Source organism: Acidobacteriota bacterium, assembly GCA_016184105.1.
In the GTDB taxonomy this organism is placed as follows: Bacteria; Acidobacteriota; Vicinamibacteria; order Vicinamibacterales; family 2-12-FULL-66-21; genus JACPDI01.
In genome coordinates this window covers 125,510-183,180 of sequence record JACPDI010000012.1, presented here as the reverse complement: position 1 = coordinate 183,180, position 57,671 = coordinate 125,510, and the positions used below count along the sequence as shown (strand labels likewise).

46 protein-coding genes (2 of these 46 running past the window's edge) are annotated in these 57,671 nt (G+C 67.6%); 13 read left to right on the top strand and 33 right to left on the bottom strand.

The genetic code is table 11. The features are described from left to right. The 10 genes from HYU53_04980 to HYU53_04935 form a co-directional block, all read right to left on the bottom strand. Window positions 1-329: the start of a hypothetical protein gene (locus tag HYU53_04980; GenBank protein MBI2220541.1), read on the bottom strand. Its footprint begins 667 nt before the window's first position; the window shows 329 of its 996 coding nt (coding positions 1-329); the start codon lies at window positions 327-329; the stop codon falls past the left edge of the window. Between the two features lie 22 nt (window positions 330-351). After that, on the bottom strand, window positions 352-1,488 hold the full coding sequence (locus tag HYU53_04975; protein MBI2220540.1) for a VWA domain-containing protein: 1,137 nt from the start codon (window positions 1,486-1,488) through the stop codon (window positions 352-354). Next, window positions 1,485-1,691 carry a hypothetical protein gene (locus tag HYU53_04970; protein MBI2220539.1) on the bottom strand — a complete coding sequence of 69 codons (207 nt, stop codon included), beginning with the start codon at window positions 1,689-1,691 and terminating at the stop codon, window positions 1,485-1,487. The genes HYU53_04975 and HYU53_04970 overlap by 4 nt, the downstream gene beginning before the upstream one ends. Before the next feature lie 92 nt (window positions 1,692-1,783). Then, window positions 1,784-4,372, bottom strand: a complete 2,589-nt coding sequence (locus HYU53_04965) for a hypothetical protein (protein MBI2220538.1) — start codon at window positions 4,370-4,372, stop codon at window positions 1,784-1,786. Window positions 4,373-4,497: 125 nt separating this feature from the next. Then, window positions 4,498-4,683: a hypothetical protein gene (locus HYU53_04960; protein ID MBI2220537.1), complete on the bottom strand. Its 186-nt coding sequence runs from the start codon at window positions 4,681-4,683 to the stop codon at window positions 4,498-4,500. Next, complete coding sequence (locus HYU53_04955) at window positions 4,680-5,102, bottom strand: hypothetical protein (protein MBI2220536.1); 423 nt, start codon at window positions 5,100-5,102, stop codon at window positions 4,680-4,682. The genes HYU53_04960 and HYU53_04955 overlap by 4 nt, the downstream gene beginning before the upstream one ends. A 234-nt stretch (window positions 5,103-5,336) precedes the next feature. After that, window positions 5,337-9,764 carry an efflux RND transporter permease subunit gene (locus HYU53_04950; GenBank protein ID MBI2220535.1) on the bottom strand — a complete coding sequence of 1,476 codons (4,428 nt, stop codon included), beginning with the start codon at window positions 9,762-9,764 and terminating at the stop codon, window positions 5,337-5,339. 105 nt (window positions 9,765-9,869) lie between these two features. Continuing rightward, entirely contained in the window at window positions 9,870-11,021 is a 1,152-nt protein-coding gene (locus HYU53_04945) for an efflux RND transporter periplasmic adaptor subunit (protein MBI2220534.1), read from the bottom strand. After that, window positions 11,008-11,694 carry a TetR/AcrR family transcriptional regulator gene (locus HYU53_04940; GenBank protein MBI2220533.1) on the bottom strand — a complete coding sequence of 229 codons (687 nt, stop codon included), beginning with the start codon at window positions 11,692-11,694 and terminating at the stop codon, window positions 11,008-11,010. The genes HYU53_04945 and HYU53_04940 overlap by 14 nt, the downstream gene beginning before the upstream one ends. 104 nt (window positions 11,695-11,798) lie before the next feature. Next, window positions 11,799-13,301, bottom strand: coding sequence for an NYN domain-containing protein (locus HYU53_04935; GenBank protein ID MBI2220532.1), 1,503 nt, complete (start codon window positions 13,299-13,301; stop codon window positions 11,799-11,801). Window positions 13,302-13,531: 230 nt separating this feature from the next. On the opposite strand from HYU53_04935, the gene HYU53_04930 reads away from it, so the two are divergent. After that, window positions 13,532-14,305, top strand: coding sequence for a VOC family protein (locus HYU53_04930; GenBank protein MBI2220531.1), 774 nt, complete (start codon window positions 13,532-13,534; stop codon window positions 14,303-14,305). 14 nt (window positions 14,306-14,319) lie between these two features. Here HYU53_04930 and HYU53_04925 read toward each other — a convergent pair whose 3' ends face one another. From HYU53_04925 to HYU53_04905, 5 genes are all read right to left on the bottom strand, one after another. Continuing rightward, window positions 14,320-14,895 (bottom strand): nicotinamide mononucleotide transporter, encoded by a 576-nt coding sequence (locus HYU53_04925; GenBank protein MBI2220530.1) that lies wholly within the window; start codon window positions 14,893-14,895, stop codon window positions 14,320-14,322. Between the two features lie 249 nt (window positions 14,896-15,144). Beyond that, the gene (locus HYU53_04920; protein MBI2220529.1) at window positions 15,145-16,665 is read right to left on the bottom strand and encodes a cytidine deaminase; all 1,521 of its coding nucleotides are present in this window, start codon (window positions 16,663-16,665) and stop codon (window positions 15,145-15,147) included. Between the two features lie 331 nt (window positions 16,666-16,996). After that, on the bottom strand, window positions 16,997-17,209 hold the full coding sequence (locus tag HYU53_04915; protein MBI2220528.1) for a hypothetical protein: 213 nt from the start codon (window positions 17,207-17,209) through the stop codon (window positions 16,997-16,999). Between the two features lie 304 nt (window positions 17,210-17,513). Further along, complete coding sequence (gene metH, locus HYU53_04910) at window positions 17,514-21,239, bottom strand: methionine synthase (GenBank protein ID MBI2220527.1); 3,726 nt, start codon at window positions 21,237-21,239, stop codon at window positions 17,514-17,516. 76 nt (window positions 21,240-21,315) lie between these two features. Beyond that, the gene (locus tag HYU53_04905; protein ID MBI2220526.1) at window positions 21,316-22,296 is read right to left on the bottom strand and encodes a metalloregulator ArsR/SmtB family transcription factor; all 981 of its coding nucleotides are present in this window, start codon (window positions 22,294-22,296) and stop codon (window positions 21,316-21,318) included. A 179-nt stretch (window positions 22,297-22,475) separates the two neighbouring features. Here HYU53_04905 and pepF point away from each other — a divergent pair, with 179 nt between their 5' ends. Genes pepF through HYU53_04890 form a run of 3 tightly spaced genes read left to right on the top strand, consistent with a single transcriptional unit; the run spans window position 22,476 to window position 25,773 of the window. After that, a complete protein-coding gene (gene pepF, locus HYU53_04900; protein ID MBI2220525.1) occupies window positions 22,476-24,287 on the top strand; it encodes an oligoendopeptidase F in 1,812 nt (603 codons plus the stop codon). A 50-nt stretch (window positions 24,288-24,337) separates the two neighbouring features. Next, on the top strand, window positions 24,338-25,459 hold the full coding sequence (locus HYU53_04895) for an exo-alpha-sialidase (GenBank protein ID MBI2220524.1): 1,122 nt from the start codon (window positions 24,338-24,340) through the stop codon (window positions 25,457-25,459). Further along, window positions 25,459-25,773, top strand: a complete 315-nt coding sequence (locus tag HYU53_04890; GenBank protein MBI2220523.1) for a MoaD/ThiS family protein — start codon at window positions 25,459-25,461, stop codon at window positions 25,771-25,773. The genes HYU53_04895 and HYU53_04890 overlap by 1 nt, the downstream gene beginning before the upstream one ends. 5 nt (window positions 25,774-25,778) lie before the next feature. Here the strand turns inward: HYU53_04890 and HYU53_04885 are convergent, their stop codons facing one another. After that, the gene (locus HYU53_04885) at window positions 25,779-28,034 is read right to left on the bottom strand and encodes a S9 family peptidase (protein ID MBI2220522.1); all 2,256 of its coding nucleotides are present in this window, start codon (window positions 28,032-28,034) and stop codon (window positions 25,779-25,781) included. 156 nt (window positions 28,035-28,190) lie between these two features. Between HYU53_04885 and HYU53_04880 the strand changes: the two genes are divergently transcribed. Then, window positions 28,191-31,067 carry a DUF349 domain-containing protein gene (locus tag HYU53_04880; GenBank protein ID MBI2220521.1) on the top strand — a complete coding sequence of 959 codons (2,877 nt, stop codon included), beginning with the start codon at window positions 28,191-28,193 and terminating at the stop codon, window positions 31,065-31,067. 60 nt (window positions 31,068-31,127) lie between these two features. On the opposite strand, the gene HYU53_04875 is transcribed toward HYU53_04880, so the two are convergent. After that, window positions 31,128-32,285 (bottom strand): MFS transporter, encoded by a 1,158-nt coding sequence (locus tag HYU53_04875; GenBank protein MBI2220520.1) that lies wholly within the window; start codon window positions 32,283-32,285, stop codon window positions 31,128-31,130. A gap of 62 nt (window positions 32,286-32,347) precedes the next feature. Between HYU53_04875 and HYU53_04870 the strand changes: the two genes are divergently transcribed. Next, window positions 32,348-32,833, top strand: coding sequence for a hypothetical protein (locus tag HYU53_04870; protein ID MBI2220519.1), 486 nt, complete (start codon window positions 32,348-32,350; stop codon window positions 32,831-32,833). Here the strand turns inward: HYU53_04870 and HYU53_04865 are convergent. Then, window positions 32,811-34,214 carry an FAD-dependent oxidoreductase gene (locus HYU53_04865; protein MBI2220518.1) on the bottom strand — a complete coding sequence of 468 codons (1,404 nt, stop codon included), beginning with the start codon at window positions 34,212-34,214 and terminating at the stop codon, window positions 32,811-32,813. The two genes, HYU53_04870 and HYU53_04865, sit on opposite strands and share 23 nt — an antisense overlap. Before the next feature lie 28 nt (window positions 34,215-34,242). Here HYU53_04865 and HYU53_04860 point away from each other — a divergent pair, with 28 nt between their 5' ends. Then, the gene (locus HYU53_04860) at window positions 34,243-35,670 is read left to right on the top strand and encodes a hypothetical protein (protein MBI2220517.1); all 1,428 of its coding nucleotides are present in this window, start codon (window positions 34,243-34,245) and stop codon (window positions 35,668-35,670) included. Here HYU53_04860 and HYU53_04855 read toward each other — a convergent pair. Beyond that, window positions 35,662-38,169 (bottom strand): PEGA domain-containing protein, encoded by a 2,508-nt coding sequence (locus tag HYU53_04855; GenBank protein MBI2220516.1) that lies wholly within the window; start codon window positions 38,167-38,169, stop codon window positions 35,662-35,664. The two genes, HYU53_04860 and HYU53_04855, sit on opposite strands and share 9 nt — an antisense overlap. Before the next feature lie 183 nt (window positions 38,170-38,352). Between HYU53_04855 and HYU53_04850 the strand changes: the two genes are divergently transcribed. Next, complete coding sequence (locus tag HYU53_04850; protein MBI2220515.1) at window positions 38,353-39,390, top strand: LD-carboxypeptidase; 1,038 nt, start codon at window positions 38,353-38,355, stop codon at window positions 39,388-39,390. Here the strand turns inward: HYU53_04850 and HYU53_04845 are convergent, their stop codons facing one another. From HYU53_04845 to HYU53_04835, 3 genes are read right to left on the bottom strand one after another with little or no spacing between them, the layout of a single operon-like run. Then, entirely contained in the window at window positions 39,391-41,379 is a 1,989-nt protein-coding gene (locus HYU53_04845; protein ID MBI2220514.1) for a peptidase M49, read from the bottom strand. It abuts the gene before it with no gap. Window positions 41,380-41,396: 17 nt separating this feature from the next. After that, on the bottom strand, window positions 41,397-42,794 hold the full coding sequence (locus HYU53_04840) for an MBL fold metallo-hydrolase (GenBank protein MBI2220513.1): 1,398 nt from the start codon (window positions 42,792-42,794) through the stop codon (window positions 41,397-41,399). 35 nt (window positions 42,795-42,829) lie between these two features. After that, the gene (locus HYU53_04835; GenBank protein MBI2220512.1) at window positions 42,830-43,804 is read right to left on the bottom strand and encodes a D-cysteine desulfhydrase family protein; all 975 of its coding nucleotides are present in this window, start codon (window positions 43,802-43,804) and stop codon (window positions 42,830-42,832) included. Window positions 43,805-43,833: 29 nt separating this feature from the next. Here HYU53_04835 and HYU53_04830 point away from each other — a divergent pair, with 29 nt between their 5' ends. After that, window positions 43,834-44,673 (top strand): hypothetical protein, encoded by an 840-nt coding sequence (locus HYU53_04830; GenBank protein MBI2220511.1) that lies wholly within the window; start codon window positions 43,834-43,836, stop codon window positions 44,671-44,673. An 18-nt stretch (window positions 44,674-44,691) separates the two neighbouring features. Further along, window positions 44,692-45,900, top strand: coding sequence for a pyridoxal phosphate-dependent aminotransferase (locus HYU53_04825; protein ID MBI2220510.1), 1,209 nt, complete (start codon window positions 44,692-44,694; stop codon window positions 45,898-45,900). Between the two features lie 22 nt (window positions 45,901-45,922). On the opposite strand, the gene HYU53_04820 is transcribed toward HYU53_04825, so the two are convergent. From HYU53_04820 to HYU53_04785, 8 genes are all read right to left on the bottom strand, one after another. Further along, on the bottom strand, window positions 45,923-46,663 hold the full coding sequence (locus HYU53_04820; GenBank protein ID MBI2220509.1) for an SDR family oxidoreductase: 741 nt from the start codon (window positions 46,661-46,663) through the stop codon (window positions 45,923-45,925). A gap of 5 nt (window positions 46,664-46,668) precedes the next feature. After that, window positions 46,669-47,133 carry a hypothetical protein gene (locus tag HYU53_04815; protein ID MBI2220508.1) on the bottom strand — a complete coding sequence of 155 codons (465 nt, stop codon included), beginning with the start codon at window positions 47,131-47,133 and terminating at the stop codon, window positions 46,669-46,671. After that, window positions 47,082-47,753 (bottom strand): DUF1326 domain-containing protein, encoded by a 672-nt coding sequence (locus HYU53_04810; protein ID MBI2220507.1) that lies wholly within the window; start codon window positions 47,751-47,753, stop codon window positions 47,082-47,084. Before HYU53_04810 ends, HYU53_04815 begins: the two co-directional genes overlap by 52 nt. Before the next feature lie 74 nt (window positions 47,754-47,827). Beyond that, window positions 47,828-48,046: a hypothetical protein gene (locus tag HYU53_04805; GenBank protein MBI2220506.1), complete on the bottom strand. Its 219-nt coding sequence runs from the start codon at window positions 48,044-48,046 to the stop codon at window positions 47,828-47,830. A gap of 9 nt (window positions 48,047-48,055) precedes the next feature. Continuing rightward, on the bottom strand, window positions 48,056-49,045 hold the full coding sequence (locus tag HYU53_04800; GenBank protein MBI2220505.1) for an FAD binding domain-containing protein: 990 nt from the start codon (window positions 49,043-49,045) through the stop codon (window positions 48,056-48,058). After that, window positions 49,042-51,186, bottom strand: a complete 2,145-nt coding sequence (locus tag HYU53_04795; GenBank protein ID MBI2220504.1) for a xanthine dehydrogenase family protein molybdopterin-binding subunit — start codon at window positions 51,184-51,186, stop codon at window positions 49,042-49,044. Before HYU53_04795 ends, HYU53_04800 begins: the two co-directional genes overlap by 4 nt. After that, window positions 51,179-51,775 carry a (2Fe-2S)-binding protein gene (locus tag HYU53_04790; GenBank protein ID MBI2220503.1) on the bottom strand — a complete coding sequence of 199 codons (597 nt, stop codon included), beginning with the start codon at window positions 51,773-51,775 and terminating at the stop codon, window positions 51,179-51,181. The genes HYU53_04795 and HYU53_04790 overlap by 8 nt, the downstream gene beginning before the upstream one ends. A 101-nt stretch (window positions 51,776-51,876) precedes the next feature. Beyond that, the gene (locus HYU53_04785) at window positions 51,877-52,407 is read right to left on the bottom strand and encodes a DoxX family protein (protein ID MBI2220502.1); all 531 of its coding nucleotides are present in this window, start codon (window positions 52,405-52,407) and stop codon (window positions 51,877-51,879) included. Window positions 52,408-52,462: 55 nt separating this feature from the next. Between HYU53_04785 and HYU53_04780 the strand changes: the two genes are divergently transcribed. Continuing rightward, window positions 52,463-53,743: an aminotransferase class V-fold PLP-dependent enzyme gene (locus HYU53_04780; GenBank protein ID MBI2220501.1), complete on the top strand. Its 1,281-nt coding sequence runs from the start codon at window positions 52,463-52,465 to the stop codon at window positions 53,741-53,743. 16 nt (window positions 53,744-53,759) lie between these two features. On the opposite strand, the gene HYU53_04775 is transcribed toward HYU53_04780, so the two are convergent. The 3 genes from HYU53_04775 to HYU53_04765 all read right to left on the bottom strand — a co-directional run bounded on the left by HYU53_04775 (window position 53,760) and on the right by HYU53_04765 (window position 56,204). Beyond that, window positions 53,760-54,380 (bottom strand): outer membrane beta-barrel protein, encoded by a 621-nt coding sequence (locus HYU53_04775; GenBank protein ID MBI2220500.1) that lies wholly within the window; start codon window positions 54,378-54,380, stop codon window positions 53,760-53,762. Window positions 54,381-54,562: 182 nt separating this feature from the next. Continuing rightward, the gene (locus HYU53_04770; GenBank protein MBI2220499.1) at window positions 54,563-55,198 is read right to left on the bottom strand and encodes an OmpA family protein; all 636 of its coding nucleotides are present in this window, start codon (window positions 55,196-55,198) and stop codon (window positions 54,563-54,565) included. 40 nt (window positions 55,199-55,238) lie between these two features. Beyond that, window positions 55,239-56,204: a VWA domain-containing protein gene (locus tag HYU53_04765; GenBank protein ID MBI2220498.1), complete on the bottom strand. Its 966-nt coding sequence runs from the start codon at window positions 56,202-56,204 to the stop codon at window positions 55,239-55,241. A 165-nt stretch (window positions 56,205-56,369) separates the two neighbouring features. Between HYU53_04765 and HYU53_04760 the strand changes: the two genes are divergently transcribed. Further along, window positions 56,370-57,584 (top strand): aminotransferase class I/II-fold pyridoxal phosphate-dependent enzyme, encoded by a 1,215-nt coding sequence (locus HYU53_04760; protein ID MBI2220497.1) that lies wholly within the window; start codon window positions 56,370-56,372, stop codon window positions 57,582-57,584. Further along, window positions 57,585-57,671 carry the 5' end (the start) of an AI-2E family transporter gene (locus HYU53_04755; GenBank protein ID MBI2220496.1) on the top strand. 918 nt of this gene lie beyond the right edge of the window, so 87 of the gene's 1,005 nt are visible here — the first part of the coding sequence; the start codon lies at window positions 57,585-57,587; its stop codon lies off the right edge, out of view.

The following is a 57,671-nucleotide window of genomic DNA, read 5'->3' as shown; positions in this document are numbered from 1 at the left end:
TCCCCGGGGTCGAACGATTCGTCGTCGATCAGGAAGACCAAAGAGACGGGCGGCGACGGCGCGGGCTGCGTAATGGCGGTTCGATTGCTCACGCTGTCGCGTCTCCCACTCACCGGAGCCGGGCGGTCGCTTCCCGGCGCTGAGTCTCCCAGCAGTTCGATAGCGGTGACGCGACGGCGACGACCGGAAACCTCGACGAGGAGCTCCGATGGCTGAAGATCCCGTACGGGTTGGCCGCGATCGTCCACGGCGATTACATCGAGTGTCTGGATGACGACGCGACTTCTGAACGTGGGCTGGGGCGATGCCTGTGCGCACACCGCGATCATGAGTACGGCGGCGCCGATACTGCTACCGCGAACTCTTGAGAACATACCCCGCCCGCGAACGGACACGGTACTTACGCCGCGCGAGCTCGACACGGAGCTTTCGCCACTCTCCGGGAGCGCCAGGGGAATCCGGAGAGAAGCCCAGCGTGTACAGCTGCGCGAGATCTTCCATCACTTCGCGGAAGGCTTCGTCAGCCTTGTCCAAGCTCGAGAGAAAGATCGCCCTCCCGCCGCTGGCCTCCGCCATTGACTTCAGCTGGTCGCGAAGCGCTGGCAGATCGGCGGCGGATCCGTGTCCAACCACATAGAGAACGACATCGTCGGCCAGGAGGCGCTGTTCGACCCGCGTCGGCGAAGCCTGGCTTGACCGGTCTTCGCCGTCCGTGAACACGACGAGCGACCGCCGGCCCTGTCGGTCCGTCAGCACGTCCAACGCAGAGAACATCGCGTCGTACAGAGCCGTACCACCCCAGGACGCCAAGCGATCGATCGCTCGGTGCCGCGCCGCCGCTGAGGCGCCGCGCGGCGCGATCGTGAAAAATGCCGTGTTAAACGCGGCGAGCGTCACAGTATCGTCTGGCCGCAGAGCAGCGAGGAACGTCTTGACCGCCTGCTGGACTTTCCCCAACTGATCCGCCATGCTGCCGCTGATGTCCACGGCCAGAATGATTTCGCAGGATGACCCTTCTGGAGCAAAGAACGTAATCGCCTGCGCGCGGTCGTTCTCGAAAAGCGCGAAGTTTTCCCGCTGCAGCCCCGGTACGAAGCGGCCGCGGGAATCCCGGACCGACACCGGCACGAGTACCGATCTGACCTCGGAGGTTTCAACCAGTGGTACGTCAGCTGTCGACATGGTTCTCACGATTCGCCGGCCCGACGCGAGTATCGCCACGACACGGATCGTCCGCTGCCTCAGTTCCGGACCGACAGTTGTGTGACACCGGTACGGCGGGGAGGTCAGCCGGCAAGCCAGCGCGCCGTCAACGGCAACCGTGATGGAAACGATTCGGTCGTTCCCAGGCGTGGCATCGAGGTAGATCGTCGTTTCGCCCACGACATAATCGGTGGGCGTCGGAGACACGATCTCCAGACTCGGAACGGGAGGATTCTGCGCAGTGAGCACTACGCTCAGAACCAAGGGCGTCGTCGTCCAGGTCATTCTCGTCCGGCGGTCGCGGCACGAGTGGTCGCAAGCTCACGGGTGGACACCAGCGCGAACAGAAATTGCTCCTCGCGATCCCGTGCGACCCCACGCACGAGCCGAGCCAGCGCTGCCCAGTCATCCTCGACAAACGGAGCGAACCTGTCCAGGACATCCGTGATGGCGGCGGCGAGTACCGAGGGGAACACCGCGACGGGCATCCCGACTTCGACCAGCAGCTCGGCCAGCCTGATCGACAGATCTGCCGCCGCCCTTGCAAGCGTCCTATCAGCCGCCGAAGAGCGAAACCTCTCTAGTTTGGGAAAGCGTGTACACCAGCAGCCGTCCTTGACGGTTGACGCGATACCGAGAATCGACAGCGCGTCAGGAGTTCGACGAGCGTGATCTGGTCGGCAACGGCGCCGCGTTCGTGTACCTCCGACCACCTCGTGATGGCGGCACGCCGCGCGCCGACCACCTCGGAGAGGTTGGTTTCTTGCGAACGCCGCATCTGCTGCCAGCGCTCGCGGCCGCGCTGAACCGCGGCAACGAGTGCAGGCAGGGGATCCGCACCGTCAGGTGTACTGTTCCTCGACGCCGACAAGGCCACCGTCTGCAGCATCGCAAGAACGTCCGCTTCTGGAACAACGCCGGGTTCCGCGATGTTCTCGCCAGCAAGTCGCCGCAGCAGCGACCTGCCGAGCGCGACGTCAAATCCAATAAGGGACCCCGTGAGAAATCCGCCGCGACCGTCGTCCGCCTCGAGCTCAGCCGGACGCCAAGGGACGGCAACAACGCCTCTCGTCTTCAGCCCGAAGCCAAAATCGTGTCGCCTCCACAGATCGGCATACTGATCCGGTGCACCTAGGGCGGCGCCGAGTCGACCCGCGTACAACAGCGCCGGTATTACATCGGCGAGTGTCACGTCAGAGAGCCACTTCAGAACAGGTGCAATCCTTTCGGCACGCCGTACATCCTTGTCGCGTTTGATGCGGTCGAGATCCTTGAGGACTTTCGTCAGATGGTCCGCACCACTACGGGGTTTCTTCGGTGCGGGCCCGGTCCCTGCCGGGAGCGGCGCCTTGAATGCCGTTAGTCTGGCCCGAAGCTCCACCGCCGTTCTCCTCACCTGCTCAACCTTTTTCGCCGACGCGAGTGCTTCGGCCCCGCGCGCAAGCGCCAGAACATCGTCGAGCGATGGCCGCAATTGGATCCGCGCGATCCGAAGCGCACGGGCACTCTGAGCGCCTTGGATGTCGACGCGGTATGCCAGACCTTCCCATTCAACGGTTTGTCCAGCGGCAGCTACCGGGCCTGCGAGCAATGGAAGCAGGTTCGCCTCAAAGCTTTCGCCGGCGGCTGCTTCCCGAGACAAACGAGGCACCAAGGTAGTGTCAAGCCATCGAGCCAGCCGCCCCTCGAAAGCACCGCTGCCCGACGGTTGCACTGCCGCTGCGCTCTTCAACCACGACGAGACGGTTTGGACGTCCAAAGCTCCGGTTCGCCGTAGCGCCTCCAGCAGGGCCACAATCCCCTGCCATTGCTGAATCGCTAGAGCGCTCTCCTCGGACTGGCCGTCGCCCAGGCGCTCGGTAGCGCGCGCGAGGGCCGCGAGCAGTCCAGGGTCGCGGAGTCCCATGCGTTCGAATCCGAGCATCAGCGACGGGTATCTCCGAAACGCGATCAAGCCAACGAGCACGTCGGCAGCCTGCTGCTTTGTGGGCGTGGCATACATGCGCTGGGCGAAGCGGACCAGATCGAACCGTGCTCGAGTAAGCTCCGGATCGGCGAAAACCATCCCCATGATCCAGCTCGTGGTGATCAAGCCGTCGTTATCCAGATCACGAACCGTGCGTTCCGGCCGTTCCGGGATGTCGTTCCGATCGAGCACCTCGCGCCACAGGCGCTGCCAGGGCGGACCGAGGAGACGACCATCGCGACCCCATTCAAGATCGATGAGAGCTGCGGCCGGATCGAATGCGACAGGAATCGGACGTTGGCGAATGTCCCACGCCGGGGGCGATTGGCGGAAGATCTCGTAGAGGCGCTCCGCGGCCTTTTCGGAGGACTTGCCCGTCTGGTCGAAAAAAGCCCTGCGGACGTCTACAGGGGGCAACGATTCGACGGCGGAGTAGAAATACGCGAGTCGGCCGTCATCGTCGTTGAAGATGCGGCGGATGAACCGCTCGGCGTCTGCCGGCGCGGTACCGACGATCCGTTCCCAGACCCGTTCGCAGGACACGCCACCGGGTACCGCGACGGAGCGTCCCCTCACGGTGAGTGACGAGGCAAAAACGGCAAATACCCGACGATCGCCGTCGACCAGGTCATGAGCGAGCGACGGACGTGCCGCGATGTATCGTGCGGTTTCGGTGTCAACCGCCGTCAGGCCCTGATACAGGCGCAGCATCCGAACATCACTGATGATGCCCAAGAAAGCGTGCTGCCGCGAATCGCGGTCGAGTACGGCCGACCATTCCGCAGGTGTCAGGGGCGACGGCAGATCGTCACGGGCCGGCAGCAACTGAAGAGTCTCGCCCGCATTCAGTTTCTGGGCGATTGCCGCCGGCTTGAGGCCCAAACACGACCTAAAGAACGCGCGTTGGCCATCACGGTCACTCGACGGCTCGACCGTGATGACCGCCTTCCTTTCGCGCACCTTGAACCCGGCATGTTCAAGGAGATCACGCAGCCTGCGCCCATTTGCCACGTCGCGAAGCGACACACCCTTGGTCGCATCAGCTTTCGCGGCCCGCTCGTCAAACTCGTCCAACCACCTGGCGTACTGCGCGAGGTCCTCGAGGATCGTCTCGGGGAGCGTGTTGAGTGCCACTCTGCGGCTCAGCGCGATCAGCAACTCGGCCCTGGGAATATCGGCGGGCAGTTGTGCGACGCAGCGCAAGGCCGCTGAGCCTCCAGGCACGGACATGGTCGTCCATCCCTGAAACGGCACCGCTCCCGCGGCTGGGAGGGCGAGGCCGGGAGCGTGTACGAGGACAGTCAGCGCAAGCCCCACGAGCCTCATGCTCAGCGCCCTCCGAACAGGACTACTCCGGTGATCGTGGCGGTGGACACGCCCGGGTAATTGAACCCGCCGGAGATCCGAACCTTCGCCGCAGGTGCGAGAATAACTGCGGCCGCCAACTCGAGACGCGCCAGCGGAACCACCGGCAGTTCGGCACCAAACGGGCTGAAAAACTGCCGTGCTGTCATGGTGTCGACTGTGCTGTTTGCGCGATCCTGCCGCCAAACACCATTCCAATCTGAACGCGTTCCTTGATCGTACCGAACGATGCGAACTTGTCGATGCTGACGCCAGACACGGTGATATCGTGGGCCACGCGATCGAATCGCTCGGTACTCGCGCGCGCGTCGTCGTTCACGCGCTTGCGCACGTACACGATCGCCCAATCGCCGCCGAGTCTGCGACCGCGTCCTAATCCGATGCGAAACTCAGTGCCAGTGATGTCGACGTCGTCGGCATCAAATAGTGTTTTGAACTGATCTGAGACCGTCCACCGCGGTGCGAGCGTCGCCTGCGCAGCCCACTGCGAGCCACTGGACTGGGCCGCACACGGCCGAGTGAGGAGCGGGCCTATCACAAGCGCAAGCAGAATACAGGTTCGACGCATCGTGGGCTCCATAGAAACGCCGGCGCCGGACCTGGCCAAGCGCCATGCACGGCGCGGCACGTCGTGTGGAATGAAGTGGCGGGGATTATGGTCCATCTACGCCGGGGCAGCAAGCAAAGCTAACTTGTGACTTGACTAGACCAGATACTTTACGGTGAAAAGAAGAAATGCTGCGCGGCGGCGAGTTGCTTTGATTCCCTTCCGCGGTTTCTGCGTGCTCCGCGGTGAAATCTTCTAGCTGACTCCCGCCGCGAACTTCGTCCTCGCGGAGGCGACGATGACGCTGTACTTCGCCTGCATCAGCTCCCACTCGGTCTCGAGAAGCGAGTGGCGCGCGTCGTTGAGCTCGGTGGACGTGATGACGCCGTTCTCGTACGACACCTCGGCGATCGACAACCCTTCGCGCGCGAGATCCAACGCCTTCAGCTGCGTCGCCACGATCTCGCGCGCCGCCTCCAGCTCCCGGTAGGCGGAGGTGACCTCCAGCCGTCCGGCGTCGAGCGTGGCGTTGATCCCGTGCTGGGCCTGCCTCTCCTGCGCGGCCGCAGTCGCTTTCTGCGCGGCCACGCGCGGCCCCGCGAACAGGGGCACGCTCACCGCGAACGCGAACTGGTAGCTGCGGTTGTCCCCTTTCCACACGCCGCTCCAGGCGTCCTCCTGGTACTGCAGGTTCCCCGTGAAGGCGAGGGTGGGCTTCAGGTTCGCCATTGCCAGGGCCTTCAGCCTGCCCGCGCTCTCGCGCTGGGCGGCCAGCGCCTGCACGTCGGCCCGCGCCGGCAGACGCGCGAGCAGCTCGTCTTCGGGTGGCCCGTCGGTCTGCTGGTCGAGCGAACCGGTGAGCGCCAGCGGCGTCTTCGTGTCGAGCGACAGCACGGCGCGCAGCGCCTGCATGGCGATATCGGCGCTGCTCCGCGCGCGAATCAGCCGCGCCCGCTGGTTGGCGAGTTCCACCTCGGCGCGGAGGACGTCCAGCCGGGCCACCGTGCCCGCCTCGTAGCGCGTCTTCGCGAGGCCGAGGTGGTTCTCGGCGCGGCGCACCCCCTCGTCGGCGACCGAAATGCCCTGCCGCTGGAGCATCGCGCCGTAGTACGCCTCCACGACTCTCAGCGCGAGCCCCTGGCGGGCGCGCTCGAGCTGCTGGCGCGATGACTCCGCCTGGGACGCCGATGCGGCAAACGCGTTCTGCAGGCGGCCGCCCGTGTAGATCGGCTGGGTGAGATCGAAGCGAAACACGTTCTCGCGGACGAACTTCAGCCGGAGGTTCTGCTCGGTCGGCCCGAACACGCCCGCCGGCACCCGAAGCAGCGTGCCTGCCTGCGCGGGCGTGAACAGGTAGCTCGCGTCGAGCGTCGGCAGAAAATCAGCCTTTGCCTCGGACACGCGCCCCTGGGATTCACGCAGCCGTTGCTCGGCGATCTTCAGCTCCTGGTTGCGTTCGAGCGCCATCCGCAGCGCCTCGTCGAACGTCAGCGTGTACCCTCCCGTGTAGGCGCCTGCCTGCAGGCCGGCGCCGGTCCCGGTCCCCTTCACCGGCTCTCTCTCCTGCGCGAACGCGCTCGCCGCCGCGAACACGCCGCCGAGGATCGCGAGGATCAGGAGAACCCCGGCGACCCGCATCGCCGCCGCCGCCGCGGGCGTGGGCGCCTTGCGCCATGCCCGGATGCGCCCGATCGCGCGGTCCAGCAGCATGTACGCCACGGGGACGAGCACGAGCGTCAGCCCGGTTGACGTGATGAGCCCGCCGACCGTGGCCAGCGCCATCGGTGCGCGGAACTCTCCTCCCTCGCCGACCCCAAGCGCGCCGGGCAGCATGCCGAGGATCATCGCGGAGGTGGTCATCAGGATGGGGCGGAGCCGGGTCGGCCCGGCCTCGAGAATCGCGTCGATCACGCTCCTGCCCTTCTCCCGCCGCACCTGGTTGGTGAGGTCCACGAGGAGAATGGCGTTCTTCGTCACGAGCCCCATGAGCATGACGATGCCGCTCCAGGCGGGAAGGCCGAGGTGCTGACCGGTCGCGAGCAGCAGGAGCAGCGCGCCGACGACCGCGAGCGGCAGCGAGAGCATGATGATCAGCGGCTCGGTGAACGACTCGAACTGCGACGCGAGCACGATGTAGATGAACGCGACGGCGAGCACCATGGCGAGCAGCATGCCGTGCGCTGTCTCCTCCATGAGTTCCACGTCCCCCATGAAGCCCACCTGGAAGGTCGCCGGGATGTTCATCCCGTCGATCGCCTCCTGGATGTCCGCCGTGACATCGCCGAGCGACCGCCCCCTCAGGTCTACGCCAATCTTCGCCTGCCGGACGCGCTGCTCGCGGTCGATGCCGCTCGGGCCGACCGCGGGCTCCATCCGGACGAGGTCCCCCGTGCGCACGACGGCGCCCGTGGGCGAGTAAATCGGCGCCGCGCCGACGGCACCGACCTCGTTCCTGAACTCCGGCGCGAGCCGCACGCGGATGTCGAACTCGTGGTCACCGTCGCGCAGCTTGCTCGGGACGATGCCTTCGACCATGCTGCGCATCTGCAGCGCCACGGACCCGACGCTGAAGCCCATGTCGGCCGCGCGGCCGCGATCGACGCGCGCGACCATCTCCGGCTGGCCGGCGACCAGGCTGTTGTTGACGTCCACGGCCCCGGCGACGGTCTCGATCCGGCGCGCCAGCTCGTTGCTGATCCGGCGCAGCTCCGGCAGGTCGTTGCCGCGCACGTACACCATGATCGGCTGCTCGATCGGCGCCCCCTGCATCATGGGGGGATCGGACACGCGGATACCCACAAACGGACGATCCCGCAGCTTCTGCCGAAGATCCGCCTTGATCTGATCCAGCGATCGCGCGCGCTCGTGCTTGTCGGTGGTCCTCACGCGCAGCTGCGATCGCCGGATCTCGCCGTTCACGCCGACGGTGGTGAAGATCTGCCGCGCCTCCGGCTCCTCTGAGACGATCTGCTCGAGCGCGGCAACCTCTTTCACCGCCTCGTCAAACGAGACGCCGGGGGGCAGGTCCACCATCAGGTTGAACTCCCCCCGGTCCTCCTTCGGCATGAACTCCGTGCCCATGAAGAACAGCGTGGAGAGGCTGGCCACGAAGACCACGACGGCCGCCGCGAGCACGCGGTACGGGCGCGAGAGCGCCCACTGCAGCACGCGGTGGTAGAGCCGATCGAGCCGGTCGTACGCGCGCCCCCAGCCCTCGAGCAGCCGCCCGAGCCGCGTGCGCATGCGCTCCTCGGGCGGGACGTACCGGACGAAGCGCGACGAGAGCATCGGGTCGAGCGTGAACGCGATGACCAGAGACATGGCGACGGCGAACGCCACGGTCAGCGCAAACGACTTGAAGAACTGGCCGACGATGCCCTGCATGAACCCGACCGGCAGGAATACCGCCAGAATCGTGAAGGTCGTCGCCATGACCGCCAGGCCGATTTCCGACGTGCCTCGCATCGCCGCCGTCATCGCGTCCTCGCCGTGCTCCATGTGGCGGTAGATGTTCTCGCGCACGACGACCGCATCGTCGATGAGGATGCCGATGACGAGCGAGATCGCCATCATCGTCATCATGTTGAAGGAGAAGCCGGCGACCCACATGAAGAAGAACGTGGCGACGACGGAAGTCGGCAGCGCGAGCGACGTGATCAGCGTCGAGCGCCAGTCGCGCATGAACACGAACACGATCAGCACCGCCATGAGCCCGCCGAAGACGATGTTGGTGCGCACGTCCAGGAGATTCGCGCGGATGAAGCGCGCGTCCTCGTACACCGGGCTGATCGTCAGATCCGGAAAGGCGCTCGCGTGCTTCGCCAGCACGGCGTTCAGCCGCTCGGTGATCGCGACGGTGTTGCCCCCGGACTGCTTCCGGACGGAAAACGACACCGCGTCGGCGCCGTTCAGGCGCGTCGTCGATTTGCGATCCTCGTAGCCGTCGACGATCGCTGCCACGTCCTTCAGCCGCACCGTGGAGCCGGCCTGCGAGCGCAGGATCACCTCGCGGACCTCCGCAACCGAGGCGAACTCCCCCTTGGTGCGCAGCGCGACGTCCTGGCCACCGGTCGTCATCTTTCCACCGGGCAGATCAAGGTTGGCCGCGGCAAGCGCCTCCGCGACGGCCGAAATCGGGAGCCGCAGCGCTTCGAGCCGGCGCGGGTCCAGGTTGACCTGAATCTCGCGGACCAGACCGCCGTTGACCTGGACACCGGCCACGCCTTCCACTTGCTGGAGCAGCGGCTTGAGGTCGTCTTCCACCCGCAGCCGCGTCTTGTCGGCCGGCAGTGACGACGACACCGCGTAGGTGGCAATCGGCAGCGACGCCACGTCAAATCGCGAGATCGTCGGGTCCTCCACCTCCTTCGGCAGGCGGAAACGCACCGCTGATACTTTTTCGCGAACCTCCGCGGCGGCTCCCTGTGGATCGACGCCGAGGTTGAACTCAATCCCCACGCGCGAGAAGCTCTCGTTCGAGCTGGACTCGACCCGCTTCACCCCTTCGATGCCCGCTACCGCGTCCTCGATCGGCTTGGTGACGAGGGTCTCGACTTCCTCGGGGGACGCGCCGGGATGGACCGTCGCGATATTCACGTACGGGAAGCTGACGTCGGGAAACAGATCGACCCCGAGCCGGGTCATCGACACGATGCCCAGCACGACGAAGCTCAGGATGAACATCGTCGCGAAGACCGGACGTTTGATGGAAGTATTAGAGATCCACATATGAATCGGACGTGCGTGTGACGGTGCCCTGGTACCGCGCCTCTGCCCGCTGGCCTCCGTTCATTTCGCGACCGGCCGCACCCGCGCCCCTCCCGCCACGTCACGCCTGGCGTCGGACACCACGAGTTCGCCTGCCTTCAGGCCGCTGACGATCTGGGTGCGCGTGCCGTCGCTGAGTCCCTCGATGACCGTCACGACGCTGACCGTGTCGCCCTCCACGCGATACACGGCGCGGCCGCCGTTCCGGTCGAAGATGGCCTCGCGCGGCACGACGATCCCGTCGGCCCGCGCGACCGGGATGCGTGCGGAGGCATACATGCCGCCGAGCAGCTGCTGCGCGCGGTTGTCCACCCGGATCTCGACCTGGAAATGCCGGTTGCGCGGATCGATCTCGGGCGCAATCGCGGCGAGCGTGCCCTGGTATGTTTCCCCGGGCTTTGCGGGCAGCGTGATCGTGGCCGTCGAACCGAGCTTCAGGCGCCCGGCCTCGAGCTCGGACACGCCGGCTTCAAGCTTCAGCGTGCGGATGTCGGCGACCGACACGACGGCACGCTCCGAGCCCGGTCCGACGAGGGTGCCGGCGTCGAAGTTGCGCTCGACGATCACGCCCGAGACGGGGGCACGAAGCGTGGCATCGCGCTGCACTTCGTGCGCCCGGCGGAGCGCGGCCTCGGCCTGGGCGATCGTCGCGTTCGCGAGATCGCGCTGCGCCCGCGCCGCGCGCCACGCGGTGTCCGCTGCGTCGAGGCGCTGCTTCGGCATCGCGCCCTTTTCGAAGAGATTGCGGGCGCGTTCCACTTCCGCCGCGGCGTTCGTCAGTCCGGCGTCGGCGGCATCGAGCCCCGCGCGCGCGACGCTCACCGCGGCCGCGGCGGCGTCGACCTGCGCGTCGATCTCGCGCCGATCGAGCGTCGCGAGCACGGCCCCCTCGGCGATTCGATCGCCAAGCTGCACGAACACCTTGTCGAGCGTGCCCCCCAGCTTCGCGTGGACGTCCACGCGCGCCTGCGGCGCCAGGCTTCCGGAGAACTCCACGGCGGTTTCAACCGTCCCCGCCGCGACGCGCACCACCGGCACGGCCGGCAGCGGCGCGGCGGCTTCGGCCGCCTGCGTGGCGCGATCCCCGCCACAACCCGCAGCCGTCATCGCCAATGCGGCCATGACGAGCCCGCCGGCCGTGGCGCGCCGGCTCCTTGAATCAAGACGGCACATCTTCGTCTCCCCGCTTGGCCGCAGTGAGCGCGGTCGGTTCGTTGCACTGGGATGGTTTGAACGTGGTCGGAATGCCGGCGCGCAGGCCGGCGAGCGCGGCTTCGAGCGTGTCGCGCGCGAGCGCGTCGGGATCTTCGTCCGGGGCGAGCCGCTGGCAGAGCGCCGCCGTGGCGGGCCCATGCACCGCGGCCCAGAGAATGTGGAACGCGACTTCGGGGTCGGTCTCAGGCGGAAAGACGCCGGCGTCGATCGCGCGCCTCAGCGCCTTGCAGACGTCGTCGATCATCTGGATCACGAACGAGAACCGCTCCCAGTCGCGCCCGATGCGCGGCACCGTGCGGTCCACGAACATGAGATCGAAGTACTCGGGATGCAGGCGCGAGAACTGGTAGTAGCGGAGAAAGCCCGCGCGGATGGAATCGAGCGAGCCCTCGAGTTCGAGGTTCGTAAAGTTGAACAGCGCGCGGAAGCCTTCCTCCGCCAGAGCGAAGTACAGGTCGTCCTTGCTGGGAAAGTAGCTGTAAAGCGCTGCGGGGCTGTACTCGATCTTCTCGGCGATCTTGCGGATCGAGACGCTGCGGTAACCCTCCGCGATGAAAAGCTCGCGCGCCGCCTCCAGGATCTTCTGCCGGACCTCTTCGCGCTCGCGTTCCTGGCGTTCCCTGACTCCCATTGCTGCCACCTCTGGTGAACAGTTCTCAATAACTGAACACTGTTCATCAGACTAACAGCGTTGGACGTCAGGCCAAACAGGAAAGTTCCACAGGACCTAACTTATTACGTGGCAGTAACTTCTGGACCCTTCTTGGCTGAGCGGCGGCGCGATGTGCGCGTGCCGGCCGCTTTCGCTGGCCGCGGATTTCGGCTCTTCCTGGACTTGGCCGCCTGACCTTCGGCTGGTGCGTTCGCGCTCTTCGGCTTCCGGGCCCGCTTGCGCGCGTCCGGCCTCCGCACCTCCGCCTCTTCGGCCTCCACGACGACGGCTGGCCGTGCAGGGGCATCCGCCTCGGCATCGGCCTCGGCATCGGCATCGGCAGCGGCATCATCCAGCAAAGCCGTCTCGAGGAACACGCCATGCTCCTCGGGGGCAGCAATACCCTCGCTGGCGGGCGCGTCTTCCCGTTCGGCCGAAGCCTGGGGCCACGCGGGACCCTGGAACACGCGCAGCGCGCCCTGGCGATCGCGCTCCAGGCGCAGCAGGCCGTCACGTCCGAGCGCGCGAAGCAGATCCACGAGATTGGCGAAGCCGTAGCGCCGCTCGTCGAAGCCGGGCTCGGCCTGTCGCAGCAGCTGCTTCATGTTGCGGATGTACATCGGGAACCGCTGCGGCTTCGAGCGCGCCAGGATGCGGCGCAGGTCGGCGATGCTGCCTGTTGCCGCCGGCGCCGCTGACTGTCCTGACGGGTGGGACAGTCCCACGGTCTCCTGTTCCGGCTCCGCAACGCGTCGAGGCTCCGGGCTCCGCTGGGTGTCCGCGGCTCGCGGTGAGTCGGGACGCTCCGCGGCGCCGTCCTTCAGTTCAACGAGGATGTTGCGCCCCGAGTGTTTGAGGGTGACGAGCCCGGCGCTTTCGAGCTTTTCCGCGAAGTCGCGGAACGAGCTCGCGCCGTAGCTGCGCTCGGAGAAGGTCGAATCGAGCTGGAGGAGCGTGCTCTTGAGCAGCCCGAGCTGGGGCGACACCTCGCGGTCGGCGAGCACTTCGAGCGCGCGTTCCACCAGCGGAATCGCCTGCTCGATGCCCGCGGCGTGCGCCGCGGCGCGTGGCGCGCGCCCGCGGTCGGCCGCCCGCCGCCCGGAACGGCCGGTGGAGATGAGGTTCTCGTAGGCGATGAACTCGTGGCAGTTGCGCTGCATGATGCCGCTCGTGAACGACCGGCCGCCCACGACCAGCACCTTCTTGTCGTACTGCTTCAGCTTCTCGACGAGCGTGATGAAATCGCTGTCGCCGCCGACGATGACGTACGCGTTGATGTGGGGGTGCGTGAACGCCATCTCGAGTGCGTCGAGCGCGAGGTTGATGTCGGCGCCGTTCTTGTCCCCCCCGGGGGTGAGGTTGCGCTGCACCATCTTGATCGCGTGCTGGCTGAGCGAGCGGCTGTAATCGCCGGCGCGCTTCCAGTCGCTGTAGGCCGTCTTCGAGACGACCTCGCCGCGCTCCTTGAGCGCGTCGAGCACGGTGCCGATGTCGACGTTCGTGTTGAGGGTGGATTTGACGCCGATTTCGATGTTGTCGAAGTCGATGAAGACCGCAATCTTCAGACGGGTGTCGGGTGTGACCACAAAAGTACCTGGCCGCGCCAATCTGCGCGGATCCCGCCGGCCAATGGCCGGCGGCTGACGTGTTTATCTGTGCGCGGTGGGAGCGAGCGAATGGGTCCGGAGGTCTTCCCGCTGGAAGTTCCCGCGACGCAATTGCGGCGCTTGTTGCTGGCTGAGCGGGGCCGACGTCAGGGACGGCCGCTGCCAACGCGCGAAATCAGCCGCTATTGTACCGTAGAATTGCCCCGGACATGTCGGCCGTGATCGCGCACCCTCCGGGCGTCTTCTGCTGGCCCGAACTCGCCACCACGGACACGGCCGCCGCCGCCCGGTTTTACGGGGCCCTTTTCGACTGGTCGGCGTCGACCAGGGGAAAGGGAAGCCAGGGCTACACCCTCTTCCAGATCGAGGGGCAGAACGTCAGCGCCGCCAGTCGGATACCTCCGCAGCAGGCCGATCCCACGCCTCGCTGGAACTCGTACGTTTCGGTGGAGAGCGTCGATGAGGTCGCGGCCCGCGCGGTCGCGCTCGGCGGGACGGTAGTGGCCGGTCCGGGAGAGGTCGGCGGCGCCGGGCGGTTCACGGGCATCCAGGACCCCACCGGCGCGGTCGTGTACGCGTGGCAGGCCAGGGAGGCGATCGGCGCGCATCGGCTGAACGAGCCGGGATGCCTCTGCTGGACCGAGCTGATCTCGAACGACGTGGGCGCCGCCGAAGCGTTCTACACGAAGCTGTTTGGCTGGTCGTCTCAGCGTCATCGCTTCAGCGAGTACGTCGAGTTCCTGCGCGGCGACGAGCTGGCCGCCGGCCTGCTGCGCACGCCTCCGGGCCGGGGGGGCGTCGGCTCGCACTGGCTGCCGTACTTTGCCGTCACCGACGTGGATGACACGGTGCAGGTGGCGCGGCGGCACTTCGCGAAAATCCTCGGCCGGCCGATGGACATCCCGATGGTGGGACGCTCCGCCGTGCTCCGCGATCCCCTGGGGGCGACCTTCGGCGTATTCGGCGTGAACCAAGCGGCCTGAGCGCCTCGCCACGATCACAGGCCCTGCGTGGCGGGCGCGGCCCGAAGCGTCTTCTGCCATTCCGCCGCCCCGGCGACGCACATCAGCAGGAAGATCACGTAGAGCACGCTCGTCAGGTACAGGCCGCGCTGGATGTACAGGCCGATGTAGAGCACGTCGGCCGCGATCCATACGTACCAGTTCTCGATGATCTTCTTCGTCAGCAGGTACTGCCCGACGAGGCTGAGCACGGTCGTCAGGGCATCGAGGAACGGCGCGGCATCATTGACGCGTCGCAGGTAGGCGGTTGTCGCTGCCGTCGCCGCGATGGTGACGAGGAGGGCGGCCATGACCTGCGGCAGGGTGATGCGCGACACGTGGAGGGCCGTGTGATGCTCGCCGCCTCGCAGCCATCGATACCAGCCGAGGATGGCAAGCGCGAAGAAGATCACCTGCAGCGCCATGTCGCCGTACAGGCGATGCTCGAAGAAGAGGATGAAGAAGAACACCGCGTTGGCCGCGGCGATCGGCCAGTTCCAGACGTTCTCCTTCACCGCCAGCCAGACGGACGCCGCACCCGTCACGAACCCGAGGATCTCGACCCAGCTCACCCGGAGAGTCTAGCCTACGCGCTCGGGCGGCTTGCCTCGCCGTCCGGTTCGACTCGCTCGGCGCGGGAAACGACCGCCGATTCGCTGTCCTGCCGCACCGCGGGGTGAAGGCGACAAGTGTCGTTCGTTTCGCTCGATGGGAACTAGCGCGTAGTGACGTCGATGGACCGCGGCCCAACCTGCTCGAATTGCACCACCAACTCGTTCCTGAATTTGCACCGCGGCGTGGAATGTGACCCCACGGCACGGCTACTTACGGTGCTCTTCGCTGCCTGGGTCCGGATTGTGTCTGCGTGAAGCCGTAATCGTGCCAGCTAGTTGGCCGGCGGCTTCGACTTCTCTTTGAATGTACGACCAATGCGATAGTCGAACTCGAGGGTTGGCCGTCTCCCGCGTCCATTCAACCGCACGCCCATGCTTCTTGCGGATCAGGGGAACCCCTCCGCTGAGCTTCATCGAGAACAGGTCAAAATACCGTCTGGCGGATACGCCGAGAAACGGTCTGAAGCGGACGCGACTTTCGTAGGAATGCTGATCCAGCGCAATACTATCGTTGTGTAGGCGGAGTGCTCTGCTTTTTGGGTAGGGTTCGACGTACTGCAGTTCTGCAATTCCCGAAGCAACGATGTGCCGCGCGCAGTTATGACACGGGAAAGTCGTCGTGTAGACTGTTCCACCCTTTACGCTGACGCCCGTTCTGGCGCACGCCAGCAAAGCCTCCATCTCGGCGTGAACTGCTCGGCCAAACTCAGTAAGATCGTCGAGCCTTGACCCTGCCAACGCTTCGTGAATCGCGTCCCTGTCGACCTGCGTCTGCAGGAAAGGGGCTAGTCGCTCGATGGCGTCATCGATTATTCGAGCGATCTCCTTCTCGTTGGAGTCCGCCCCATCCGGGTAGTAGTTGTGGTCACGGCGATCCTTCTCCTTTGGCCCTGGCCAGTAGAGCCCGCCGCCAAACTTCGGGACATCGTTGGCACCGACACCGATGATCTCGCCTTCACGAGATACGACTACCGCCCCAACCTGTCGGCCGTACTGTGCCGACCGTAGCGCTGACGCGAAGGCGAAGAACATGGCGTATTCGTCCAGCGTCGGCGTAACGAACGGTGCGCCGAAGACGAGGTCAAAAAAGCGCACGAGTTGTTCTTCGTCGCCTTCTCTAACAAAGACGTCGGCCATTCGGAACGTGTCTCGTGTGTGCTGTCCGAACGGATCCTTCGGTTCATCCTCGTCTCGCTGCAGAACGAGCCGCGCATCTTCAGCCGACATACCCAGCCGTCGCCGCAGATAACGGTAGCGATCCTCTTCGGACGCATACACTCCAATCAAAAAAAAGCCAGCGCCGTACACGCGTCGAAGCGTTTCAACTTCTTCAGGATGCTTGAGGCTCCTAAACACGTGCGCGACGCCCGGCAAAGGCTGCCGGTGCGCCCCGGCATCCTTCGCAATGACCTCGCGAGCATTGCTGATCTGGAAGATGGCATGGAGCGCCAGCACGTCGCCGCGTTGCGTGTTGCGACGAAGTTCGTTGCCAGCGTTTTGCAACGTGGTGACACGTGAAAAATGGCTGGAGTCGTCGACGGTCGTGACTGCAGCACGTCTCGCTAAGTCGCTGAGGCGAGCCACCTTAGTCGAATAGGAATATTGCTGAAGTAGATCACACGCGAGGTTCTGAAACGCCTCCAAGTCGATGCCAGTGGGCGCCACGAGCCCGAAAAACAGCTCGGGTTGTGGAAGACTGAGTGCCTCGACGATAGGGGCGGTCGCCATTGAGGAAATATATAGCTGAACAGGTATTCGGCTGACGAAGATGTCCGAAGATGTATTAAAGTATCTTCGATGCCGAGGCCTGCCATCGCTCCACGACCTGGCGTTCGGAAGCAGATTCCGCTGAAGCTGTCCCCCGATGATGCGGTGGACCTGCACGCTTTTTGCGAGGCACATTACGGCGCCAGACAGAACGCCGTCATTGCTGAGGCGGTTCGGCGGCTAATCAAGTACGAGACAGAGCGAGACAGCGATTTACGTGATCGCTTTTTGGAGGCGCGAGAGCGTCTGCTAAGTGGCGTCAGCGAGACAATAGGTGAACCGCTGCGGTTGATCAGCCGGCGCGGTCGAGATGAAACAGGTGGCCAGTAATAGCGGCAGTGGCACTCGACGCCGCAACAATAAGCGGCTTGTCCTTGTCTGAAGCGACGATGTACAACCGATCGAACTCGAAGGAGACGTGATGCCCCTGGAGAGACGTCAGGACGACGAGAGTAGGCGGTACTGGGAATCCGTTGACCGAATCGCTCAGGAAGCGCAACAGCAACGCGATTCGATAATCCGTCAATCTGAGCAGACGGACGCGCGCCGAAACGACCAGCGCGAATGTACCGCGACTAGATCGAATTCACGTTGAGGCTGCTCTACATCGGTCGCGACGGTACGGGTTTCTAAACTCGCTGCCTCGCGGCCGAAGCACACCGTCGGATCACGGCCACCTGATCCAACCATTCAGTCCAAAACGGGTGCGGGCGATGCGAGGCGGGCGGCACGCCGCGGTGGCCCCGACGCGCCTCCATGTCGCTGCGCCGAGATCCCGCGTACCCGGCCTCTGGTACCTGGCAACTCGATCAGCACTTCACCCCAAACTCCGCCGGCTCGTATGCCAGGTTCGGCGCCAGCCAGCGCTCGGCTTCTTCGACGGTGATCCCTTTGCGCTTCGCGTAGCTCTCCATCTGGTCTCGCCCGATGCGACCCACGTTGAAGTACCGCGCGTCCGGGTGGCTGAAGTAGAGCCCGCTGACACTGGCAGCCGGCGTCATCGCCGCCGACTCGGTGAGATCGATGCCGATGGCCCGCGCGTCCAGGACGTCGAACAGCTTGAACTTCTCGCTGTGATCGGGACACGCCGGATACCCGAACGCCGGGCGGATGCCGCGATACTTCTCGGCGATGAGATCCTCGTTCGACGGCCGCGCCTGCTCGTAGCCCCAGTCCTGCCGCGCCTGCGCGTGCAGGTGCTCGGCGAACGCCTCCGCGAGGCGATCGGCAAGCGCCTTGACCAGGATGGCCCGGTAGTCGTCATGCTGCCGCTCGCACTCGCGCGCCAGCTCCCCGGCGCCGAGGCCGGCCGTGACGGCGAACGCGCCCACGTAGTCCGGCGTGCCGCGGCCAACGGGCGCGACGAAGTCGGCCAGCGACCGGTTCGGACGGCCGTCCGCGATGATGTCCTGCTGCCGCAACATCGGGAATCGCGCCAGCTCGCGCCGGCGGTCTTCGTCCGCAAAGAGGACGATGTCGTCGCCGTCGCTCGCGGCGGGCCAGAAGCCGTAGACGCCGCGCACGCCGATCGGCGCCGTCCCGCTCTTCTCCGCCGCCATCCACTCGTTCAGGATGGCCTGCGCGTTGTCGTACAACTCGCGGGCCGCCCTGCCGTATTCCGGATGGTCGAGAATCGCCGGGAACCGTCCCTTCAGCTCCCACGCGCTGAAGAAGAACGTCCAGTCGATGTAGGGCACCAGCTCGCTGATCGCCGGCTCCACCACCCGCCGCCCGACGAACCACGGCGCCGGCACGTCGACGTTCTCCCAGTCGGTCGCCAGCGCGTTCGCCCGCGCCTGTTCGTAGGTGAGCAGCGGCTTCTCGCGACGCGTCGCGTAACGGCCGCGGATTTCCTCCTGGTCGCGCCGCGCGGCGGCCACGAACGGCCCGCGCTCGCCGGCGCTGATCAGGCTCGACACGGTTTCCACCGCGCGCGAGGCATCCAGCACGTGCACGACGGGCCCGCTGTACTCCGGCGCAATCTTCACCGCCGTGTGCTGCCGGCTGGTGGTGGCGCCGCCAATCAGCAGCGGCACCTTGAAGCCGCGCCGCTCCATCTCCTTTGCGACGAAGACCATCTCGTCGAGCGAGGGCGTGATGAGCCCGCTCAGGCCGATGATGTCCGCGCGCGTCTCGATGGCGGCATCGAGGATCTTGTCGGCCGGCACCATCACGCCCAGATCGATCACCTCGTAGCTGTTGCACCCGAGCACGACGCCGACGATGTTCTTGCCGATGTCGTGGACGTCCCCTTTCACCGTGGCCATCAGGAGGCGTCCCTGCGCGCTCGTCGTGCCGAAACGGGCCTTCTCTTCCTCCAGGTACGGCTCGAGGCAGGCGACCGCCTTCTTCATCGCCCGCGCGCTCTTCACCACCTGCGGGAGGAACATCTTGCCGGCGCCGAACAGGTCGCCGACGATCTTCATCCCGTCCATCAGCGGCCCCTCGATCACGTCCAGCGGCCGCGGCAGCTTCTGGCGCGCTTCCTCCACGTCCTGCTCGATGAAGTCCACGATGCCGTGGACGAGCGCGTGCGCGAGACGCTGCTCGATCGGCTCCAGGCGCCATGCGGTGTCCAGCTCGCGCTTCGCCGTCGCGCCCTTCACGCCTTCGGCGAACTTCACCAGGCGCTCGGTGGCATCCGGCCGGCGGTTGAAGATCAGATCCTCGACGTGCTCCAGGAGGTCCTTCGGGATGTCCTCGTACACCGCGAGCTGTCCCGCGTTGACGATGCCCATGTCCATCCCGGCGTGGATGGCGTGGTAGAGGAAGGCGGCGTGGATCGCCTCGCGCACGCGGTCGTTGCCGCGAAACGCGAACGACAGGTTGCTGACACCGCCGCTGATCTTCACGCCCGGGCACGTGGCCTTGATGAGGCGCGCGGCCTCGATGTAATTCTTCGCGTAGTCGGCGTGCTCCTCGAGGCCCGTGCCGATCGCGAGAATGTTCGGATCGAAGATGATGTCGGCGGGATCGAATCCCGCGCCGTCGACGAGCAGCCGGTACGCGCGCCGGCAGATCTCCACCTTGCGCTCGACGGTGTCGGCCTGGCCCGTTTCGTCGAACGCCATCACCACCACGCCGGCGCCGTACTTCCGGATCGTGCGCGCCTTGTGCAGGAAGTCGGCTTCCCCTTCCTTGAGGCTGATCGAGTTGACGACCGCCTTCCCCTGCAGGCACGTCAGCCCGGCCTCGAGCACCGACCACTTCGAGCTGTCGATCATCACCGGCACGCGCGCGATCTCCGGCTCGGTCGCAATCAGGTTGAGGAACGTCGTCATGGCGCGCTCGGAGTCGAGCATGCCTTCGTCCATGTTGACGTCGATCATGTTCGCGCCGTTGCGCACCTGGTCGGCGGCGACGCTGACCGCCTCGCCGAACTGGCCCGACGTGACGAGGCGCGCGAACTTCGCGGACCCGGTGACGTTGGTCCGCTCGCCGATCATCTGGAAGTTGCTGTCGGGACGGATCGTGAGGACCTCCAGGCCGGAGAACCGCGTGTGCCGTTCAGGGGCGGGGATCGGCCGCGGCGGCACGCCGGCCACCGATCCGGCAATCGCCCTGATGTGATCGGGCGTCGTCCCGCAGCAGCCGCCCACGATGTTGACCAGGTGCTCCGTGGCGAGCTGCCGGACGATGCCGGCGGTGTGGGCGGGCTGCTCGTCGTAGCCGCCGAACGCGTTCGGCAGGCCGGCGTTCGGGTAGCAGCTCGTCCAGCATTCCGCCAACCGCGACAGCTCCACGAGGTACGGGTGCATGTCCCCGGCGCCGAGCGCGCAGTTGATGCCCACGCTGAACGGCTGCGCGTGCGCGATGGAGACGTAGAAGGCGTCGACCGTCTGTCCCGACAGCGTGCGGCCGGAGCGGTCGGTGATGGTGACCGAGACCATCAGCGGAGTGCGGGAGCCCGCGCCGGCCGCCGCGCCGAATTTCCGATCGAGCACGTCCTGGTAGGCGACGAGCGCGGCCTTCGCGTTCAGCGTGTCGAAGATGGTTTCGACGAGCAGCAGATCGACGCCGCCATCGATCAGGCCGCGAATCTGATCCGCGTACGCCTGGCGCAGCGCGTCGAAGGTGATCGCGCGAAAGGCGGGGTCGTTCACGTCCGGTGAGATCGAGAGCGTGCGGTTGGTCGGACCGATGGATCCCGCGACGAAGCGCGGGCGATCGGGGGTCCGGGCCGTCCATTCGGCGGCGACCCCTTTCGCCAGCTTCGCCGCTTCGACATTCAGCTCGTAGGCGAGATCCTCCAGGCCGTAGTCCGCCTGCGAGACCGCGTTGGCGTTGAACGTGTTCGTCTCGATGATGTCGGCGCCCGCCGCGAGGTACTCGCCGTGGATGCCGCGGATGACGTCGGGGCGCGAGAGGACCAGGACGTCGGCGTTGCCCTTGAGGTCGCGCCGGTGGTCGCGGAAGCGCTCGCCGCGGTAGTCGTGCTCCTGCAGCTGGTGCCGCTGGATCATCGTGCCCATCGCGCCATCGAGCACGAGGATGCGGCGCTGGAGAATCTCGTCGAGCTGCCGTGTGATAGACATGCTGTTTCTCTGAACCACGACGACCACCAGGGACACGAAGCAGATCTCGAGGCACGAGGCCGATTCCCTTCGTGCTCTACTTCGTGTCCTTCGTGGCCTTTGTGGTGTACGCCGTCTTTCTGCCACTCGCGACGAGCACGGTGAACGGGTCACCCGTCCTGCGCGCGCCGACGCCGACCTTCACCTGCTCCAGCCCGGCGCCCTTCAAGAGCCGTCTCAGTTCCTCGTCGTCGAAGCCGAGCCACTTGTCGCCGAGGCGCGTGCGCACCCAGCTCTCCTCGTGACGCCGCAGGTCCAGCACGAGGACGCGGCCGCCCGGCCTGGTCACCCGGGCCGCCTCGCGCAGCGCGGCCGCGGGGCTCACCGCGTGGTGCAGCGCCTGCGAGAGCACCGCCACATCCACGGAATCGTCGGCGAGCGGCGCTTGTTCGATCTCGCCGCGCTTCCAGGCGATGTTCCTGATCTTGCGTCGAGCCGCAAGCGACTTCGCCTGCTTGAGGACGACCGGCGAACGGTCGATCGCGATCACCCGTCTCGCGAAGCGCGCCGCCTCGATCGCGAGATAGCCTTCGCCGCACCCGAGGTCCGCGACCTCGAGCGGGGGCAGCAGGTGCCCGAGCGCGCGCGCCCAGGCCGCCCAGCTGCGGCCCGGGACGACCTGCCCCGCGCGTTTCCCGTCAGGCCCCGCGTGCGCATCGAAGTTCTCCTTCCGCAGCCGCAGCACCTCCTGCAGCCTGGCCTCGTCTTCGCGCACGCGCGGCGTGCCGCGCATCGCTGCGAACTGGGACTCGAGCAGCGACCACAGCGGGCCGAAGCCATCGCGCGCGCTCCGCAGGTCGTCCGCGATCCGGAGGTAGGTGTAGCCCCCCTCTCTGTCCTCGCTGACCAGCCCGGCGTCCCTGAGCAATCCGACGTGGCGCGAGACGCCCGACTGGGCGATGCCGAGGATGCCGGTCAGCTCCGATACGTTCAGCCGCCCGGCGGCCAGGAGGCGCAGAAGCCGCAGCCTCGCTTCGTCCGCGAGCAGCCGGTACAACGCCGTGGGGCTCGAACTCACATACGTTAATCTACATGCATATATGCGTTTTGTCGACCCACGCGCGGGTTCGACCGCAGGGGGGCGCGTCCCGCGGGCTCAGGACGATTGTCGGGCGGGCCGCCGGCGGGAACTCGACCGCTTGGCATGGAAGCCGGTTCCCATCCGGGAAATCGACGCCGTCCGATATCATTAGCGGCATGGACACGGCTGCCGCGGCCGCGCCGACCCGCCGGCGCGAAGACATATCCCCCGCTTACAAGTGGAATCTCGAGGACATCTATCCCGGCTGGGACGCATGGGCGCGCGCGTACGAGACGCTCGACACGCAGATCGATCGGTACGCGGCGCTCCGGGGCACGCTCTCGGAAGGGCCCGATGCGCTGCTTCGCGCATTCCAGCTCGGCGACGAGCTGGGACAGCTCGCGTACCGCGTCTGGTACTACCCTTCGCTCCGCTACGACGAAGACCAGCGCGACAACGCGGTGAACGCGCGCAGGCAGCGCGTGCAGATCCTGCTCGCGAGATGGAAAGAGGCGGGCTCGTGGTTCAACCCCGAGCTGCTGCAAATCCCGTTGACGACGGTCCGCGGCTGGATGGACGCCACTGCCGCGCTCCAGATGTACCGCTTCGCGGTCGAGGATCTGTACCGGCAGCAGGAGCACGTGCTCGACGAGCAGGGCGAAAAGCTGATGTCGCTCTCGAGCCGGCTCTCCAGCGCGGCGAACGACTCCTACTGGGCGCTCTCCACCGCCGACGCCCGATTTCCCGCGATCACGCTCGGCACCGGCCGCACGGTCACGGTCTCGTACGGGCAGTACCGCGCGATCCTGGCCACCGAGCGGGCGCAGCCCGATCGCGAAGCGGCGTTCCGGGCGCTGCACGGCACCTACGAAGCCTCGCTCAATACGTACGCGTCGCTGTACAACGCGGTCTGCCAGCGCGACTGGTTCCACGCGCGGGCGCGCGGCTACAAGACGACGCTCGACGCCGCGCTCCACGGGGACAACATCCCTCCGGCAGTCGTCGAGAATCTGATTGCGACGACCAGGGCGGGCGTGGAGCCGCTGCGCCGCTATCACGCGCTGCGGCGGCGGGCGCTGAAGCTCGAGAAGTACGGCACGTACGACTTCGCGATTCCGCTCGTCGACCTCGAACGCAAGTACCCGTATGCCGACGTCCTGGACGCGATCGTCGAGTCGGTGGCGCCGCTCGGCCCCGAGTACCAGTCGCGCATGCGGCGGGGATTCTCCGGCGGGTGGCTGGACGTCTACGAAAACGAGGGGAAGCGCTCGGGCGCGTACTCCGCGCCGGTGTACGGCGTGCACCCGTACATGCTCCTCAACTACAACGACACCCTGGACGACGTGTTCACGCTGGCGCACGAGATGGGCCACTCGATGCACACGATGCTGTCGCACGAGGCGCAGCCGTTCATCTACTCGAGCTACACCATCTTCGTCGCCGAGGTGCCGTCGACGCTCGGCGAGGCGCTGCTGCTCGAGCACCTGCTGCAGCGGACCACCGACCCGCGCGAGCGCGCCGTGCTCCTCCAGCACGCCATCGACAACATCACCAGCACGTTTTACACGCAGGTGATGTTCGCGGATTTCGAGCTGTGCGCGCACCGGATGGTGGAGCGCGACGAGCCGATCACGTCGACCATTTTGAACGATCTCTACCTCGGGCTCATGCGCGAGTACTACGGCGACTCGGTGGATGTCGATCCGCTCGCCGCGGTGACGTGGGCGCGCATCCCGCACTTCTTCAACACGCCGTACTACGTCTACCAGTACGCCACGTGCTTCGCCTCGGCGGCGCGAATCGCGAAGGAGATGCCGGCGGCGCGCGACCGCTACCTGGAGCTGCTCGCCTCGGGCGGCAGCGATTACCCGATGGAGCAGTTGAAGCGCGCGGGGGTCGACCTCTCGAAGCCGGACACCGTGCGCGCGGTGATCGATCAGCTCGACGGCCTCGTGACACGGCTGGAGGAAGAGCTCGCGAGGCTCTGACGGCTGGAAGATTCTTCGACAGGAAGATTCTTCGACAGGAGGAACACGATATGCCGGTCACCCGCCACCTCAGCCCTCGCAGCGGCAGCATCCTTCTGCTCGTCGGCACCATGAAAGGCGCCTTCATCGCGTGTGCCGGCACCGATCGACGCGACTGGGAGCTGGGCGGCCCGTACTTGCCGGGCAGCGCGGTGTACGCGCTGGCCTACGACGGCCGCGCGGGACGCCACCGCGTCTGGGCGGGCCCCACCAGCATGCACTGGGGGGGACTGCTCCGTTCGAGCGATGACTTCGGACGAAGCTGGACGAATCCCGAGGCCGCCAACGTGAAGTTTCCCGAGGGCGCTGGCGCCGCGCTCAAGCAGATCTGGCAGATCGCTCCCGGCCGCGACGCGGAGCCCGACACGCTGTACTGCGGCGTCGAGCCCGCCGCGCTCTTCGTCTCGCGTGACGCGGGCTCGACGTGGGCGCTCGTGGACGGCCTCTGGAACCACCCGCAGCGGCCGCGCTGGGAGCCGGGCGGCGGCGGCCTGTGCCTTCACACGATCCTCCTCGATCCGGCCGATCCCAACCGCATCCGGATTGCGGTGTCCGCCGCCGGCATGTACGTCACCGATGACGGCGGCTCCACGTGGCGGCCGTCGAATCGTGGCGTGCGCGCGGAGTTCCTTCCCGACAAGTACCCCGAGTTCGGCCAGTGCGTGCACAAGGTGGCGCAGGCCAGCCGCCAGCCCGATCGCCTGTTCCTTCAGAACCACTGGGGGCTGTATCGCAGCGACGATCGCGGAGAAACGTGGTCCGATATTGCCAACGGCGTCCCGTCGGACTTCGGTTTCGCGCTCGCCATCCACCCCGCGGACGCGGACTGCGCGTGGATCGTGCCGCTCGAGTCCGACGAGTTCCGTTGCACGCCGGAGGGGAAGCTCCGGGTCTACCGGACGCGCAACGCCGGTGCGAGCTGGGAAGCCCTGTCGAAAGGGCTGCCGCAGGAGGACGCCTACGAAACCGTGCTGCGGGACGCGATGGCCGTGGACCCGCTCGCGCCCGCCGGCGTGTACTTCGGAACGCGGAGCGGGAAGCTCTTTGGATCGCGGGACGAAGGGGAGACATGGTCCGAGCTGCTCGACGGACTGCCTCCCGTGGTCTCGGTAACGGCGGCCGCGGTCGCGTGATGTCGATCGCCTTCGTGATTCCCGGTCACCTGCGGCAGTTCACCGGCGGGCGCGGGCAGGTGCTCGTCGAGGGGGGCGCCGCGTCGGTGTCCGCCGCGCTGGCGCTGCTGTGGGCGGCGCACCCAGCCGTCCGGGACCGCGTGCTGACGGAGCTCGGCGAGGTGCGCGCCCACATCAACGTCTTCGTCGACGGAGAGAACATCCGCAACTCAGGCGGGCTCGCCACGCCGATCCGCGACGGCGCCGAGATCGTCATCCTGCCGGCAATCAGCGGCGGATTGCCCCTTCTGCGTGTTCGGCGCCTTCCGCGGTGAACAGGCTATTTGCTCTGCGACGTGGTCTGCACCTTCTGCGGCGCCTGCGGCAGCCTGCCGTCGAGCAGGTGCCGCACCCAGAAGTCGTGCGATTCCCGGTTGGCGTGCGGCCGCTGCGACATCTGGAGACCGTGGCGGCTGCCGGGGTAGAGCATGACCTCGAACGGCTTGTTGTGGGTCGTCAGCCAGTCGATCACCTGCAGCGAGTTCTGCATGTGCACGTTGTCGTCGATCGTGCCATGCGTGATGCGCAGCCCTCCCTGGTAGCGATCGATGTAGGTGAGCACCGCGCCGCTCTTGTAGCCTTCCGGGTTCTCCGCCGGCGTGTCCATCAGCCGCTCCGTGTAGACCGAGTCGTACAGCTCCCACGCCGTGACCGGCGACCCGGCCTGGCCGTAATTGAATTTCCCGGCCGCGTTCGTGAGCGCCATCATGGTCGTGTAGCCGCCGTAGCTCCCGCCGGTGATACCAATCCGGTCCGCCGCGATGAAGCTCCTCGCGCGGAGCCAGTCCACGGCCGTGGCGAGATCGCGCATCTCCCACTGGCCGAGACGGCGATGCATGAGGAACACGCCCTTCTTGCCGAAGTGACCGCTGCCGCGGTGATCGACGCTGATCGTAATCACGCCGCGCTGCGCCCAGTAATGCGCCTGGAGGTTCGGGAACGCGTTGCGCACGGTGCCGGAGTCGGGGCCGCCGTAGATGCTGAAGATCACCGGGTGGCGTCGCTGCGCGTCGAAGCTCGGCGGGAGCACCCAGTAGGCTGGCAGATTGAACCCGTCGCCGGAGGGAATCGTGAACAGCTCTCCCTTGCCCCACGCGATCGGAGGGCCCGCCGCGGCCCTGGCGTCGCCGAGTTTGCGCACGAGGGTACCGTCCGCGCTGTACAGCGCCATCTGCTGCGGAGTCGTGATGTTGCTGAAGGTGTCGATGTAGTGACTGCCGTCGGTTGACAGGCGAACGCCGTGCGTGCCGTCGGTCCGGGTCAGCCGCTGCAGGCCGGTGCCGTCGACCTTCACGCGCATCAACTGCAGATCCCACGTCGCGTTCTGCGGCCGGGCCATGAAGTAGATCCAGCCGTTCTTCTCGTCCACGCGCGCAATCGAATCGACCCGCCACTCTCCCTCGGTGAGGCGCCTCTTCAGCGTTCCGTCATTGGAGTAGTGATACAGGTGCTCCCATCCGTCGAGCGGGCTTCTGAGCAGGAAGCCGGACCCGTCCTGGAAGTAGTAGAGGTCCTGGTAGAAATCGACCCACGCGGGCTGCTTCTCCTCGTAGATCTGCTGCTTCTTTCCCGTGGCGGCGTCGCAGTTGTAGAAGCGAATCGTGTCCTGCCCACGGTTGACCCACTGCACGGTGAGCGTTCGTGAATCGGGTGTCCAGAACGGCCAGGCGAGGTAGTGGTCCGCCTTCGGATCGAAATCGGTCCACACGGTCTTCCCGTCGTTCACGCTGACGATGCCGACCTGCACGTACGGGTTGGGATCCCCGGCCTTCGGGTATCGCTGGCGCTCCAGCTCGCCGTGCTGCCCCGCCGAATGGTAAATCGGGAACACCGGCACGGGCGAGTCATCGAAGCGCATGAAGGCGAGCTTCGTCGAGTCGGGCGCCCACCAGAACGCGGCGTGCGCCGTCCCGCGCCCCAGGATCTCCTCCATGTACACCCATGACGAGTATCCGTTCAGAATGGTCTCACTCCCGTCGTCGGTGTACTGGTGCTCGACGGTCTTCTCGAGATCGAACGCGAACAGGTTGTTCCCCCTGGTGTACGCCACCCAGCGGCCGTCGGGTGAGAACCTCGGGTTGCGTTCGGGAGCCGGCGTGGCCGTCAGCCGGCGCAGCGCGTGCGCCGCGGCGTCGTAGAGATACAGATCGCCCTGGGCCAGGTATACGAGGCGCCCGAAGTCGCCGGTATGAGCGGCGGGACGCGTCGGATCGACCCCCTTCGGGAGTTCTTTCTTGACGAGGCCATAATCGCGATAGACTTCTGAACGGCCGTCGACCGCGCTTACCGCGTACATACGACGCTCTCCGTCGGCGTCGGTCTTCACCTCGAGATACCGCGCACCGTCAAGCCACCCGGTGATGTTCGGGAGGTCGCCGAGCGGCGCGTCGGCCCGCCTGGGCGCGCCGGACGGGGGCGCGAAGGCTTCCTCGTAGGACAGCCACCGCGCGCCGGCACGCTGCGCCTGCACGGAATCGAGGCGGCCGACGAGCGTGATGGCCAGAACTGTCAGGAAAACAGGGCGCCGGATGCGCATGGATACTCCTCGCAGCGGGAAAAACCGGGGAATCTGGATGATAACACCGGGGTGATCCCACGCCGTGGCGTGTCCTACAATAGAGTTCTTGCCTCGTCGTGCGGGTCCTCTTCTCTAAGCCAGAGGTCGTGCCCGCCAGTGATTTGAGATCTGCTGATGTCCCTGCTCGATCGCCTGAAGCCCACGCCGCGATGGAAACACGCGGATGCGCAAGTCCGCCTCGCCGCGGTCCACGAGTTCGACGTGTCCCGTGAGGACGCGCTGGCGGTGCTCGCCTCGCTCGCGCGCGGTGACGCCGACGCGCGCGTGAGGAAGGCGGCCGTCGGACGCATCGGGAATCCGGCGGTCCTGGCGGACGCCGCGCGCGACGATGCGGACGAGCAGGTGCGGCAGGCCGCCTGTGAAGCGTTGGTGGAGATGGCGACGGGTGGGGGCGATCGTGCCGCGGCGGCGCTCGCCGGCCTGCGCGACCCGAGACAGCTGGGGATGGTCGCCAAGAGCGCCGCGCTCGAACCGGTGCGGCGCGCGGCGGTCGAGCGGATCGACGATCCGCGGGTGCTCGGCAGCGTCGCGCGCAACGCCAGTGACGTTGCGGTGGCAGTCCGCGCGATCGAACGGCTGGACGATCGCACGGAGCTGCTGAACGTCGCCCTGCGTTCGGATCAGAAAGACGCCGCCATCGCGGCGTTCGAGCGCGCGGCAGGGGGGCGCCCGGATGACGTCGAGCTGCTGAGGAACGCGGCGGCGAAGGCGGTGAACAAAGGGGTGCAGAGGCGCGCGCGGGCGCTCCTGCAGCAATGGGAAGAGGCCGAGGCTGCCCGCCAGGCCGCGGACCTCGCGCTGCGGCAGCGCGAGGTCGAGCTCTGCCAGCGTGCGGAGGCGCTTGGCGAAACGGGCAACTGGCAGGACGCCGCGCACGAGCTGCAGCACGCCGAAGAGGCGTGGCGCAGCCTTTCATCCACGCACGACGATCTCGCCGCACGGTTCGCCGCCGCCTCGGCTGCGGCGCGCGCCGGGATCGCGAAACGGGAGCAGGAAGCCATGGAACGCGCGCGCCTTGAAGAAGCGCAGCAGCAGGCGCTGGGAGTCCGGCGCAACCTCGTCGAACGGATTGAAGCGCTCCAACCGTCCGGCGGCATGAAGGAGCAGCTGGACCTCGCGCGCGCGGAGTGGGAAGGGCTGCCGCCGGTGGAAGGGTTCGAGGCGGAGGCCTTCGCGTTGCAGCGGCGCTTCGACGACGCGTGCCTGAACTGCGAGACCGCGCTGCGGCGGCGTGCGGAGGCGCGTGCCGCCCTCGAGCAGCTCGACGCGCTCGCGACTCGGCTCGAGGCCGCCGCCGCCGAGCAGGATCTGCCGGCCGCGCGCGAGCGCTGGGCCCCGCTCGAGCGCGAGTGGCGCGAGCAGTCGGCCGCGATTGCCGAGCGCCGGGGAGTCGGTGTGGATGACGCGCCGCTGCAGGATCGCTACCGCCAGGCCTCGGCGCACATCGAGCAGCGGCTTGCCGACAAGCGCGCGTCCGACGAGAAGGCGCAGCGCGACACGCTGCGACGGCTCGAGCGCCTCGCGGAGCGCCTCGACAAGCGGGCGACCGCCGACGACCTGTCGCTCAAGGAGGCAGACCGCGGGCTGAAGGAGTTACGCGAGGCGATCGATGAGCCCGGAACGCTGCCGACGCGAGAGGACCGCGACCGCGTGCTGGAGCGGCTGCGGGCCGCGCACGCGGCGCTGATTCCACGCGCTCGTGATTTGCGCGAGGCGGATGACTGGCGCCGTTTCGCGAACGCGACCGTCCAGGAAGAGCTGTGCGGGCGGGTCGAGGCGCTGCAGCAGAAGATCAACACCGCCGAACAGCCCGACCTCGAGGCCGCCTCGAAGGAGCTTCGGGAGATCAACAACCGCTGGCGCGACGTCGCCGAGGCGCCACGCGGGCAGGCGCAGGCGCTGTGGCACCGCTACCGCCGCGCGTTCGACCAGGTGCGCGCGCGCACCCAGGAGTACTTCACGCAGCAGGCGGCGCAGCGCGGCGAGAACCAGCAGCGCAAGGAAGCCCTGGTGCGCCGCGCCGAAGAGTTGATGGACTCGACCGACTGGATCCGCACCGCCGATGAACTGCGCAAGCTCCAGGCGGACTGGAAGGCGATCGGTCCGGTCCCGCGCGATCAGGCGAAGGTGCTGTGGGATCGTTTCCGCACCGCCTGCGACCGCTTCTTCACGCGCAAGCAGGAGGATCTGAACCACCGGAAGGAAGTCTGGGGCGCGAACCTCGAAAAGAAGGACGCGCTCGTCAAGCGCGCCGAGGAACTCGCCGAATCGACCGACTGGGACCACGCCGCCGCCGAGCTCCGCCGGCTGCAGGCCGAGTGGAGGACGATCGGCCCGGTGCGCAAGAACAAGGGAGAAGCGCTGTGGAACCGCTTCCGCGGCGCCTGCGATCGCTTCTTCGAGCGCCACAAGCAGCGCGATCAGATCGCGGCGACCGAGCGGCTCCACGCCCGCGAAACGGTGCTGGGGCAGATCGAGGCGCTCGTCCTCCTCGCGCCCCCGCCGGACGACATCGTCCAGCAGCTCCGGACGCTGCGCCAGCGCTGGGAGCACACCGGCCACGTGCCGCACGACCAGGCCGAGGCGCTCCAGCAGCGGTACGAGGCGGCGATTGCGCAGATCCTCTCCAGCCATGCCGAGACATTCCGCGGCACCGACCTCGATCCCGATGCGAACACGCAGCGCATGGAGAAGCTGATCGCGCGTGTCGAGAAGCTCGCCGCCGAGCAGGCGCCCGCGGCGATGTCCTCGTCGGAAGCGCTCGCGGCGATGCTGCGCGAGGCGCTCGCGTCGAACCAGATCGGCGGCCGCTCGAGCGAGGACGCGCGCTGGCGTGCCGCGGCCGAGGACGTCAAGCAGGCCCAGGCGGCGTGGAAGCGGATCGGCCCGGCGCCCCCCGACAAGTCGCGCGAGCTGACCGAGCGCTTCCGCCGCGCGTGCGATCGCGTGTTCGAGCGGCATCGGCGCAAACTGGCCGGCACGCGCGGGTGATCTGTTTCACCGCAGAACGCGCAGAATCCGCCGGAACCTTCTCTTCGGGAAAAGAGAGTGTTACGACTGCGACTTGACCGTTCGCATCGCGCGATCCGCGACGAGAAAATACGGGACGGCCAGCGATGACAGCGCGGCGGCGAAGCCGAACGCGGCCGCGTAGCCGTACTGCTGGATGATCCATCCAAGGGCCGTGGATCCGGTGCCGATTCCCGTGTCGAGCGCGGCGATCATCGCGCCGTACGCCGCGCCTCGGCGGTGGGAATCCACGCGTCCAAGCATGTAGGCCATGAATACCGGCCACGCGGTGCCGTAGCCCGCGCCGAAAACGGCGGCCGACGCGATCATGGCCCCCCGCGACGCCGGCAGCACTGCCAGCACCGCAAGCCCGATGCCCGCAACGATCATCGATGGCAGGAACACGCGCCGGTACCCGAACCGATCGCCGAGCCGCGCCGCGAACGGACGGCTCAGCAGGATGGCGGCTGCCACGCTCGTGAGATAGATGGCCCGTGGTGAGATGCCCTCAGCCTCGGCGTACATCGCCGAGAAGCTGGTGACGCCGCCGTAGCCGAACGAATACAGGAAGACGCACAGTGAGACCACGAGCACGCGCCACTCGAGCGTGAAGCGGTGCTCGGACGGATCGGCGGGTCGGTGCAGCTCCTCGAGCGACCACGCGATCGCGGCCATGATCAGGTTCAGGGCAAGCATGACGCCGCACAGCAGCAGCCAGCCGCGGCGGTACACCAGGAACCCGATGTTCGGCGCCAGCGCGATCGCCAGCACCGTCGAAAGTCCCCAATAGCCGATCCCTTCGGCGCGGCGCTCCTCGGGCACCAGCGCCGTGACGTAGGCGCCCGACGCGACCATCAGTCCCGACCAGAAGATGCCGTGCGGGACGACGAGCGCCAGCATGACCGCGGGGCTCGGCGCCAGCGCGTAGGCCACCGAGAACCCCGAGATCGCCAGGCTGCCGATCTGCAACATGCGTCGATGCCCGATGCGATCGGCAAAGGCTCCCGTGAACGGCGCCGAACAGGCGGAGGCGTACGTCAGCAGGCCCAGAAACAGCCCGGCGGCGAACGTGCTGCCGCCAAGGTCGCGTATGTGGAACGGCGCGGTCGGAAAGAGCTGGAACGCGGAGATGAAGACGGTGAAGCTGAACCCGCACATCACGAAAAAGCGCGGGGTGAACAGCGGGCGAGGCGGAGGCAACTACATCATTCTGCCTCTAACGCGACGGCCGGATCCACCCTGGACGTTGATATCATCGCTTCATGGAACAGCTACGCCCGTCGAAGCTCTGGAAACAGATGCCCCAGGAGCGCCGTCTCGAGGCCGCGCGCGCGTTCTGGGACGACGAGCAGTCGGTGGAACAGCACCCGGAGGCGGTCGCGGCGATCGCGCAGCAGCTGAAGTTCAGGCCGAAGAGCGCCGCCGCGCTCCCCGTTGAAAGACGCGCGAGGTACCTGGCTGGGCTCCCTTCGATTTCAGACCTGCTTGCCTCGCGCCTGCTGGTGGCCTATCACCTCGCGCGACAGCGTCCGATGATGGGACGTTTCCTGGACCTGCTGGGTATCGCGCACGACGACGGGTTGATTTCCGAAGAGGACGTGAAGCGGCCGGAGAAGGCGCGCATGGCGACTGCCGTCAAGGCCCTGCGGCACGAGTTCCCGGCGGAGGACGTGGACCTCTATTTCGCCACGCTCGCGGGACAGGATCCGGACACGTGGAGCGATCTCACGGAGCCGGTGTCCGCCTGACGTCAGACGTCCGCGCGAGCAGGACCTCCTGCGCGACGCGCAAGCCGCTCTCGACCGCGCCGTTCATGTAACCCTGCCACCGCCACGAGGTGTGCTCGCCGGCGAAGAAGACGCGCCCGTGCGGCCGGCCGAGCCATTCCCGCAGCTCGGGATCGTACGAGGGCTTGAACACCGCGTAGCCACCCTGCGCCCACGGATCGGTTTCCCAGGTGACGATCTGGGAGGCCAGCACGGCCGTCCGCTCGGCGCCGAGCCACGCGAGATGCGCCGGGAGGCCGCGCGCCCCTTCGCGCGCCATGATGGCCTGTATGTGCGACGAGGCGCGACCGCCGGCGAGGAAACTGAGGATTCCCGCGCGCCCCGCCTGGTCTTCGTTGCCTTCCCACACCGCGCCGACCGGCAGATCGGTGCCGAACGCGCGCACTCGCCCCGGCGCCCGCCAGAACCGGCGATCGAACTGCACCAGCACGCGCGTGGCCGCGCCGTAGGACAGCGAGGCAATCGCCGTGGCCTGCCGCTCCGGCAGCGGCGGGTCCATTTCGATCGCCTTCAGCGTCGCCGCGGGCATGGCGCAGATGACGTAGTCGGCGGTGATTTCCTCGAGCGCGCCGCTCCGCTCGCGGAGCCGCACCTGCACGCGGGTCGCGCCCTGCGCGATCGCGACGACCGTCGTGCCCAGGCGCACGTCGCGGGCGAGCGGCCGGGCGAGCGCCTGGATGATTGAGTCGTTCCCGCCACGCAGCCGAAACAGCCGCGCGCTGGCCGGATCCCCTCGAGCATTTTGATCGTTGGAGAACTGATCCACGAGCGCGAGCAGCGAAAGATCTGGAGGGTCGGCGAGAAAGAACCCGCGCAGGCCGACCGCGACGCGCGTGAGGTCCTCGTCGCCGAGATCGTCGAGCCAGCTCTGGACCGAGCGCCGCGAGAGCTGTGTCGCCACGCCGCCGTGCCAGCGCTGCTCGCTGAGCTTGTAGGCGCGGATCTCGTCCTGGAGATGCGACGCGAGACGTTCCCAGGCCTTCGGGCCGCTTTCGATCTTGCGTCGCGCGGTCGAGTAGTAGGCGAAGCCGCCGCGCAGAATCCGCACGGGCTCGCACCCGAGTTCTGCCGCCAGCCGCAGCAATTCCGCCTGCGAGCCCTCGATGAGGTCCGCACCCGCTTCCGCCCACTGGCCCTGCTCGAAGTCGCGTCGCGTCCAGACCCTGCCGCCCAGGCGATCCCGCCGGGCCTCGATGACGGTCACGTGCGCTCCAGCTTTGTGCAGCTCGTACGCGGCCGTGAGCCCCGCGAGTCCTCCTCCGGCAATGACAACGGACGGGTTTCGCAGCGCATCAACCACGTCCACCAGCATAGCAGCGGCCTTGCCGGTCCTATTGGTCAAGGGGAATGGATGAATGAATAATGTCCGCATGCCGGAACGCCTCCACCAGTTCCCGCCGCTGGCAGGGCTGTGCGCGCGCGCCGACGCCCAGCGTGGCGGGCAGCCGGTCGAAACGTGCGCCGCGGTGCTGCACCGCCTCGCGTACGTGGCGCAGCGCGTCGCGATCATGACGGCCGCGTGGCTGCCGTCGACACCGGAGTGGGAGGTCAAGCAGGCGCTTGCATTCCACGGCTGGATCGATGCGCAGCACGCGGCGTGGCTGTACGCGCGGATCGCCGAGATGCGCGAGCCGCCTCCCGCCATGCACGACATCCCCGACACGCGGCTCGAGGCGGCGCTCGACGAAGCGGGCGCCGCCGCCTCGACGCTCGATCGCGTGTCGGTCATGTACGGCGTGGTCCGTCCCGCGTTTCAGCACGCGGTCGCCGAGTACCGCCGGCGGACCCATCCCATCGCGGATCAACCTTCCGTTCGCCTCATGGCGGCGATTGAGCACGACTACGAAGCGATCGCGGCCTGGAGCGAGCGCGCGCTCGCGGTTGAGCGGGAGGCCGGCGGCGAAGAACGCCTGGCCGGGCACGTGGCGGCATGGCTCGACGCCGCCGGCGGCGTGGACGGGCATGCGACAAGGCCCGCGCGCGAGCCGAAACGGCGCGCGGCCGCGCGGTACGAGCCGGCCGTTGTTCCGCGGCGCGACGCCCGGTTCTCCGGGCTGTTCGATACGTCGACGCCGGCCGATGTGGCGTACTTGGACGAGAGCCGCGACCCTGCCGAGCGCAATGCCGCGCTGATGTTCAAGCGGGTCAGGGAAATGGATGTTCCGGAAGTCATCGCCGGCATCATCGCGGAGCGATGGATGGCCGCGCGCAATGCGGTCCGGGAGGGCGCCCCGCCGGCCGGACCGGACTGGACGTACTACGTGCATCTGTTCCGGCAGATGTGGGACGAAGCGCGCCACGCGATGCTCGGCGAGATCCTGCTCGAACATCACGGCGTGGACTGGCGGCGGCTGCCGATCAACATGACGTTCTCGTACAAGCTGGCGCGCCACTGCACACCGGTCGAACGACACATCCTGCTCTACGCGATCGAGCAGTCCCTGATGCCGAAGACGACCGGGAAACCGTACGAGCACCGGATCGCCGTCGAGTCAGGCGACTCGCTCTCCGCGCTGTTCCATGACTTTGATTGGGCCGACGAGGTTCTGCACGTCGAGGTCGCGCGCCGGTGCCTCAAACCCGAATTGCCTGGCGGCCTGGGCGAGGCGCGCGCGCGCGCCGATGCGCTCTGGCAGCGCCTGGGCGAAACGCTCGAGAAAGAGCCCCTGCCGCGCGACGATCCGCACCGCGCAGCGCTCGCGGACTGGTGGACGTTTTACGTGAGGAAAGTGACCGGGCACGATCCGGCGCCGGTCCGGGATACACACGTGAAGGACTGGCGGCCGAACTCAGGGTGAAGAGGGCTTCGTCAGATCGACGCTGACCTGCTGCGCGGCGCCGCCGGTGACCGTGACGGGCACGCGGCGCTCGCCGTACTCCGGGTGCTTGAAGACCAGCTCGCGCGAACCGAGGGTCACGCTGACGTTGGCCAGCGGTGTCTCGCCCAGCCGTTCATCGTCCACCCAGACCTCGGCCCACGGTATTGCGTTGACGTTGATGAGACCTTTGGGGGTGACGGCCAGCCGCTCTTCTTCGCCCGGCGCGATGTCGACCCCGTGCGAGGACCGATACGCCAGCGACTCGTTCACCAGTTCGATCGTGTGCGCGCCGGCCGACAGCACCAGCGGCCCCTCGCCCGCGGTGCCGATCTGCTTTCCCTTCTCGAAAATCTGGAGCTCGATCGGCGCCGACACGATCACCCAGCCGGAGTAGATCGCCAGATCCAGTTTCGTCGTTTCTCCCGCGATGACGGTGACGCGACGGCGGACGTTGCCGTTTGGCCCCTGTACGACGACGAGATGCCGTCCCGGCGGGAGATCGGTGAGCACGAGCGGCGTCTCGCCGCCCGTTTCGCCGCGCAGCTTGCCGTCGACGAACACCTTCGAGCCGGGCGTGTTCGAGATCACCTCGATGCCGCCCGTCTGCACGAGCGCAGTCCAGTCGAGGCGCTCCACGCGCCGTGCGCCGGACGCGACGTCAACCGACCAGGTGTGCTCCGTGCCCTTGCGTGTCAGCTTCACGGCATGACGGCCGGGCGGCACCTGCAACACGGCGGGCGTCTCCCCTTTCTTCTCTCCGTCGATGAACACGTCGCTTCCGGGTGGCGTGCTTTCGATCACGAGGATCCCCGGCGCAACCGCGGCGGCGGGAGACGTGCCTGACCATTTCATCTGTGTCGCGGCAACGCCCGCCACCAGCACGACCACCGCGGCGGCGACGGCCTTCCACGGGAGGCGGAAACCCCGCTCCGGCTCCTCCGCGGGACGCTCGAAGATGGACGCGGGACGGTCCGTGAATTCTGCGCGTGCGGGCGCGCTCTTCTTCGCAGGTGGCGCGTTCTTCAGGCGAATCGTCACGGGCGCGGCCGGCGACATCACCGGTCCGGCACCGCCACCAGCCGCGGGCTCGACCATCGGCGACTGCGGCGACACGGCGGCGCTCCGAGGGAACGAATCAGCCTCCTGCGTGATTGGCGCAAACGGGCTTGGCGGGAGCATTGCCGCCGGCAGCGACGGGACCGGCGGCGGCCAGGCGATTGGCGGACGCGGTACTTCGGGCGGCGGCGTCGCCTGAGCGGCGCCCGCGCCCTGGTCGAACGGCGCAAGCGGGCTCGGCGACACGACGCGGGGCCCCGTCTCGACCGCGATCTCAGGCAACGGATTCCGCGCCCACGCGACCGAGGCCGACTCCGCGGCGGCGACGGCAGCAGGTCTGTCCGGGGGGGGGGCGGGTTCGAACGGTTCGACGGGTTCGACGGGCTCCTCGCGGGCGAGGACCAACGGCTCGGGCTGCGCGATCGGCTCTGGTGCGGGCTCCTCCGTCATGACGGCAGGCGCCGGCTCCGGTTCGAGCGTCGCCTCGGGCTCACGAACCGGCTCGGGCTCGAAGGATGGCTCCGGCTCCGGCAGCGGCTCGACCTCCGTGAACGCGAAGTCCACCTCCGATGGCAGCGGCGTTTCGAGATCGACGAGAAATTGCACGAGTGCCGGCCGCGCCAGCGCGCGCTCGCGGTCGGTCAGCAGCAGGGCGCACGAGTCCGCCGCGGCGTCCGATGTGCTGAAGCCGCCCGCGCTGCCCGCCCCCGTCGCGCGCGTCAGCCAGCCAATCACCGGCTCTGCGAAGAGCCGGCCGCCGCGAATCATCGCCGCTTCTTCGACCTCGACCAGGAGCGCATCGGCTCCTTCGACGGAGTTCCCCGCATCCACCGGACGTCCGAGCATCAGCGCGATCGCGACAAGCGCGGCCTGACGAACGTCAGCGGCAAACGAGAACGGCTCTCCCAGCCAGTGCGCAATGCCGAACTCCCGCCACAAGCGCGCCGGCGCGAAGTTCGACGCTTCGATCACCTCCGCGTACGCGTAGTCGGCGACCACCACTTCACCTTCGGCGCTGACGATGACGCGATCCGGATGGAGGCAGCCGTGCGGCAACCCGGAGAGCGAGTGAAAGGTGTGCGTCGCGGCGAGAATCTCCGCGGCAAGGAACAGGCCGATCGTGAGGTCGGGAATCAGCTCGCGCTCCCGCGCGGCGCGGAGCGCGTCGCTCAGGCGCATGCCCGAGATGTGGTCCGAAATGACGGTCAGCCGCCCCGTCGCGCGGTCGTGCTCGACGCCTCGAACCGACACGAGGCGGGGGTCGGCGATCGAAGCGAGCCGCCCGATTCGGCGGCGCAGGGCGGATTCATACGCGGCAAACTCAGGGCGCGGGAAGAGCCGCTCGCGGATCTCTCCCGACTCGCGATCGAAGAACAGATCCCGTTCGCCCAGGCCGTCTCGGAAACCCGACGAGGAGAGCATGAAACCTTCTGAAACTTTCGCCTATCTGCAATGGAAAAGCCACGTACGATCGGGCCGACCCACCAAAAACGTGAAGTTTTCCAAACGATTTCTCGGTTCGGCAGGCTGTTTCGTCCAGCAGGAACGCGGAATGGACAACGCGATAACAAATTTGTAATTGCCTGGTCGGGTAAGATTGCCCCAATGAACAGACGTGAATTGCTGGAAAGAGCCGCGGGCGCCCCGCTGCTCGCCGCCTTGGCTGTGCAGCCCGTGCAGCGAACCACTGCGGCACGAACGGTTTACCCGCGCCGGCTCGCCCCAGGGGACACGGTGGCGCTGGTCGGGCCGGCCAGTGCGACCTTCGAGCGGATGGATCTCGACATCGCGCGCGAGTCTCTCGAGGCGCTGGGGCTCAAAGTCGTCATCGGCGACCACGTTCGTGATCGACACGGGTACCTCGCCGGCAGCGATGCGGCCCGCGCGGCGGACATCAACCGGTTCTTCGCCGATCCGTCGATCCGGGCTGTCCTGCCGATCCGCGGCGGCTGGGGCAGCAGCCGGCTGCTGCCGTACCTGGATTTTGCGGCGATCGCGCGCAACCCGAAGGTCGTGCTCGGTTACAGCGACATCACCGCGTTGCTGCTCGCGATTTCCGCGCGGACCGGGCTGGTCACGTTCCACGGCCCGAATGGCATGGGGCGATGGGATGCCTGGAGCGCCGGGTTCGTGCGCCGCGTGCTGTTTGCCGGCGAAGCGGTGAGGTTCGAGAACCCGCGGGAGCGCGGCGAGTTCCTCGCCCAGACCGAACACCGCACCCAGACGATCGTCGGCGGCGTGGCGCGCGGGCGGTTGCTTGGCGGAAACCTCACGGTGCTCACCGCGCTCCTCGGCTCCCCTTACCTGCCCTCGTGGGACGGGGCCATTCTCTTCCTCGAAGATGTGGGCGAGGACATCTACCGCGTGGACCGGATGCTCACGTCGTTGAAGCTCGCCGGGGTTCTCGGCGAGCTGCGCGGGCTGGTGTTCGGAACGTGCGAGGAGTGCGAGCCCGGCGACGGCTATGGCTCGCTCACGCTCGAGGAGGTGCTGGACGACCACGTGCGCCCGCTGAACGTGCCGTCGTGGCGCGGCGCCATGATCGGACACCGCATGCCGCAGTTCACGCTGCCGGTCGGCGCCGAGGTCGAGATCGACGCCACGCGCGCGACGATCCGGATGCTGGCGCCGGCGGTGGCTTGATCACCGCTTTTTTCCCGAGTACTCCAGCATCTGCGCCGTCAGATCCATCGGGTACGAGATCTTCACGTCCGTGATCGTGCCGTCCGGCGCAGTGACCGGCTCGAGACGCGGCTGCACGAACCCGGTGTAGGACGGCATCTTCAGCTTCTCGACGCGCGCGACCACCTCGTCGCGAAGCGCAGTGTCGAAGTGCACGCCGTAGGTGTCGAACAGCGCCCTGGCCGCGGCGTAGTCCCCTTCCGATTTGATCCGCTGCGCCTCCGCCAGCAGCCGGCCGACCCCCTCGCGAAACGCGCGCGCGTCGGTCATCACGTAGAACGTCCTGCCGTTACGCCTGCGGACCTCGATCGCCTCGGTGTTCGCCATCAGCCAGTGCACGATCATCTGGCGGTTGCGCATGTGATCTTCTTCGATCTGCGATCCGTGCCGAATCCGCCGGAGCTGGACGAGCGCGTTGCGCGTGTAGGACTCGTACTCGGAGCGCACGATCTCTTCCTGGTCCGCGGCCTTGACGAGCCCAAGCTCCGCGAGCTTGCGATCGGGCAGGTAGTAGAGCGCCACGAGGTCGGCCCGCGCCTCTTCGAGCGCCGAGTACTGCTCCTTGAGCGCCGCCTGCGGCGTCCCTTTCAGCCCTTCCGACACGCGGCCGGAGGCATGGCCGATCACCTCGTGCATGTTCGTGTGCAGCTCGCCGGCGAAGCTGCCCCACTTCTGCGCCCGTTCCGCTTCCTCGTCCGTCCAGGAGAACTCGCGGCGGAACGACGGCAGCTGCGACTTGTCGTAGGCCTCGGTCACGTTCGACAGCGAGACGGACTTGCTGCCGTACCGCTCGCGGATCGCCTGGTCGTTCGGCAGGTTGATGCCGACCGGCGTAATCGGTCCGGACTCCCCTGATTCCACCACCACGTCGATCGCGCTCGCCGTGATGCCGTGCACGCCGGTCTTGCGGTATTGCGGATCCCACGGCATGTGGTCCTCGAACCACTGCGCCTCGGCCGCCAGCTTGCGAATCTCCTCGGTCTTCTCCCGGTTGACGTAGTACACGAGCGATTCCCAGGCGCCCTTCTGCCCACGCGGATCCATGTACACTTCGATGAATCCGTTGATCGTGTCCACGGGGGAGTGCTTGTCCTGCACCCACGCGATGTCGTACGCCTCGCGGTCCGCGGTCTCGCCGGTCTGGTAGAACCTGACCAGCGCCTTCAGCGCGCTCGCCATCGGCGCCGTCGCGTGAGGAATCGCCGCCTCGAGGTGCTTCACGATTTCCGAGATCTGCCGGCCGTACAGCCCTCCGACGCGGTAGACCTCCTCGACGAGCGTTCCGTCCTTCTTCACGAGGCGGGAGTTCAACGGGTGTCGTTCCTCGAACTGCTCCAGGTCCTTCATCGACACGCCGACGTACAGGTTGTTCGCGCTCGTCGCAAGCATGTCCCGGCCTGCGCCCGGTGTCTTGTTCGTGACGATCGGGTCCACGTCGGGATCGAAAAACAGCGGCTGCATGCGCGCAAGCATCGCGTCGAGCGTCTCGCCGCGCTTCTGCGGAAACCGGGCGCCGGCGGCCTGCGCCGCCTTCGCCGCTGTCGCGAACGCCTGCGGCGCGCACCGCAACACGAACTTGCGGGCGGTGAGATTGTTGTAGGGCCCGGTGTTGATCCAGAACAGCTTGGCATACCGCAGGATCTCGCCGAGCGTCTGCGGATCGACGTTCCCGGGATGCGAGACGATCTCCTCGATGACCTCGCGCATCTCGAGGTTGTGCGCGTACCGCTGGTCGTAGAAAATGTCCCGCCCTGCGAGCGCCGCCTGGTACAGATGCCAGATCAGGATCTTGTCATTGAGCGGCAGCGCATGGAACCCATCGGCGTACAGTTGCGCCACGGCCGCATCGTCGATCTGTTCGAGCAGGTACTTTCGGCCCGTCTCCTCCCGCGCCGCCACGGGCGTCGTCGCCGCCATCGCTGCCACCAGCATGAACCATCCTCTCCACATACGAGATCCTCGAATCCTCAAATCCTCAAATCAACCGTCTGCATATGCCCCGCCACGTGCGCCTGCCACCCCAGCTCGCCGGCGATCCGCCGTTGCAGCGCCGCCGCCGCGTCAGGCTCGCCGTGCACGATGTAGGTATCGGCGGGTGCGCGCTTGAACCCGCGCAGCCAGCGGAGGATCTCGTCGGCGTCGGCGTGAGCCGACATGGAGTCGAGGTGCGCCACGCGCGCGTTCACCGCGACGTCCACGCCATGGATCCTGACGGTTTTCGCCCCCTGGATCAGCTGTCGCCCCCGCGTGCCCGCGGCCTGGAATCCGACGAACATCACCGTGTTCTCCGGTCGCGGCAGGGCGGCGGCGAGATGATGGAGGACGCGGCCGCCGGTGGCCATCCCGCTTGAAGAAATGACGACGGCCGGGCCGCGCGATCGCACGAGATCGCGCGACTGCTGCGGCGAGGCGACGATCTGGAGCCGATCGGTCGCAAACGCCGCCACCTCGCGGTTGTGCCGCGGCACCGGCTGTTCCGGAGCCATCTCCGGATCGAGCTCCTCGAGCCGTCGCCCGTATTGCACGAGCGCCTGGGACGCCATCGGGCTGTCCACCCAGACAGGAATCACGGGAATTCGTCCCTCGTCCTCCAGGCGCTTGATCCAATAGAGGACTTCCTCCACCCGGCCGATGGCAAAAGAGGGGACGATGATCTTCCCGCGGCGTTCCGCCGTGCTGCGCACGATCTCCGCGAGGGCTTCGCCGTTGTCATCGGACGGGTGCCTGCGGTTGCCGTACGTGGACTCGACGAGCAGCACGTCAGCCTCTTCCACGGCTTTCGGATCCGGGAGCACCGGCCGGCTGTAACGCCCCAGGTCGCCGCCGAACAGCACGTGCGATCCGTTGGTGCGGATGCTTGCGTACGCCGATCCGAGCAGGTGGCCGGCGTTGACGAACTCCACGTCGACGCCCGGTGCCACCGGCACGCGGCGGTCGTACCCGACGGGCTGCAGCAGCGACAGGGCCCGCGCCGCATCTTCCATCGTGAACAGCGGCAGCGCGGGGGCGTGGCGCGTGTACTTTCCGCGATTGGCGTTCTCGGCGTCTTCTTCCTGTAGTTTTGCCGCGTCCGGCAGCACGATGCGGCAGAGATCGGCGGTGGCTGACGTGCAGAAGATCCGTCCCTTGAACCCCTCGGAGACGAGCCGCGGCAGGTAGCCGCAGTGATCGAGGTGCGCGTGGGTGAGGACGACTGCGCCGATCGATGCCGGCTCCACGGGCAGCGGCTGCCGGTTGCGCTCGCGCAGTTCCTTCAACCCCTGGAAGAGCCCGCAGTCCACGAGCACGCGCGCGCCGTTCACTTCGAAGAGGTGCTTCGAGCCGGTCACCGTGCCAGCCGCACCAAGAAACGTCAATGACGCCATCACCAAATCACCAAATGACCAGATGACCAGATTCTCTATGCGAAGATCCCCGGCAGCCCGCCGGTGTGCCAGAACAACACGGAGCGGGCGCGCGCCAGGCTGCCGCCGCGGCAGAGCGCAATGAGCCCCGCCATCGCCTTGGCCGTGTAGGTCGGGTCGAGGAACAGGGCTTCGGTGCGCGCTGCCAGCGACTGCGCCTCGCGCGACGCGAGTGTCGGAATGCCGTAGCCCTCGCCGACAAAACGATCGTCCACTTCGACCGCCGCTCCTCCACCCACCGGCACGCCGGGCAGGAGATCGGCGATTCCCTCGATGATCTCCTCGACGACGCCGCGCAGCGTGGCGGCCTCCTCGTCGGCGCTGATGCCGACGACGCGCGTCGCCCATCCAAGCGCCCGGCAGCCCGCCACGAGCCCCGCCTGCGTACCGCCAGAAGAAGACGCATGGACGATGGCGTCCGGTGGATCCATCTGCTCGGCAAGTTCCGCGACCGCGAGGACGAACGCCGCCGCGCCGAGCGGCGTCGAGGCGCCGAGCGGAATCACGAACGGCCGGTGCCCCGAGGCGCGTGCCTCCGCGGCAAGCCGCTCCATCGCGGGCGCGCGGTCGTCGCGGCTGTCGACGAAGTGCACCTGCGCGCCGAGCAGCCGGTCGAGCAGCGCGTTTCCCGTGAGCCGGTCCGGCGGCGATCCGTTCGCGACGAGCAGGCAGCGCATGCCAAGCCGGGTGGCGGCCGAAGCCGTGGCGCGCGCGTGATTCGACTGCACCCCGCCGCAGGTGATCAGCGTGTCCGCGCCGTCGGCCGCCGCGCGTCCCCCGACGAGCGCGAGCTTGCGCACCTTGTTCCCGCCGAACCCGAACGGAATCGCGTCATCACGCTTGACGTGGAGCCGGGCGGAGGCGCCGATCGCGTCGCGCAGGCGCGGCAGTTCTTCGACGGGCGTGGGCGCGGTGAGGAGAGGGGCCCGTGGAAGGACGGCCGCGGCGCCGCGCAGGGCCGGAGGACGCACAGAACGGCATAGTATCATCGGAGGATCCGATGTCCCTACTCGACGCGCTCGGGGGAGGAGGCCACGTCGTCGCGGCCGAACTGCGCCCCCCGCGCGCGGAACTCGCCGCGCCGGCAGGCATGGATGCCTGGATCGACACGTACCACTCGGTGCGCGCGCTCGTACGCCGGAACACGCACGTGTTCCTGACCGACAGCGCCGTAGGGCTCCGCGAGGAAGACAACCTCCGCCACCTGATCATCAATCTCGGAACCGACGTCCCGCGCGATCGGATCGTGCCGTTCCTGACGTGCAAGCACGAGCTGGAGTACTGCCTGAACTACGCCGACCGCGCGTGGCAGCACGGCTTCCCGGCGCTCGTCGTGCTGGGCGGCGACACGAGCGTCGGGGCCCCGCGGTGCGTGCCGCATGCCTGGCAGCTGCGGGCGGCGATCCGGGAGCGACGCCCGGAGCTGGCGCTTGGAGGATGGGCGAACCCGCACGCCGATCCCGAGCGGCAGGTCGAACACCTCGTCGCACCCGACGCCAACGCGGAGTTCTTCCTCACCCAGGTCGTGTCGCATCACGACGCGGGAAGGGTGGAAGCGTTCGTGAACCGGGCACGCAGCCAGGGGCTCGACACGCCGGGTGTCTTCGGCGTGTTCTACTACCGCAGCGCCAACACGCGGACGCTCGAGCGGCTGCGCGCCTTCCTGCCGGTGCCTGTCGAGGAGCTGGCGGCGGACTTCGCCGCGGGAGCGACGCCCGAAGACGTCTGCGCCCGGACGATCCGCACGCTCATGAACGCCGGCGCGCGGCACTTCTACATCAGCAACCTGCCCAACGCGACGGCCATCGCGACTTTCACGCGCGTGCTCGAGCGCATATAATCCCGCCGTCGAACCGCCATGGGCGCCTATCAGGATCGCGTGCCGTTCTCGGGCATCATCCGCATCCGCGACATGATGTACGGCGTCAGGAATCCCTTTCGGCTCGACCAGGGGGACGTCAGTTTCGACGCGCCCGACACCGTCAAGGACGCGATGGCCCGCGCGATCGCCGAGAACCGGTCGCACTACGCTCAGACGACGGGCGTGCCGCGGCTGCTCGACCTGCTCGCGGCGAAGCTGCGCGACCGCAACCGGATCCCCGTCGGCGGCTCCGACGAGCTGATGGTGACGACCGGGGGCATTCACGGCGGCTACGTCGCCTGCATGGGGCTGCTCGAACCAGGCGATGAAGTGATCGTCCCCGATCCGGAGTGGCCCCCGTGCATGGGCAACATCCTCAGCGCGCAGGCGGTGCCCGTCCCCTGCCCGCTTCGCGAGTCGCTCGGATGGCGCTGGGATCTCGACGAGCTCGCCGCCACGATCACGCCGAAGACGCGCGCGATTTATGTGAACTCGCCGAACAACCCTTCCGGCGGCGTGCTCGCGCGTGCCGATCTCGAACGGATCGCGGAACTCGCCGAGCGGCACGGCCTCTGGGTGTTCTCGGACGAGGCGTACGAGGACATCACGTTCGGCGTGGAGCAGGTGAGCATCGCGTCGCTGCCGGGACTGTACGACCGCACGATCCCGATCTACACGTTCAGCAAGACGTACGCGATGACCGGGCTGCGGCTCGGATACCTGGCGATCCGGGACGCGCGGATCCGCGAGCGTATGAAGAAGGTGCTCTTCTACACCGCCGGCAACGTCGCAACCGTCGTCCAGTACGGCGGGATTGGGGCGCTTGAAGGCCCCCAGGACTGCGTCGAGCAGTTCAGGATCGAGCTGAAGGAACGTCGAGACCTGTTTTACACCGGCATCCGCCAGGCGGCCGCCGGCATTCTCGGCGGCGAACCGCCGGCGGGCGCGTTTTACGCGTTCCTCAAGATCGACCCGTCGTGGATCCCGCCGGCCGGACTTTCGCAGTCGCGGTCGTGGGCGATGGCCGAGCACTTGATCACCCGCGCCCGGATCGGGTGCGTCCCGGGTGTGGACTTCGGCGCGCACGGCGAGGGCTACGTCCGGTTCTGTTTCGCGCGCGAGCGCAAGGAACTGGCTGGGGCGCTGGAATCTATGCGTGCGCTGTTTGCGGATCGCTCTCCAGCATCAGCCGGAGCTGCGTCGTAAGGTCGTCGAAGTCGATTCAGCTCTACTTCACGTGCCGTCCGCCGTCCACTCGCAGCGTCTCCCCCGTCACGAAGTCTGATTCCACGAGGCTGAGGACCGCTCGCGCGACTTCCTCGGGCCCACCCCAGCGGCCCAGGGGAGTGGCGCGTTCGACCGTTTCCTGCTCCTCGTCGGTCGTGCCCTCGGGCGCCATGATGGGGCCGGGCGCCACCGCGTTGACCAGGATCTGATCCGCGGCGAGCTCGAGCGCGAGCGCCTCGGTCAGGCCGATGACCGCGTGCTTGGCGACGTAGTACGCGAGATAGTTCTTGTATCGGGGGCGGCCGCTCCGCGCGATCCAATCGGAGAAGTTGACGATGCGCCCTCCGCCCGCCCGGCGCATGTGCGGTACCGCCGCCCGCGCGCAGAGGTACGCGGCGCGCAGATCGATCTCCATGGGCCGGGTCCAGTCGTCGAGCGTCATGCGGTCGAACTCGACGGCCGTGTACACGGACGCCATGTTGACGAGGACGTCGAGCCGGCCGAACTCCGCCACGGCTTCGTTCACCGCCGACGCGCAGTCCTCCGGCCGCGACAGATCTTTGTGGAGCACCAGCGAGCGCCGCCCCTCCGATCGGACGCGCGCGGCGGCGGCATCAGCCTCGTCTCGCGATCGATTGAATGTCAATGCCACATCGGCGCCGCGGGAGGCGAGCAACGCCGCCACCGCGGGGCCCATGCGTTTCCCACCGGTGATCAGGACGGCGCGCGCGTTGAGATCCATGCGCGCTACGCCTCGATCTTCCCGATCAGGATCACGCCGAACCGCAGCGTCCCGGCACTGAAGACGACGCCGTGGTGACCGGCATCGTTCGTCAACGAGCGCAGTGGTTCGTCGGTGGTCGCCGGCGGATCGATGCTCCACGCCGCCGGGTGCGACGCGCCGGTTGTCTGCTTCGAGAGATCGACCGTTCCCTGGTATCCCGCGGGCGCGGGATTCGTGTCCACCGCGGCGGGGCTGACGAGCAGAAACTCGCGGTGCGGCGAGACGCCGAGGTGATCGCCATTCATCGGCTGGAGCGCGAAGCGCAGCGTGTACACGCCCGGCGCGAGCGCTTCCGGCGGGGCGGCGTCGGTCTTCGACACGGTGAGCGGCGCCGTGCCGCCCGCCGCCTGGATCAGGAGCGAGAGCAGCAGGATGGTCAGTATCTGAACTCTCCAAAGAATGCCGACCGGCGATCGATCTGTTCCCACCGCCTGCCGAGCAGCGCGCCGCTGTACGCCTGGCGATTGGTCACGCCGAGGGTCGCGCTGTCGATGGCCGCGAGCGGATGGAACCACTGCAACGCGCTGCAGTTCGTGTCGTGCGCCATGTGGGTGCCGACGTCGATCGCCGCATCCCCCGCGCGAACGGCAATCGCGTGCTCGTCGCGCGAGAAGCCAATCGCCACCGGCTTGACGGCCACGACCTCGCCGACAAAGCCATTCGAGAGCGAGCGGACGAGCGTGACGAGCGCGTCGCGCTGCGCGCGGGTCGCCCGATCGTCCACATAAACAACCGACCGGATCGAGCTCGGCGGGACGCCGCCCAGCTCGCGCGTGCCGAGGTTCACGTCGGCCGTCACGGCGGCGACCACGCTGAGGCCGTCGAGCGGAACGCCCGCGAAAGCACCGCGGTCGATGCGCCAGGCCATGAGCGCTTCGCGCCCGCCGGTTTCCCCTTCGCTGTTCATGAGGCACCCGCCGGTGAACACCTCGGCGGTGCGTGTTTCGACGTAATGGCCGGCGATCGACGGCGAGTCCGCCGCGCGGGCCTCCGACGCGGTCAGCGCGGCGACGAGCCCAGCGGCGCCGCAAGCGATGAGCTTTCGCATGGTTCCCCCCTACCGGCTCGATTATACCGGCGAGGCCGCGAAAGCATTGCCGGCCTTCGGCCTTGACAGCGGCGTTACCCGCAACACCCTCGCCCGTGCTGGCACGCATCGCGGCTCACGGCGTCGCCGTCCGGGCCGAAGGACTTCTGCGTCTTCGCGCACCAGTACGCCGTGGCGCCCAGCACGCTGGTGAGATCGGGGTCCTCCTCGGCCCTGACGTACATGCCCTTGTGCCGCAGGTGCGAGCAGTGCAGCGGTGTCACGAGGCGGGATGCGGGTGTCGGGTGGTCCATGTCGTGCTCCTACGCGCCCGCGGGCACCGGTGCGCCCGACGCTTTCAGGATCGCGCGCTTCACGGCGGTGCGCGCGATCTGCACCTTGTACGCATTGTCGGTCATGGGCTGCGCGTCCTTGAGCGCGGCGTCGGCCGCCGCCGCTGCCGTCTGCTCGGTGATCGCCTGGCCCACGAGTGCCGCCTCGGCCGCATCCGACCGCCAGGGCACCGGCGCCACCGCGCCCATGACGATTCGCGCGCCCCGGACTCTTCCGGCCGTGATGTCGAGCACCGCCGTCGCCATCGCGAGCGGCCAGTCGTGCGACTGCTTGAACCGCACTTCGTACGTGGCGTTCTTCCTGCCGCGCGCGGCGGGTACGAGGACGTGCGTCACCAGCTCGTTGGGCGCGAGCACGTTCTCCTGCGCGAGATTCTGCGATGGCAGCACGAAGAACTCGCCGGCGTCGACCTCGCGCGATCCCGACGGCGACGCGATGCGGATCTTCGCGCCGAGCGCGACGAGCGGCACGGCCAGGCTCGACGGGTGCACGATGTGGCAGGGGCCGCCGCCGAGAATCGCGTGGTACTGGTTCTCGCCATCCACCGCGAAGCAGCGCGCCCCGCCCTTCTTGAGGCAGTCGAACTCCTCGTTGCGGAAATACCAGCAGCGCGGGCGCTGCGCGAGGTTCCCGCCGACGGTGCCGGCGTGCCTGATCTGCGGCGTGCCCACCTCGCCGGCGGCGTCCGCCAGCGCCGGGTACTCTCGCCGCACCACCGGGTGCTCCGCCAGATCGACCAGCTTCGCCGCAGCGCCGATCTGCAGCCCGCCGGCGGATGTCGCGATGCCGCGGTCGAGCTCCTTCACGTTGACGAGCCGGTCCGGCTGCGCGATGTAGTCCTTCATCATCGCCACGAGGTCCATGCCGCCGGCAATCGGCAGCACGCGCCCGCGCGTCGCCCCCAGCGCGGCCAGGGCTTCGCGCTCGTTTTTCGCGTTCACGTAAGCGAAGGGCCTCACAGCGTTCCTCCTTCGCGCTGCCGGTCGAGCGCCGCCAGCACGTGCGCGGGCGTCACGGGCAGGTCGCGAACGCGCGCACCGATGGCGTTGGCCACCGCGTTGGCGATCGCCGCCGCTGTCGAGATCGTCGGCGGCTCGCCGAGGCCGACGACGCCGCGCTCGGGCTGATCGACCAGCGTGATGTCGATCTCCGGGATGTCTGACGGGCCGGGCAGCAGGTACCACTCCATGTTCGGGTTCACCATGCGCGCCGTGTTGCGATCGAGGATCCGGTGCTCGTAGAGCGCGAACCCGATGCCCATCGTGATCCCGCCGTAGCACTGGCTCTCGGCGGTGAGCTTGTCGACGATGAGCCCGGTGTCCTGCACGCACACGATCTTCTTCACGCGCGTGACGCCCGTCTCGACGTCCACCTCGACGTCGGCAAACTGCACGCCGCTCGTTCCGACGCTCGACAGCCCTTTTTCCCACTGGCTGTCCACCACGATCGGGGTCGTGCCGAGCAGCGTGCACGCCTCCTTCCACGTGACGCCCGTCGACGGGTCGTCTTTCACGAAAATCCTGCCGTCTTTCGCGGCCAGCGCGAGCGGATCCGCGCCGATCGAGGGCGCAACCTTCGCGACGAGCTGTCCCAGCGCCTGCTCGGCGGCGATGCGGGCAACAGGAGAGACCGATCCGATCGTGACGCTGCCGCCGCTTCCCGGCGCGAACGGATACCGGCTGTCGCCGATCTCCACCTTCACGGCGCCCAGGGGCAGCCCGTACGTCTCGGCCACGATGAGCGCCAGCACCGTCCGCGTGCCGGTGCCGATGTCCTGCGTGCCGATGCGAATCAGCGCGCTGCCGTCGGGATGGATTTCGGCGTGGCCGCGCGTCTGCTGGCTGCCGCCGCCTCCCCACCGGTTCGCCGCGCACCCAAGCCCGCGCTTGATCGGCCCGGGGGCCGGATCCCCGGTCTTGTGCCGGCGGCTCCAGCCAATCCTGGCCGCCGCCATCTGGAAGTACTTCCCCCACATCCGGTTCGGCTCCTCCGGCGGGAGGTTCTTCAGCCTCAACTCCAGCGGGTCCATCCCGAGCTTGTCCGCCAGCTCGTCGATCACGACCTCCGTGATGAAGGAACCCTGTGGATGGCCAGGGGCCCGCATGGCGCGCTGCGGACCGGCGTTGATGTACACGTCGCGATGGCGGCGACGCCGGCTGGTCCAGACGTAGACCGGATACGGCAGCGGGAACCCCGCGCCCTGACCCGCGCCCCCCGTGCCCCAGGTTTCTGCGTCGAACGCCACGAACTTGCCTTGCGCGTCCACGCCGGCGCGGACCTTCGCGTACGCCGATGGGCGGTTGCCCGTGCCAAGCTGTTCCTCCTTGCGGTCGAGCATCAGCTTCACGGGTTTTCCGGCCTGCCGGGCCAGCTTCGATGCGACGACCACCTCGAAGTCGGGCCCCAGCTTGCTCCCGAAGCCGCCGCCCATGTACTCGGTGATGATGCGCACGTTGGTCTGCGGCACGCCGAGCGCGGTGGCAACGCCGTTGGCCGTCGCATGGACCGCCTGCGTCGAGACCCATGCGGTCAGGCGATCGCCTTCCCACTCGGCAACGCAGCCGTGCGTCTCGAGGCAGCTGTGCGTCTGCACCTGGGTGGAGTACGTGCCCTCGACGACATGCGCCGCGGCGGCGAAGCCCGCCGCGAGATCCCCTTCTTCCTCGAGCGATCCCTGCGTCACGTTCCCCTTCGGGAACACGGCGGGGGCTTCGGGGCGCATCGCCTGCTCGACGGTGGCCAGGTGCGGCAACACCTCGTAGTCGACTGTGACCAGCCGTGCGGCGTCATGCGCCTGCTCTTCGGTGTCGGCAGCGATCGCGACCACCTCGTCTCCCTGGTACATCGCCTTGGCCGCATCCGGCTGCGACACGTCGACGAGCGGGAGGACCGCGCGAACGCCTGGGGCCTTCTCGGCCGCCGAGACGTTGACGGCGCGAACCCGCGCATGCGCGTGCGGCGACCGGACGATCCGGGCGTAGAGCATGCCGGGGCGCCGGATGTCGTAGGCGTACGTCGCGCGGCCGCTCGCCTTGGCAGGGCCGTCGAGCCGCCGGGTGCTCTTGCCGAGCAGCGTTGGTGAGGACGGCCAGCTAGCCACGCTTCACCCCCTTCGCGCTGAGCGCGGCCTCCAGCACGCGCGAATAGGTGCCGCAGCGGCAGATGTTGCCGTCGAGCGCCTTGCGGGCTTCTTCCGCGGTGGGGTTCGGGTTCCTCTCGAGGAGCGCGACGGTGGCGGTCACGAACCCGGGCGTGCAGAAGCCGCACATCAGCGCGTCGTGCTCGCAGAAGGCCTGCTGCACCGGATGCAGCACGGTGCCTTCCGACAGCCCCTCGACGGTCCGGATGTTCTTCCCCTGCATCTCGATCGCGAGCGCCGAGCACGCGTAGATGGTGCGGCCGTCCACGATCACCGTGCAGGCGCCGCAGGCGCCCCGATCGCACACGCGCTTCGCACCGGTCATGTTCAGACGGTTGCGCATGGCGTCCAGCAGCGTGACGCGCGGCTCGACCTCGAGCCGATGCGCCTTGCCGTTGATCGTCAAGGTGATGGGTACCGCGCCGGGACCCACCGCAGCCGTCTGCGCGCCGGCTTCGGGTGGCCCGGCCACGCCGGCTGCTATGCCGCCAACGCCGACGGTCTTCAGGAAGTCACGGCGGCTGAATCCGAAATCGTCTTTCGGCGCCATGGAGAGGAAGCCTCCGAGGAAAGAGGCATCAATCTAACATATTCACCGCCGAACGCGCAGAGGACGCGGACCTCCTCATGGCGCGGTGTGAAGGAAGGGAGTCAGTGATTGACCTTGGATCGCAGGCGTGCCCGGCCGAGCGCCGCCTGCTCGCGTGATTCCTGCCGCCAGCCGTCGACGGAAAGGGCGCCGGCGCCGGTGAACAGGAGGCAGATGAGCCCGCCAATCAGCACGAGGTTCATCTCGACTCCGTGCCCCACGCCGGACGCCACCGACCAGTTGAGGAAGAACCCGTTCCTGAGGTGGACCTTGTAGGCCGCAACCGCCATTTCGATGGCAAGCGCCGCGGCGGCCCACCGCGTCAGCAACCCCGGAATCAGCAGCAGGCCACCCCCGAATTCGACAACGCCCACCAGGCCTGCCAGGACGATTGCCGCGTGGGCCGGATCGAGCTTCACGGCGCTGAATGCGGCGAACAGCGGCCGATCGAAACCAAGCGCGGCAAAGTACACGGCGGTGTCACGAAGGCCGCCACCGCCCCACACCCCGAACAGCTTCTGGGCGCCGTGGGCCGCAAAGACGGCAGCCAGCGCAAGCCTCAGGATGGCCGGACCGTACGCAAACAGCCTCATCGTTGTTCTATACTCCCCTCCTTATCGGCTGCTCTGCCGGCAGAAGTGAGGCCCCATGCTGACACGCCGTAATTTCCTCCAAAAAAGCGGCTTGGCCGTTTCGGCGCTTGCCCTCGAGCGGGGTCGGCTCCGGGCGGCCGCCTCGCGCGCCGCGGGAGTCCCGCCGGAAGACCTCGCCGGCGACGAACGCTACTGGCGCGAGATCCAGCAGGCCTTCACGCTCGATCGCACGATTATCAATCTCAATAACGGCGGCTGCTGCCCGAGCCCGCGCGTCGTCCACGAGGCGCTCAAACGATACCTTGACGTGTCGAATCAGGCCCCGGTGTACCACATGTGGCAGATCCTCGAACCCAACATCGAAAGCGTCCGCCGCCGGCTTGCCGCCGAGTTCGGGTGCGACGGGGAGGAACTGGCCATCACGCGAAACGCGAGCGAGGCGCTGCAGATCGCGCAGCTCGGCCTCGATTTGAAGCGCGGCGACGAGATCCTGACGACCAACCAGGATTACGGGCGCATGCTCGACACCTGGGAGCAGCGCGTCCGGCGTGACGGAGTCAAGCTGACGAAAATCTCCTTCCCGGTGCCGCCCCCTTCCGCGGCGGATCTGGTGCAGCGCTTCGAGCGCGCGATCACGCCGCAGACCCGTGTCATTCACTTCTGCCACATCACGAATCTCACCGGCCACATCTTCCCGGTGAAAGCGATCTGCGACATGGCGCGCTCCCGCGGCATCAAGACGATCGTGGACGGCGCGCACGCCTTTGCGCATTTCCCGTTCAAGGCCGCCGACCTCGGCTGCGACTTCTACGGGACGAGCCTGCACAAGTGGCTGCTCGCCCCGATCGGAACAGGGTTCCTGTACGTGCGGCGCGAGCACATTCCGGCTCTCTGGCCGCTCACGCCGGCTGCCGCGTCGCGCAGCGCAGACATCCGGAAGTTCGAGGAAATCGGGACGCACCCTGCCGCCAACCACAACGCGATTGCCGAGGCGTTGACCTTCCACGAGGGGATCGGATCGGACCGCAAGCTGGCGCGACTGCGGTACCTCCGCGACCGCTGGGCGGCGCGGATGCAGGCGCATCCACGAATCAGGATCCACACCGACTTGAAGGAGGGCGCCTCGGGCGCGATCGCGACCGTCCAGGTCGTCGGCATCCCGACGCCGAAAGTCGTCGACTATCTGTGGAGCCGCTGGCGGATCATCGCGACACCGATCGTGCACGCCGAATACGAAGGCGTCCGCGTCACGCCGAACGTCTACACGACGGTGGAGGAGGTCGACACCTTCGCGGCCGCGCTCGAGCAGCTCGCGCAGAAGGGATTGCCGGCGTAGAAGTCTCTCGCCGCGGTCAGAAGTACACCGTCAGCCCGCCCGTCCACATCGAGCCTTCGTGCGACAGCTTGAGCTTTTCCGCGAGGGAAGCGACCACTGGAATGCGAAGGCCGCCTGACGCGGTGTCGGCCGGCTCCGCCGTGACCTGGTCGGCACCGAAGCGGATGAAGGTGTACCGATAGTCCACGTGAACCGCCGCGCGCCGCCCGAGCCGCAGCTCCCCACCGAACCCCGCGTGGTAGCCGAATTTTCGTGTCGTCGTGCTGTCGAGAACCGTGCTCGCGGCATCGAGCGACTCCACGCGTTGGGAGTACCACCCGATGCCGCCCAGCAGGTACGGCGACAGCGACGCCCGCACCGGGTACAGGAGCAGCGTGCCCTGGATGGGGTAATCGCGCGTGCGCTCGTTGAGGCTCTGATTGACGACCGCGCGCCAGTCGAGGGCGAGCTCGAGCGCGGTTCTTGGGGACACGCGCGCGCGAAGCACGCCGCCGGTGTAACGATCGCCGCTGCTGCCGGCCACCGTATCGCCGCGCACGACCGCAAGTCGCGGCCCCAGTCCGATGTCGGCGCTGGCCGGTGAAGGAAGCAGGAACGCCAGTGCGGCGAGTGCGCCGGCCGTCTGGAAACGGTGCATGGAACCTCCGTTCGTAGTTTCGGAGGTTCGGGGCGTGGGCTGTAGAACGGGCTGCCGGAGACAGGAAAGCTGAGCACCCTGCGAAAGTGCTGGCGTTAAGAAGTGCCGCGAGGTCTTCTCCCGGCACCAATGCTCCCCTGTCTCCGGTAGCACGCACGGGGTCGTTGGTGACCCCTCGTCCTTTAGGTGAGCACCTTCACGACGACACGGCGGTTCTGCGCGCGGCCGTCACGAGTGTCGTTCGGCGCGATCGGCTTTTCCTCGCCGTAGGTGATCACGTTCATCTTGTGCAGCGGCACCTGGTGCGTCTCGTAGAGGTACCGCTTGACCGCCTCGGCGCGCTCGAGGCCGATGCGCTTGTTCACTTCGGGAGTCCCGACGTTGTCGGTGTGTCCTTCGATCTCGATGAAGGCGCCCTGCGGGTCGGCCTTTAACTGCTCGACCAGGCGATCCAGCTCCGTGCGCGCCTCGTCCGGCAAATCGCTCTTGGCGAACTTGAAGTTGCCCTGGTCTTCGCTGATGACCACTTCGTAGACCAGCCGCTTCGTGGCGCGCTCGATCTCCTCCGCGCGGAGGCTGACCTTCTCGATGCCCGCCTTGCTCTCGTCAGCGACCTGCGTCACGCGCTGATCGACATCGCCGATCCTCTGCTCGTTCTGCCGGGTCCGCTCCTGCGTCTCCTCGACGCTCTTCGACAGCGTGGAGACCTTGTCGTTGACTTCCCCCACGCGCGTCCGCACGAACTTCTTCGTCGCGCACGCACCGGCGCTCACGCTGACGAGCGCCACCATGACCGTTGCCCATAGTGCCTTCCGCATGTGCTAGTGCCTCCCAAACGGCCCGGACGTCTGCCGGACCTTACGACCTCACCACGTATCCGCTGCGCGCGCGTACCACCGCGCTGCGCTCCTTCACTCGAACTTCGATCGGGTGCCACCCGGGCTCGGTCCCCGATTCGAACGCGATCACGTACTGGTGCCGGAGCTCCGAGACGATCTGCCGCGCCGCGACGCTCGCGTGCGCCGGCACGCTGGCGGTGAGCACGTCGCCCCCCGTCCATTGCGCCAGGTTGGCGAGATCCGCGGCCGATTCCTCGAACTGCGTCTCGACCGCCGTGTCGGCGCCCGGATGATCGAGCGGTGACACGACCGCGAGCACGTAGACCGGCACGTCGATGGCGCTCGCCGCGCGGGAGACTTCCTCGGGCCGCAGTTGGCTGGCCGTGTCGACGCCGTCGGTGAGGACCACAATCGCCTTGCGGCGCGCGCCGCGTTCCGCCATGCGCGCCGCCGCGGCCGCCACCGCATCGAACAACGCCGTCGTCCCAAATGGCTCCGCGCTCTTCAGGCGTGTCTTCACGCCTTCGATGTCGGAGGTGAACGGCTCGGTCGCCGTGAGCCGGGAGTCGAACGCGAAGACCGCGACCTCGTCGCGCCTGGGATCCAGCGTCGCAAGAATGTGCGCCGCGGCGGCGCGCGCCGCCAGCGCCTTCGAGGACACGCTCATGCTCCCGCTTTCATCGAACAGCAGGGCGATGCTCACCGGGGCCTCCACGTCGACGCGGAAGTCGCTGATGGCGCGCGGCGCTCCCTTGTCGAGCACCTGCACGTCGTGCCGCGTCAGGTTGCGCATGAAGCGCCCTTTTCGATCGCGGACCACCGCCGCGACCGTGACCATCTGCACCGAGCTGCGGAAGCGCGGGGCCGCCTGTCCCGCCGGGACGGCGTCCACGGGTCCGGTTGCGCGCGTCGCCTCGGTTGCGCTCGGAGCTGGTCCCGGCGAGATGAGCAGGCACGCGAGCAACGCTGAGGTCGCAGTCCTCACGCAGCACGACACCACCAAGGTCCGCGCCAGCTTTCGATCGGCGAATTTCCTAATGATTTCGCGGATTTCGGTCGGTTTCGCCGGCGGAAACACTCATGGTCGTGTAAAAAGTGCATGATCCAGCTGATTGCCAGCACAAACTTACGCAGCTAACATCTCTTGCTAATGAGTACGCGAACGGCCGCAGCCATCCCTGTGGCAGGCCGGATTGGGGGGTTCGTCTACGCGATCCGCAATATCGTGGCGGAGGCGCGCAAGGTCGAGGCGGCCGGGCGAAAGGTCCGGTACCTCAATATTGGCGACCCGATCCCCTTCGGCTTTCACACTCCTCCACACCTCGTCGAAGCGGTCACGCGGGCGATACGGGACGGTCACAACGGGTATACCCCGTCGCCCGGGATTCCGCCCGCGCGCGAGGCCGTCGCCGCCGAGCTGACCTCGCGCGGCATGCCGGTGGACGCCGGCCGCGTGGTGATCACGTCGGGCACCTCGGAAGGCATCGAGATCGCGCTCCAGGCGCTGGTGGATCCCGGCACCGAGGTCCTCGTGCCGCTGCCGACCTACCCGCTGTACACCGCCGTCCTGGCGAAGATCGGCGCGACGCCCGCGTACTACCGCGTCGACCCGTCGCGCGGCTGGCTGCCCGACCTCGATCACATGCGCACCCTGATCAACCCGGGCACGCGCGCGCTGGTCGTGATCGATCCGAACAATCCGACCGGATCCGTGTATCCGCCCGACGTTCGGCTGCAGCTGATCGCGCTGGCGGAGTCGCACGGCATCCCGATCCTCGCCGACGAGGTGTACGGCGATCTGGCCTACGACGGTCCCGTGCCCGCCCTGGCCAGCCTCGACCGGGATGCGGCGATTATTTCGTTCTCGTCGCTCTCGAAGGCGTACCTCGCGCCTGGCTGGCGCGCCGGCTGGATGGCGGTCGGAGGGAACGCGCGGCTGGACGGTGTGCTCGACGCCATCAAGAAGCTCGCCGACGGCCGTCTCTGCGCGGCCGGTCCCATGCAGCACGCCATCGTCGCCGCGCTCACCGGCGACCGCTCGCACCAGGCGGTGTTTCGCGCGGCGTTGCGCGAGCGCGCGGCGCTCACCACGTCGCGGCTCAACGCGATCCCGGGCATCTCGTGCGTCCCGCCGGCGGCGGCCTTCTACGCGATGCCGCGGGTGGAGCTTCCGCCGGGGCGGACGGACGAAGACTACGTGCTCGGACTGCTTCGCGCGACCGGCGTGCTCTGCGTCTACGGCTCCGGATTCGGGCTGCCCGCTGAGCAGGGATTCATGCGTCTCGTCTTTCTCGCCGCGCCGGAAGAGCTGAGCGGGGTCTACGATGCGATGGCGGCCTTCACGCGTGATTTCCTCGGGCGCTGAGTGAGCGATCAGAAGCAGACGATCCTCTGGACGATCGCGGTGGCGGCCCTCGCCGTCGCGATCCTCTATGCCGCGTTTCTCGTGCGG

What these genes read in the sequence shown, in the direction of transcription:
- HYU53_04920 (MBI2220529.1), bottom strand. Translation starts at nt 16,665, where the DNA reads ATGGCGACCGCCCCTATCGTCGAGGCACTCAGTCTTCCACAACCCGAG.
- HYU53_04955 (MBI2220536.1), bottom strand. Translation starts at nt 5,102, where the DNA reads ATGCGTCGAACCTGTATTCTGCTTGCGCTTGTGATAGGCCCGCTCCTC.
- HYU53_04790 (MBI2220503.1), bottom strand. Translation starts at nt 51,775, where the DNA reads ATGGCGCCGAAAGACGATTTCGGATTCAGCCGCCGTGACTTCCTGAAG.
- HYU53_04885 (MBI2220522.1), bottom strand. Translation starts at nt 28,034, where the DNA reads ATGCGCATCCGGCGCCCTGTTTTCCTGACAGTTCTGGCCATCACGCTC.
- HYU53_04870 (MBI2220519.1), top strand. Translation starts at nt 32,348, where the DNA reads ATGGAACAGCTACGCCCGTCGAAGCTCTGGAAACAGATGCCCCAGGAG.
- HYU53_04770 (MBI2220499.1), bottom strand. Translation starts at nt 55,198, where the DNA reads ATGCGGAAGGCACTATGGGCAACGGTCATGGTGGCGCTCGTCAGCGTG.
- HYU53_04960 (MBI2220537.1), bottom strand. Translation starts at nt 4,683, where the DNA reads ATGACAGCACGGCAGTTTTTCAGCCCGTTTGGTGCCGAACTGCCGGTG.
- HYU53_04780 (MBI2220501.1), top strand. Translation starts at nt 52,463, where the DNA reads ATGCTGACACGCCGTAATTTCCTCCAAAAAAGCGGCTTGGCCGTTTCG.
- HYU53_04895 (MBI2220524.1), top strand. Translation starts at nt 24,338, where the DNA reads ATGCCGGTCACCCGCCACCTCAGCCCTCGCAGCGGCAGCATCCTTCTG.
- HYU53_04975 (MBI2220540.1), bottom strand. Translation starts at nt 1,488, where the DNA reads ATGACCTGGACGACGACGCCCTTGGTTCTGAGCGTAGTGCTCACTGCG.
- HYU53_04880 (MBI2220521.1), top strand. Translation starts at nt 28,191, where the DNA reads ATGTCCCTGCTCGATCGCCTGAAGCCCACGCCGCGATGGAAACACGCG.
- HYU53_04825 (MBI2220510.1), top strand. Translation starts at nt 44,692, where the DNA reads ATGGGCGCCTATCAGGATCGCGTGCCGTTCTCGGGCATCATCCGCATC.
- HYU53_04850 (MBI2220515.1), top strand. Translation starts at nt 38,353, where the DNA reads ATGAACAGACGTGAATTGCTGGAAAGAGCCGCGGGCGCCCCGCTGCTC.
- HYU53_04860 (MBI2220517.1), top strand. Translation starts at nt 34,243, where the DNA reads ATGCCGGAACGCCTCCACCAGTTCCCGCCGCTGGCAGGGCTGTGCGCG.
- HYU53_04820 (MBI2220509.1), bottom strand. Translation starts at nt 46,663, where the DNA reads ATGGATCTCAACGCGCGCGCCGTCCTGATCACCGGTGGGAAACGCATG.
- HYU53_04970 (MBI2220539.1), bottom strand. Translation starts at nt 1,691, where the DNA reads ATGCCCGTCGCGGTGTTCCCCTCGGTACTCGCCGCCGCCATCACGGAT.
- HYU53_04845 (MBI2220514.1), bottom strand. Translation starts at nt 41,379, where the DNA reads ATGTGGAGAGGATGGTTCATGCTGGTGGCAGCGATGGCGGCGACGACG.
- HYU53_04805 (MBI2220506.1), bottom strand. Translation starts at nt 48,046, where the DNA reads ATGGACCACCCGACACCCGCATCCCGCCTCGTGACACCGCTGCACTGC.
- HYU53_04785 (MBI2220502.1), bottom strand. Translation starts at nt 52,407, where the DNA reads ATGAGGCTGTTTGCGTACGGTCCGGCCATCCTGAGGCTTGCGCTGGCT.
- HYU53_04775 (MBI2220500.1), bottom strand. Translation starts at nt 54,380, where the DNA reads ATGCACCGTTTCCAGACGGCCGGCGCACTCGCCGCACTGGCGTTCCTG.
- HYU53_04840 (MBI2220513.1), bottom strand. Translation starts at nt 42,794, where the DNA reads ATGGCGTCATTGACGTTTCTTGGTGCGGCTGGCACGGTGACCGGCTCG.
- HYU53_04890 (MBI2220523.1), top strand. Translation starts at nt 25,459, where the DNA reads ATGTCGATCGCCTTCGTGATTCCCGGTCACCTGCGGCAGTTCACCGGC.
- HYU53_04760 (MBI2220497.1), top strand. Translation starts at nt 56,370, where the DNA reads ATGAGTACGCGAACGGCCGCAGCCATCCCTGTGGCAGGCCGGATTGGG.
- HYU53_04830 (MBI2220511.1), top strand. Translation starts at nt 43,834, where the DNA reads ATGTCCCTACTCGACGCGCTCGGGGGAGGAGGCCACGTCGTCGCGGCC.
- HYU53_04930 (MBI2220531.1), top strand. Translation starts at nt 13,532, where the DNA reads ATGTCGGCCGTGATCGCGCACCCTCCGGGCGTCTTCTGCTGGCCCGAA.
- HYU53_04950 (MBI2220535.1), bottom strand. Translation starts at nt 9,764, where the DNA reads ATGTTCATCCTGAGCTTCGTCGTGCTGGGCATCGTGTCGATGACCCGG.
- HYU53_04810 (MBI2220507.1), bottom strand. Translation starts at nt 47,753, where the DNA reads ATGCGAAAGCTCATCGCTTGCGGCGCCGCTGGGCTCGTCGCCGCGCTG.
- HYU53_04940 (MBI2220533.1), bottom strand. Translation starts at nt 11,694, where the DNA reads ATGGGAGTCAGGGAACGCCAGGAACGCGAGCGCGAAGAGGTCCGGCAG.
- metH (MBI2220527.1), bottom strand. Translation starts at nt 21,239, where the DNA reads ATGTCTATCACACGGCAGCTCGACGAGATTCTCCAGCGCCGCATCCTC.
- pepF (MBI2220525.1), top strand. Translation starts at nt 22,476, where the DNA reads ATGGACACGGCTGCCGCGGCCGCGCCGACCCGCCGGCGCGAAGACATA.
- HYU53_04945 (MBI2220534.1), bottom strand. Translation starts at nt 11,021, where the DNA reads ATGTGCCGTCTTGATTCAAGGAGCCGGCGCGCCACGGCCGGCGGGCTC.
- HYU53_04855 (MBI2220516.1), bottom strand. Translation starts at nt 38,169, where the DNA reads ATGCTCTCCTCGTCGGGTTTCCGAGACGGCCTGGGCGAACGGGATCTG.